57 protein-coding genes, 5 tRNA genes and 1 other RNA gene (2 of these 63 cut by a window edge) are annotated in these 54,890 nt (G+C 64.5%); 33 read left to right on the top strand and 30 right to left on the bottom strand.

Features of this window, described 5'->3' with window-relative positions; all coding sequences use genetic code 11:
- From dnaN to ACOGI7_RS14855, 9 genes are all read left to right on the top strand, one after another.
- On the top strand, positions 1 to 506 hold the final stretch of the coding sequence (gene dnaN, locus ACOGI7_RS14815; protein ID WP_419849519.1) for a DNA polymerase III subunit beta. 589 nt of this gene lie to the left of the window's left edge; the window shows 506 of its 1,095 coding nt (coding positions 590-1,095); its start codon lies beyond the left edge, outside the window; its stop codon occupies positions 504 to 506.
- A gap of 27 nt (positions 507 to 533) precedes the next feature.
- Positions 534 to 1,619 (top strand): DNA replication/repair protein RecF, encoded by a 1,086-nt coding sequence (gene recF, locus ACOGI7_RS14820; protein ID WP_419849520.1) that lies wholly within the window; start codon positions 534 to 536, stop codon positions 1,617 to 1,619.
- A gap of 43 nt (positions 1,620 to 1,662) precedes the next feature.
- On the top strand, positions 1,663 to 1,983 hold the full coding sequence (locus ACOGI7_RS14825) for a DciA family protein (RefSeq protein WP_419849521.1): 321 nt from the start codon (positions 1,663 to 1,665) through the stop codon (positions 1,981 to 1,983).
- A gap of 177 nt (positions 1,984 to 2,160) precedes the next feature.
- Positions 2,161 to 4,146 carry a DNA gyrase/topoisomerase IV subunit B gene (locus ACOGI7_RS14830; protein WP_419849522.1) on the top strand — a complete coding sequence of 662 codons (1,986 nt, stop codon included), beginning with the start codon at positions 2,161 to 2,163 and terminating at the stop codon, positions 4,144 to 4,146.
- A gap of 15 nt (positions 4,147 to 4,161) precedes the next feature.
- On the top strand, positions 4,162 to 6,627 hold the full coding sequence (gene gyrA, locus ACOGI7_RS14835; RefSeq protein WP_419849523.1) for a DNA gyrase subunit A: 2,466 nt from the start codon (positions 4,162 to 4,164) through the stop codon (positions 6,625 to 6,627).
- 51 nt (positions 6,628 to 6,678) lie between these two features.
- Positions 6,679 to 7,047, top strand: a complete 369-nt coding sequence (locus ACOGI7_RS14840; protein ID WP_419849524.1) for a hypothetical protein — start codon at positions 6,679 to 6,681, stop codon at positions 7,045 to 7,047.
- Positions 7,023 to 7,556 (top strand): DUF3566 domain-containing protein, encoded by a 534-nt coding sequence (locus ACOGI7_RS14845; RefSeq protein WP_419849525.1) that lies wholly within the window; start codon positions 7,023 to 7,025, stop codon positions 7,554 to 7,556. Before ACOGI7_RS14840 ends, ACOGI7_RS14845 begins: the two co-directional genes overlap by 25 nt.
- A gap of 22 nt (positions 7,557 to 7,578) precedes the next feature.
- Positions 7,579 to 7,652: transfer RNA gene (locus ACOGI7_RS14850), tRNA-Ile, on the top strand.
- Positions 7,653 to 7,890: 238 nt separating this feature from the next.
- Positions 7,891 to 8,874 (top strand): hypothetical protein, encoded by a 984-nt coding sequence (locus ACOGI7_RS14855; RefSeq protein ID WP_419851525.1) that lies wholly within the window; start codon positions 7,891 to 7,893, stop codon positions 8,872 to 8,874.
- Here ACOGI7_RS14855 and ACOGI7_RS14860 read toward each other — a convergent pair.
- The 7 genes from ACOGI7_RS14860 to pheA all read right to left on the bottom strand — a co-directional run bounded on the left by ACOGI7_RS14860 (position 8,871) and on the right by pheA (position 15,054).
- Positions 8,871 to 9,638: an inositol monophosphatase family protein gene (locus tag ACOGI7_RS14860; protein WP_419849526.1), complete on the bottom strand. Its 768-nt coding sequence runs from the start codon at positions 9,636 to 9,638 to the stop codon at positions 8,871 to 8,873. The two genes, ACOGI7_RS14855 and ACOGI7_RS14860, sit on opposite strands and share 4 nt — an antisense overlap.
- Entirely contained in the window at positions 9,635 to 10,867 is a 1,233-nt protein-coding gene (locus tag ACOGI7_RS14865) for a CaiB/BaiF CoA transferase family protein (protein ID WP_419849527.1), read from the bottom strand. Before ACOGI7_RS14865 ends, ACOGI7_RS14860 begins: the two co-directional genes overlap by 4 nt.
- Positions 10,868 to 10,919: 52 nt before the next feature.
- Positions 10,920 to 11,633: an SDR family NAD(P)-dependent oxidoreductase gene (locus ACOGI7_RS14870; protein WP_419849528.1), complete on the bottom strand. Its 714-nt coding sequence runs from the start codon at positions 11,631 to 11,633 to the stop codon at positions 10,920 to 10,922.
- A 14-nt stretch (positions 11,634 to 11,647) separates the two neighbouring features.
- Positions 11,648 to 12,133: a MaoC family dehydratase gene (locus tag ACOGI7_RS14875; RefSeq protein ID WP_419849529.1), complete on the bottom strand. Its 486-nt coding sequence runs from the start codon at positions 12,131 to 12,133 to the stop codon at positions 11,648 to 11,650.
- Between the two features lie 9 nt (positions 12,134 to 12,142).
- On the bottom strand, positions 12,143 to 12,787 hold the full coding sequence (locus tag ACOGI7_RS14880; protein ID WP_419849530.1) for a TetR/AcrR family transcriptional regulator: 645 nt from the start codon (positions 12,785 to 12,787) through the stop codon (positions 12,143 to 12,145).
- Positions 12,788 to 12,813: 26 nt separating this feature from the next.
- Positions 12,814 to 14,034 (bottom strand): LLM class flavin-dependent oxidoreductase, encoded by a 1,221-nt coding sequence (locus ACOGI7_RS14885; RefSeq protein WP_419849531.1) that lies wholly within the window; start codon positions 14,032 to 14,034, stop codon positions 12,814 to 12,816.
- A gap of 72 nt (positions 14,035 to 14,106) precedes the next feature.
- Positions 14,107 to 15,054 carry a prephenate dehydratase gene (gene pheA, locus ACOGI7_RS14890; RefSeq protein ID WP_419849532.1) on the bottom strand — a complete coding sequence of 316 codons (948 nt, stop codon included), beginning with the start codon at positions 15,052 to 15,054 and terminating at the stop codon, positions 14,107 to 14,109.
- A gap of 108 nt (positions 15,055 to 15,162) precedes the next feature.
- On the opposite strand from pheA, the gene larB reads away from it, so the two are divergent.
- Genes larB through ACOGI7_RS14920 form a run of 6 tightly spaced genes read left to right on the top strand, consistent with a single transcriptional unit; the run spans position 15,163 to position 18,733 of the window.
- Entirely contained in the window at positions 15,163 to 15,912 is a 750-nt protein-coding gene (gene larB, locus ACOGI7_RS14895) for a nickel pincer cofactor biosynthesis protein LarB (RefSeq protein ID WP_419851526.1), read from the top strand.
- Positions 15,913 to 15,944: 32 nt separating this feature from the next.
- Complete coding sequence (gene larC / locus ACOGI7_RS14900; RefSeq protein WP_419849533.1) at positions 15,945 to 17,132, top strand: nickel pincer cofactor biosynthesis protein LarC; 1,188 nt, start codon at positions 15,945 to 15,947, stop codon at positions 17,130 to 17,132.
- Positions 17,133 to 17,142: 10 nt separating this feature from the next.
- Positions 17,143 to 17,859, top strand: coding sequence for an MBL fold metallo-hydrolase (locus tag ACOGI7_RS14905; RefSeq protein ID WP_419849534.1), 717 nt, complete (start codon positions 17,143 to 17,145; stop codon positions 17,857 to 17,859).
- 5 nt (positions 17,860 to 17,864) lie between these two features.
- On the top strand, positions 17,865 to 18,233 hold the full coding sequence (locus ACOGI7_RS14910) for a hypothetical protein (protein WP_419849535.1): 369 nt from the start codon (positions 17,865 to 17,867) through the stop codon (positions 18,231 to 18,233).
- On the top strand, positions 18,230 to 18,403 hold the full coding sequence (locus ACOGI7_RS14915) for a carboxymuconolactone decarboxylase family protein (protein ID WP_419849536.1): 174 nt from the start codon (positions 18,230 to 18,232) through the stop codon (positions 18,401 to 18,403). The genes ACOGI7_RS14910 and ACOGI7_RS14915 overlap by 4 nt, the downstream gene beginning before the upstream one ends.
- 51 nt (positions 18,404 to 18,454) lie before the next feature.
- The gene (locus tag ACOGI7_RS14920) at positions 18,455 to 18,733 is read left to right on the top strand and encodes a hypothetical protein (RefSeq protein WP_419849537.1); all 279 of its coding nucleotides are present in this window, start codon (positions 18,455 to 18,457) and stop codon (positions 18,731 to 18,733) included.
- A 9-nt stretch (positions 18,734 to 18,742) separates the two neighbouring features.
- Here the strand turns inward: ACOGI7_RS14920 and ACOGI7_RS14925 are convergent.
- Positions 18,743 to 18,826 (bottom strand) — tRNA-Leu (locus ACOGI7_RS14925).
- A 143-nt stretch (positions 18,827 to 18,969) separates the two neighbouring features.
- Between ACOGI7_RS14925 and ACOGI7_RS14930 the strand changes: the two genes are divergently transcribed.
- A complete protein-coding gene (locus ACOGI7_RS14930) occupies positions 18,970 to 19,767 on the top strand; it encodes a Stp1/IreP family PP2C-type Ser/Thr phosphatase (protein WP_419849538.1) in 798 nt (265 codons plus the stop codon).
- A 33-nt stretch (positions 19,768 to 19,800) separates the two neighbouring features.
- Positions 19,801 to 22,164 carry a Stk1 family PASTA domain-containing Ser/Thr kinase gene (gene pknB, locus ACOGI7_RS14935; RefSeq protein WP_419849539.1) on the top strand — a complete coding sequence of 788 codons (2,364 nt, stop codon included), beginning with the start codon at positions 19,801 to 19,803 and terminating at the stop codon, positions 22,162 to 22,164.
- Positions 22,165 to 22,167: 3 nt separating this feature from the next.
- Here pknB and ACOGI7_RS14940 read toward each other — a convergent pair whose 3' ends face one another.
- A complete protein-coding gene (locus ACOGI7_RS14940) occupies positions 22,168 to 22,749 on the bottom strand; it encodes an anthranilate synthase component II (protein WP_419849540.1) in 582 nt (193 codons plus the stop codon).
- Positions 22,750 to 22,815: 66 nt separating this feature from the next.
- Here ACOGI7_RS14940 and ACOGI7_RS14945 point away from each other — a divergent pair, with 66 nt between their 5' ends.
- The gene (locus ACOGI7_RS14945) at positions 22,816 to 23,091 is read left to right on the top strand and encodes a cell division protein CrgA (RefSeq protein ID WP_419849541.1); all 276 of its coding nucleotides are present in this window, start codon (positions 22,816 to 22,818) and stop codon (positions 23,089 to 23,091) included.
- A gap of 77 nt (positions 23,092 to 23,168) precedes the next feature.
- Here the strand turns inward: ACOGI7_RS14945 and ACOGI7_RS14950 are convergent, their stop codons facing one another.
- Positions 23,169 to 23,426 (bottom strand): hypothetical protein, encoded by a 258-nt coding sequence (locus ACOGI7_RS14950; RefSeq protein WP_419849542.1) that lies wholly within the window; start codon positions 23,424 to 23,426, stop codon positions 23,169 to 23,171.
- A gap of 34 nt (positions 23,427 to 23,460) precedes the next feature.
- Here ACOGI7_RS14950 and ACOGI7_RS14955 point away from each other — a divergent pair, with 34 nt between their 5' ends.
- Positions 23,461 to 23,973: a DoxX family protein gene (locus ACOGI7_RS14955; RefSeq protein ID WP_419849543.1), complete on the top strand. Its 513-nt coding sequence runs from the start codon at positions 23,461 to 23,463 to the stop codon at positions 23,971 to 23,973.
- 3 nt (positions 23,974 to 23,976) lie between these two features.
- On the top strand, positions 23,977 to 25,047 hold the full coding sequence (locus ACOGI7_RS14960) for an Ldh family oxidoreductase (RefSeq protein ID WP_419849544.1): 1,071 nt from the start codon (positions 23,977 to 23,979) through the stop codon (positions 25,045 to 25,047).
- Between the two features lie 13 nt (positions 25,048 to 25,060).
- On the opposite strand, the gene ACOGI7_RS14965 is transcribed toward ACOGI7_RS14960, so the two are convergent.
- Together ACOGI7_RS14965 and ACOGI7_RS14970 are read right to left on the bottom strand one after the other, a co-directional pair.
- Positions 25,061 to 26,227 (bottom strand): zinc-dependent alcohol dehydrogenase, encoded by a 1,167-nt coding sequence (locus ACOGI7_RS14965; RefSeq protein WP_419849545.1) that lies wholly within the window; start codon positions 26,225 to 26,227, stop codon positions 25,061 to 25,063.
- Between the two features lie 75 nt (positions 26,228 to 26,302).
- Entirely contained in the window at positions 26,303 to 27,643 is a 1,341-nt protein-coding gene (locus ACOGI7_RS14970) for a peptidoglycan DD-metalloendopeptidase family protein (RefSeq protein WP_419849546.1), read from the bottom strand.
- Between the two features lie 99 nt (positions 27,644 to 27,742).
- Between ACOGI7_RS14970 and ACOGI7_RS14975 the strand changes: the two genes are divergently transcribed.
- Positions 27,743 to 28,147 (top strand): hypothetical protein, encoded by a 405-nt coding sequence (locus tag ACOGI7_RS14975; RefSeq protein WP_419849547.1) that lies wholly within the window; start codon positions 27,743 to 27,745, stop codon positions 28,145 to 28,147.
- A 72-nt stretch (positions 28,148 to 28,219) separates the two neighbouring features.
- Here the strand turns inward: ACOGI7_RS14975 and ACOGI7_RS14980 are convergent, their stop codons facing one another.
- The 5 genes from ACOGI7_RS14980 to ACOGI7_RS15000 all read right to left on the bottom strand — a co-directional run bounded on the left by ACOGI7_RS14980 (position 28,220) and on the right by ACOGI7_RS15000 (position 34,770).
- The gene (locus ACOGI7_RS14980) at positions 28,220 to 29,935 is read right to left on the bottom strand and encodes an acyl-CoA dehydrogenase (protein ID WP_419849548.1); all 1,716 of its coding nucleotides are present in this window, start codon (positions 29,933 to 29,935) and stop codon (positions 28,220 to 28,222) included.
- A 1-nt stretch (position 29,936) separates the two neighbouring features.
- The gene (meaB, locus tag ACOGI7_RS14985; RefSeq protein WP_419849549.1) at positions 29,937 to 30,896 is read right to left on the bottom strand and encodes a methylmalonyl Co-A mutase-associated GTPase MeaB; all 960 of its coding nucleotides are present in this window, start codon (positions 30,894 to 30,896) and stop codon (positions 29,937 to 29,939) included.
- A 69-nt stretch (positions 30,897 to 30,965) separates the two neighbouring features.
- The gene (locus tag ACOGI7_RS14990; RefSeq protein ID WP_419849550.1) at positions 30,966 to 31,412 is read right to left on the bottom strand and encodes a cobalamin B12-binding domain-containing protein; all 447 of its coding nucleotides are present in this window, start codon (positions 31,410 to 31,412) and stop codon (positions 30,966 to 30,968) included.
- A gap of 4 nt (positions 31,413 to 31,416) precedes the next feature.
- Positions 31,417 to 32,982, bottom strand: a complete 1,566-nt coding sequence (locus ACOGI7_RS14995) for an acyl-CoA mutase large subunit family protein (protein WP_419849551.1) — start codon at positions 32,980 to 32,982, stop codon at positions 31,417 to 31,419.
- 99 nt (positions 32,983 to 33,081) lie between these two features.
- The gene (locus ACOGI7_RS15000; protein ID WP_419849552.1) at positions 33,082 to 34,770 is read right to left on the bottom strand and encodes an N-acyl-D-amino-acid deacylase family protein; all 1,689 of its coding nucleotides are present in this window, start codon (positions 34,768 to 34,770) and stop codon (positions 33,082 to 33,084) included.
- A gap of 22 nt (positions 34,771 to 34,792) precedes the next feature.
- On the opposite strand from ACOGI7_RS15000, the gene ACOGI7_RS15005 reads away from it, so the two are divergent.
- The 4 genes from ACOGI7_RS15005 to ACOGI7_RS15020 are packed head-to-tail and all read left to right on the top strand — an operon-like array spanning position 34,793 to position 37,141.
- Positions 34,793 to 35,182 carry a nuclear transport factor 2 family protein gene (locus ACOGI7_RS15005; protein ID WP_419849553.1) on the top strand — a complete coding sequence of 130 codons (390 nt, stop codon included), beginning with the start codon at positions 34,793 to 34,795 and terminating at the stop codon, positions 35,180 to 35,182.
- Between the two features lie 11 nt (positions 35,183 to 35,193).
- A complete protein-coding gene (locus tag ACOGI7_RS15010) occupies positions 35,194 to 35,982 on the top strand; it encodes an SDR family NAD(P)-dependent oxidoreductase (protein WP_419849554.1) in 789 nt (262 codons plus the stop codon).
- Positions 35,983 to 36,032: 50 nt separating this feature from the next.
- Positions 36,033 to 36,875, top strand: coding sequence for a TauD/TfdA dioxygenase family protein (locus ACOGI7_RS15015; protein ID WP_419849555.1), 843 nt, complete (start codon positions 36,033 to 36,035; stop codon positions 36,873 to 36,875).
- A gap of 11 nt (positions 36,876 to 36,886) precedes the next feature.
- On the top strand, positions 36,887 to 37,141 hold the full coding sequence (locus tag ACOGI7_RS15020; protein ID WP_419849556.1) for a MazG nucleotide pyrophosphohydrolase domain-containing protein: 255 nt from the start codon (positions 36,887 to 36,889) through the stop codon (positions 37,139 to 37,141).
- On the opposite strand, the gene ACOGI7_RS15025 is transcribed toward ACOGI7_RS15020, so the two are convergent.
- Both ACOGI7_RS15025 and ACOGI7_RS15030 read right to left on the bottom strand, forming a co-directional pair.
- Positions 37,138 to 38,154 (bottom strand): aspartate-semialdehyde dehydrogenase, encoded by a 1,017-nt coding sequence (locus ACOGI7_RS15025; RefSeq protein WP_419849557.1) that lies wholly within the window; start codon positions 38,152 to 38,154, stop codon positions 37,138 to 37,140. The genes ACOGI7_RS15020 and ACOGI7_RS15025 overlap by 4 nt on opposite strands.
- Before the next feature lie 41 nt (positions 38,155 to 38,195).
- On the bottom strand, positions 38,196 to 39,410 hold the full coding sequence (locus ACOGI7_RS15030; protein WP_419849558.1) for an aspartate kinase: 1,215 nt from the start codon (positions 39,408 to 39,410) through the stop codon (positions 38,196 to 38,198).
- Between the two features lie 78 nt (positions 39,411 to 39,488).
- Between ACOGI7_RS15030 and ACOGI7_RS15035 the strand changes: the two genes are divergently transcribed.
- Together ACOGI7_RS15035 and aat are read left to right on the top strand one after the other, a co-directional pair.
- Positions 39,489 to 40,880, top strand: a complete 1,392-nt coding sequence (locus ACOGI7_RS15035) for a peptidylprolyl isomerase (RefSeq protein ID WP_419849559.1) — start codon at positions 39,489 to 39,491, stop codon at positions 40,878 to 40,880.
- 34 nt (positions 40,881 to 40,914) lie between these two features.
- Positions 40,915 to 41,601 (top strand): leucyl/phenylalanyl-tRNA--protein transferase, encoded by a 687-nt coding sequence (aat, locus tag ACOGI7_RS15040; RefSeq protein ID WP_419849560.1) that lies wholly within the window; start codon positions 40,915 to 40,917, stop codon positions 41,599 to 41,601.
- Here aat and ACOGI7_RS15045 read toward each other — a convergent pair.
- From ACOGI7_RS15045 to ACOGI7_RS15055, 3 genes are read right to left on the bottom strand one after another with little or no spacing between them, the layout of a single operon-like run.
- Positions 41,598 to 42,164: an MOSC domain-containing protein gene (locus tag ACOGI7_RS15045; RefSeq protein WP_419849561.1), complete on the bottom strand. Its 567-nt coding sequence runs from the start codon at positions 42,162 to 42,164 to the stop codon at positions 41,598 to 41,600. The two genes, aat and ACOGI7_RS15045, sit on opposite strands and share 4 nt — an antisense overlap.
- The gene (locus tag ACOGI7_RS15050; RefSeq protein ID WP_419849562.1) at positions 42,161 to 42,355 is read right to left on the bottom strand and encodes a hypothetical protein; all 195 of its coding nucleotides are present in this window, start codon (positions 42,353 to 42,355) and stop codon (positions 42,161 to 42,163) included. The genes ACOGI7_RS15045 and ACOGI7_RS15050 overlap by 4 nt, the downstream gene beginning before the upstream one ends.
- A 14-nt stretch (positions 42,356 to 42,369) precedes the next feature.
- Positions 42,370 to 43,926, bottom strand: coding sequence for an acyl-CoA carboxylase subunit beta (locus ACOGI7_RS15055; protein ID WP_419849563.1), 1,557 nt, complete (start codon positions 43,924 to 43,926; stop codon positions 42,370 to 42,372).
- A gap of 51 nt (positions 43,927 to 43,977) precedes the next feature.
- On the opposite strand from ACOGI7_RS15055, the gene ACOGI7_RS15060 reads away from it, so the two are divergent.
- Positions 43,978 to 44,553, top strand: a complete 576-nt coding sequence (locus ACOGI7_RS15060) for a TIGR00730 family Rossman fold protein (protein ID WP_419851527.1) — start codon at positions 43,978 to 43,980, stop codon at positions 44,551 to 44,553.
- Here the strand turns inward: ACOGI7_RS15060 and ACOGI7_RS15065 are convergent.
- On the bottom strand, positions 44,535 to 45,671 hold the full coding sequence (locus tag ACOGI7_RS15065) for a nitronate monooxygenase (protein ID WP_419849564.1): 1,137 nt from the start codon (positions 45,669 to 45,671) through the stop codon (positions 44,535 to 44,537). The two genes, ACOGI7_RS15060 and ACOGI7_RS15065, sit on opposite strands and share 19 nt — an antisense overlap.
- Before the next feature lie 14 nt (positions 45,672 to 45,685).
- Positions 45,686 to 46,561 (bottom strand): 5'-3' exonuclease, encoded by an 876-nt coding sequence (locus tag ACOGI7_RS15070; protein ID WP_419849565.1) that lies wholly within the window; start codon positions 46,559 to 46,561, stop codon positions 45,686 to 45,688.
- Positions 46,562 to 46,613: 52 nt separating this feature from the next.
- Here ACOGI7_RS15070 and ACOGI7_RS15075 point away from each other — a divergent pair, with 52 nt between their 5' ends.
- Complete coding sequence (locus tag ACOGI7_RS15075; protein ID WP_419849566.1) at positions 46,614 to 47,792, top strand: acetyl-CoA C-acetyltransferase; 1,179 nt, start codon at positions 46,614 to 46,616, stop codon at positions 47,790 to 47,792.
- 184 nt (positions 47,793 to 47,976) lie between these two features.
- Here ACOGI7_RS15075 and recR read toward each other — a convergent pair whose 3' ends face one another.
- The 3 genes from recR to ffs form a co-directional block, all read right to left on the bottom strand.
- Positions 47,977 to 48,588, bottom strand: a complete 612-nt coding sequence (gene recR / locus ACOGI7_RS15080) for a recombination mediator RecR (protein ID WP_419849567.1) — start codon at positions 48,586 to 48,588, stop codon at positions 47,977 to 47,979.
- 6 nt (positions 48,589 to 48,594) lie between these two features.
- Positions 48,595 to 50,472: a DNA polymerase III subunit gamma/tau gene (gene dnaX, locus ACOGI7_RS15085; RefSeq protein ID WP_419849568.1), complete on the bottom strand. Its 1,878-nt coding sequence runs from the start codon at positions 50,470 to 50,472 to the stop codon at positions 48,595 to 48,597.
- An 83-nt stretch (positions 50,473 to 50,555) separates the two neighbouring features.
- An RNA gene (ffs, locus tag ACOGI7_RS15090) (signal recognition particle sRNA small type) lies at positions 50,556 to 50,654 on the bottom strand.
- 97 nt (positions 50,655 to 50,751) lie between these two features.
- On the opposite strand from ffs, the gene ACOGI7_RS15095 reads away from it, so the two are divergent.
- Positions 50,752 to 50,839, top strand: a tRNA-Ser gene (locus tag ACOGI7_RS15095).
- Between the two features lie 17 nt (positions 50,840 to 50,856).
- Here ACOGI7_RS15095 and ACOGI7_RS15100 read toward each other — a convergent pair.
- Positions 50,857 to 50,943 (bottom strand) — tRNA-Ser (locus tag ACOGI7_RS15100).
- Between the two features lie 43 nt (positions 50,944 to 50,986).
- Entirely contained in the window at positions 50,987 to 51,631 is a 645-nt protein-coding gene (locus ACOGI7_RS15105) for a nitroreductase family protein (protein WP_419849569.1), read from the bottom strand.
- A 93-nt stretch (positions 51,632 to 51,724) separates the two neighbouring features.
- Here ACOGI7_RS15105 and ACOGI7_RS15110 point away from each other — a divergent pair.
- Together ACOGI7_RS15110 and ACOGI7_RS15115 are read left to right on the top strand one after the other, a co-directional pair.
- Positions 51,725 to 51,815: transfer RNA gene (locus tag ACOGI7_RS15110), tRNA-Ser, on the top strand.
- A gap of 54 nt (positions 51,816 to 51,869) precedes the next feature.
- Positions 51,870 to 52,625, top strand: coding sequence for an SDR family NAD(P)-dependent oxidoreductase (locus ACOGI7_RS15115; RefSeq protein ID WP_419849570.1), 756 nt, complete (start codon positions 51,870 to 51,872; stop codon positions 52,623 to 52,625).
- Here ACOGI7_RS15115 and ACOGI7_RS15120 read toward each other — a convergent pair.
- A complete protein-coding gene (locus ACOGI7_RS15120) occupies positions 52,622 to 53,752 on the bottom strand; it encodes a hypothetical protein (RefSeq protein WP_419849571.1) in 1,131 nt (376 codons plus the stop codon). The genes ACOGI7_RS15115 and ACOGI7_RS15120 overlap by 4 nt on opposite strands.
- 106 nt (positions 53,753 to 53,858) lie before the next feature.
- On the opposite strand from ACOGI7_RS15120, the gene ACOGI7_RS15125 reads away from it, so the two are divergent.
- A protein-coding gene (locus ACOGI7_RS15125; protein ID WP_419849572.1) for a KamA family radical SAM protein crosses the window boundary here: on the top strand, positions 53,859 to 54,890 show its 5' portion. The gene runs 333 nt beyond the window's last position; the window shows 1,032 of its 1,365 coding nt (coding positions 1-1,032); its start codon is at positions 53,859 to 53,861; the stop codon falls past the right edge of the window.

Genomic DNA, 54,890 nt, shown 5'->3' on the forward strand with positions numbered 1-54,890 from the left:
GGGCACTGCAAGAAGTGATCAGATTGCTCGGAGACGTTGAGCAAGTCAGTGTGCGTTTCAGCGAACGAGAGGCATCCTTCAACCTGGGAGCGGTCACCGTCACCACCCGGCTGATCGAAGGGGAGTTCCCGAGCTACCAAGGATTGATTCCGACGCATCAGCCGAATCGCCTGACCGTCAACAGGGAGGCCTTCATCAACGCGGTGCGAAGAGTCCGCCTGATGGCTCAGGATTCGACGCCGATTCGCTTGGACATGTCGGCTACCGGCCTTGAGCTGTCGGCGACCACCCAAGACGTCGGAGAGGCCCAGGAGCAACTGGACGCGGCGTTCGAGGGCGAAGACCTCACAGTGGCTTTCAACCCCGAGTACTTGCTGGATGGGGCAGAAGCAGCACCCGGCGACGAGATCGTGCTCAACACGGTGGACGCGTTGAAGCCGGCAGTGATCCGCACACCCGAGTCTGAACAGTTCCTGTATTTGTTGATGCCAGTTCGCATCAACTGAGCCCCGCTTGCGTCAAATAGGCAGAGCGTGCGTCTTCAGCGCCTCTGGCTTGCGGATTTTCGCAATTATTCCCGCCTTGAGTTGGAGCTCCCGCCGGGCACAAGCCTGATTGTCGGGCCCAACGGCGAGGGGAAGACCAATCTGTTGGAGGCGATCTTCTATCTGGCGACTATGACGTCGTTTCGCGTCAACAGCACCGAGGCGTTGATCCGGACCGGGCCGGACGTCTCAGAGGCAGTGGTTCGAGGTGAGATGGCGGTCGATCAAAGGGAAGTCCTCTTCGAGGCTGCGTTGAGGTCGACGGGTCGTTCCCAGTTCCAAGTCAACCGGCAGAGGGTCCGTCGCCGGGATCTATTGGGGTTGGCTCCGGTGTCCATCTTCATGCCCGATGATTTGGTGCTGCTCAAAGGGGGCCCGGGAGAGCGGCGCCGGTTCCTTGATGACGTCTTGAGCCAGATCGATCCTCGTCTCGATGCGGCCAGGGCGGACATGGACAACATCCTGCGCCAGCGGAATGCGCTGCTGCGGCAATCGGGAGGCCGGCTCGACTCCGAGGCTGCTGTGACCCTCGATGTGTGGGACGAGAAGTTGGCCGATGTTGGGGAGCGACTGACCAATGCCCGCCGAGGCGTGGTGGCCAAGCTCGATACGAAGGCGGTATCGGCCTATAAGGAGATCGCCGTCCAGGCGGTTCCGCTGGACTTGGCCTATGAGTCGACCTGGTCTCCAGGCGGGCTCAAGGAGGCACTTGTCCAGGCCCGATCAGAGGACCTGCGCCGAGGAGTGACCACCGTGGGACCCCATCGGGACGATGTTGCGGTGGTTCTGGATGGCAGGCCGGCCCGGACTCACGCCTCCCAGGGGGAGCAGCGGTCACTGGCACTGGCATTGCGCCTGGCCGCTCATCGCGAGCTGGAGGAGGCCACCGGCCAGTCGCCCCTGCTGCTGTTGGACGACGTGTTCTCCGAATTGGACCCGGACAGGTGCCGCGGCGTGCTGGGTGCATTGCAGTCTGAGCAGACGCTCTTGACCACCGCTGGTGCGCTGCCCGCGGACATTGCCTACAGCGCCCGATTCCGGGTGGCGGACGGTCGAGTTATTCGGGAAGTGTGATTTCCCGGTCGCCTTGTCCATGTTGCCGGGGCAGACTGGGACGATGGGGTGGGAGCCATTGCGGAAGCGGTCGGGACCTCGGCGGCTGGGAGAGGCCCTGGACCAGGTGACGTCTGGGCTGAGGGCACCGCGTGCTCAAGTGCTGAAGATGGTTTTTGAGGCGTGGGACGAGTTGGTTGGCTCGGTGATGGCAGCTCACTCGTCGCCGGTACGACTGGTCGACGGTGAGTTGGTCGTGGCGGTGGACGACCCTGCATGGGCCACTGAAATGAGGTTTTTCAGCGCCGAGCTCATCAGTCGGATCAATGCCGCTGCGGAGGAGGAGGCCGTCACTTCTCTGACGGTCAGAGTCCGCTCCGGATGATTGGCCCCGAAGGCCGGGAACCGGCTCTCCGGTGAGTCAATCGGGCCCCAAAAACTGGTAGAATTTCAGTATCGGAGGCAGCGCATTTGGCCGACTTGCCCGCGAGGCAAACCGTTCGGCGGGAGCGTCTGCCCATCCCCCTACAAGGCCCGTCTAGCAGGGCAGAAAAGCCAGGTCGTGACTAACACGTCTGAGTCTTACAGAGCCGAAGACATAACCGTTTTGGAAGGCCTCGACGCCGTCCGGACGCGTCCGGGAATGTATATCGGGTCTACCTCGGTGACCGGGTTGCATCACCTGGTCTACGAAGTGGTGGACAACGCCGTCGACGAGGCGATGGCCGGGTACTGCACAACCATTGAGATAACCCTTCTGGCCGACGGCGGTTGCGAAGTTCGGGACAACGGGCGGGGCATCCCTGTGGACCCCCATCCTCAGCATCCCGACATGAGTGCGGTCGCAGTGGTGCTCACCCTCCTGCATGCGGGGGGCAAGTTCGGCGGCAATGGTTACAAGGTGTCGGGCGGCCTGCACGGTGTGGGGGTGTCGGTGGTGAATGCCCTGTCCACCCGACTGGAAGTAGAGATTGATCGGGACGGCCACCGCCACACGATGTCGTTTGCCAATGGCGGGGAGATGACAGAAAAACTGCGGGTCATTGGCGACAGCCCCGAGAACCGCACCGGCACGATTGTTCGCTTCTGGCCCGACGAGGGCATCTTCGATGATGTGCGGTTCAGAGCCCAGGCACTGCTCGAGCGGCTCCAGATGATGGCGTTCTTGAATCGCGATCTGGAGATCAAGTTCCGTGACCTGCGCTCCGACGGTACCGGGGGCGCTGACTGGACGGTGTACTGCTACCAGGACGGCATCAGTGACTTCGTGCGCGAGGTGAACAGCTCCAAGGACGCGCTGTTCGACGACGTCGGCTTCTTCTCGCAGCAAGAAGACGGTGATGAAGTGGAGGTCGCGTTTCAGTGGAATAGCGGCTACAACACCGATGGCCTGCACTCCTTTGCCAACGGCATCAACACCGTAGAGGGGGGGATGCACGAGGAGGGCTTCCGCAAGGGGCTCACTCGAGTGGTCAACGACTACTGCCGGGCCAAGGGGCACCTGAAGGAGAAGGATGACAACCTGGCCGGCGAGGACATTCGCGAAGGACTGACGGCGATTGTGAGCGTGAGGCTGCGGGAGCCGCAGTTTGAGGGTCAGACCAAGTCGAAGTTGGGCAACACCTCCATGCGCTCCCTGGTAGAGCGGGCGACGAACGAGAAGCTGGCGGAGTGGCTGGAGGAGAATCCCACCGATGCCCGCAAGATCGCAACCAAGTGCCTCCAAGCCCAGAAGGCTCGGCTGGCCGCCCGACAGGCCCGGGATGCCACCCGGCGGAAGTCAGCCCTCGATGGCGCGGGATTGCCCGGCAAGCTGGTCGACTGCACGTCCACCGATCGGGATGAATGCGAGCTGTTCATCGTGGAGGGCAACTCCGCAGGCGGCTCGGCCAAAGACGCCCGCGACCCCAGGACCATGGCCATTCTCCCCATCCGAGGGAAGATCTTGAACGTCGAGCGAGTGCAGGTTGACCGGATGCTCCGCAACACGGAAATCCAGGCGCTTGTCGCCGCGATCGGCGCGGGCTTCGGCAATGAGTTCGATTCGGCCGAGAGCAACGGCGCCAAGGACGCGGTAAACGGCGACCAAGAGCACAAGACTCGGGTCCGCTACGGGAAGGTGATCCTGCTGGCCGATGCCGACGTGGACGGCAGCCACATTCGCACGCTCCTGCTCACGTTCTTCTACCGGCAGATGCGCGATTTGGTGGTGAAGGGCCATGTGTACATCGCACAGCCCCCGCTCTACTCCACAGAGGTGGGTCGGTCGAAGATCTATCTGAAAGACGACCACGCCAAAGAGGCCTTCTTGGCCGAAAATCCCAAGCACAGTGCAGAGTTCCAGAGACTGAAGGGCCTCGGTGAGATGGATGCCGAGGAGCTGTGGGCCACCACAATGGACCCGGCTCAGCGCACCCTGCTGAGAGTCTCAGTGGAGCAGGCTGCGGCGGCCGACGAGGTGTTCTCCAAGCTGATGGGGGAAGACGTTCAATCGCGCAAGCGGTTCATCCAGACCAACGCCAAAGACGTCCGCTTTTTGGACATATGAGCGCCAAGGAATCCAGTGTCCGACGAGCCTGACATCTCGCCTGAGCCTGAGGAATCGCCGAGAGGCGCAGTCCAGGACATCGACATCCAAACCGAGATGGAGCAGTCGTTCTTGGACTACGCCATGTCGGTCATCACAGCTCGAGCGCTCCCCGACGTACGCGACGGGCTCAAGCCAGTCCACCGCCGCATCCTCTGGGGGATGTACGACCAGGGCACTCGGCCCAACCGGCCCTATGTGAAGTGCGCCCGAGTGGTGGGCGATGTCATGGGGAAGTACCACCCCCATGGTGATCAGGCCATCTACGACGCCTTGGTTCGGCTGGGGCAGGGTTTCTCGCTGCGGCACCCGCTGATCGACCCCCACGGGAACTTTGGCTCACCCAACGATCCACCCGCGGCCATGAGGTACACCGAGTGCCGCCTCGACGAGTTGGCCATGAGGCTGTTGGACGGCATCGACGAGCAGACCGTCGATTTCTCCGACAACTTCGACTCCACCGAGCAGGAGCCGGTGGTGTTGCCGTCGCGGTTCCCGAATCTGCTGGTGAACGGCAGCCAGGGCATCGCCGTGGGCATGGCGACCAACATTCCGCCTCACAACCTGGGCGAAGTGATTGACGCGGTGAATCACTTGCTGGAGAACCCGGAGGCCACCAACGAGGATCTGATGGGGTTCGTAAAGGGCCCCGATTTCCCCACCCGGGGCCGCATCATGGGCTACCAGGGCATTCGGGACGCCTATATCACCGGCCAGGGAACGATCAAGGTGCGAGCCGCCGCAGAGATTGTGGAGAGCGGTACCAACGTCCGGATTGTGGTTACCGAAATCCCGTATCAGACCAGCGCGGAGATCATCGAGGAGAAGGTGGCCGACCTGGTGAATCGGCGGGTAATCGACGGCATTCGTCAAATCCACAATGAATCGGCCAAAGGCCAGACCAAGCTGGTGTTCGAGCTGAAGAGAGACGCCCCTGCGTTGGTTGTGCTGAACAACCTCTACAAGCACTCCCCGCTGCAAACGAATTTCCCGGTGAACATGGTGGCGCTCGCCGACGGGGTGCCCCGGACTATGACGCTGCGCGACTGCCTGGCCGCATACGCCGGCCACCAGCAGGAGGTGGTGCGACGCCGGACAGAGTTCCGCCTGGAGGAGGCCCGCCGTCGGGAGCACATCCTGGAAGGACTGGTGCGGGCGGTGGACATGATCGACGAGATCATCGCTGCCATCCGGGCATCGGACAACCGTGCCGCCGCCCGGGAAGTACTGATGGGCGAGCAGTTCGAGTTCAGCGAGATCCAGGCCAATCACATATTGGACATGCCATTGGGTCGGCTTACTCAGCTCGGCCAAAAGGAGCTGAGCGACGAGCTGGCCGAGAAGCGGGCGTTGATTGTCGACTTGGAGGCCATACTGGCCGACGACGCCAAGCTGCGAGCTGTTATCTCAGAAGAGCTGCTTGAAGTTCGAGAGGCTCATGCCAACGAGCGACGGACCCACATCATGGCCGACGAGGGTGAGATCGATATCGAAGCTCTCATCGATGATGAAGACCTGATGTTCAGCTTGAGTTCAGCCGGCTATGTCAAGACGGTGACGCCCGACGAGTTCAAGACCCAGGGGAGAGGCGGCAAAGGCGTTATCGGCGCCAACCTGAAGGACGGGGACTACATCGCCTCGCTCATCCACACCACCGCCCATGCCTATCTGATGTTTTTCACCAACATGGGCCGGGTGTATCGGATCAAGGCCCACGAGGTTCCCCGAACCAGCCGAACCGCTCGGGGCATGGCCATCGTCAATCTGCTGCACTTGGCGCCTGAAGAAACCATTTCGGCAGTGATCGACACCAGGGACTACGAGACGATGCGGTACTTGTTGTTCGTTACCCGCCGGGGGGTAGTGAAGCGGACCCGGTTCTTGGAGTACGACAAGACCCGCACCAAAGGGCTGATCGCTATCAACTTGCGGGAGGGCGATGAGTTGGTGCGGGTGCTTCCCACTACGGGGAACGACGACATCTGTCTGGTGAGCGCGTCGGGTCGGCTCATGAGGTTCTCGGAATCGGAGGTTCGATCAATGGGGCGAACCGCAGCTGGCGTGCGAGGGATGAGGCTGCTCGGCGACGACATCGTGGTTGCCGCCACCGCGGTGCAGCCCGAGGGGGAAATGCTCTTGGCCACCGACCAGGGCTTCGGCAAGCGGGTTCTTCTCGACCAATTCCGGTCCAAGCATCGAGGTGGCCAAGGGGTTATCGCCATGAAGCTGCCCGATGGGCGAGGTTCAGTGGTGGGGGCGCGGGTGGTCGCTCCCGACGACGAGGTGTTCGCAGTGGCCTCCAATGGAGTGACGATCCGAATGTCCGTCTCGTCGGTCTCGGTGCAAGGGACTCACGCCGCCGGAGTACGGATAATGACCTTGTCTGAGGATCAAACCATGGCGGCCATAGCACCGGTCTTATCCACCGGAGACGAGGAGTAACCTCCTACTCGGCGAAGCTTCCCCCTCAGCAATGACCATAGGAGCAGCGTTGTGGAGGAGCGGGGATCGATCTCGGTGTTGGGCGTGGGGATATTGGCGGTGATCGGGATGGCAATCCTGTTGTTGGGCCAGCTCGGCGCTGACGCGGTTCGCCGGGCTCGGGCGACAGCAATCGCCGATGCAGTGGCGATGGCCGCGGCGGCTGATCCTCAGGCTGCATCGACCACCGCGGCGGCCAATCGGGCAACGCTGGTTTCGGTGGTGCAGGACGGCTTCGAGACCGAGGTGGTCGTGAGCCTTGACGGCTCACTGGCGACAGCCAGAGCAGAGTTCCGCCCTCCCGGGTGGTGGCGGTGCCAATCATTTCCGACTAGCGATCCCGTACACTTCGGGGCGTGTCCATCGACCCCGGTCAGGTGAGCGATCCTCCTGCCACACCGTTGCCGAGCCAGGCAATGGCGCGCCAGCCGGTGAAGGTCACCCCGAGGGAATACCGGCGGGCAGTGCGATTGCAGGCGCGCAAGGTGCGCCGGGTGGTTCGCCACATCGAGCCCTGGTCGGTGTTGAAGATCTCGTTGATCTTCTACCTGTGCCTGTGGGTGATCGTGATGCTGACCGGGGTGATGCTGTGGAGCATCGCAGTGGGGTCGGGCACAGTGGATGACACCGAGTCATTCATCGAGGAGTTGTTCGCCCTGCAAGAGTTCAAGTTCAACGCCAGCCAGATATTCCGCGGCTTTGCTGTGGGCGGGTTGGTGTTGGTGGTGGCGGGCACGTTTTTCAACGTTTTGCTGTGTGTACTGTTCAATCTCATCAGCGATCTGACCGGTGGAATGAGGGTCACGGTCATCGAGGAGGAAACGGCTCGGCAACGGCCTCGGACCCGACCTCGGCGATTTCGTTGGCCTGCCTGGAACCCTCGTAAGTAGGCTCTTCACTCGGTTTGGCTTTGGGGCTATAGCTCAGTCGGTTAGAGCGCACCCCTGATAAGGGTGAGGTCGCTGGTTCGAATCCAGCTAGCCCCACGTTGGCAGGTCTTCCCCGGTTGCACCGTTGAGGGGGTTCGTTAGGATGGGTGTCGTGAAGATTCTGCGAAGAGCGTTGGTTGCTCTGGCAGGGGCGGCTGCAATTGCGGCCATTTTGCGTGCTCGGGGCACCGGGGGCGTACCGCCTCAGTCGGGCGGCTGGCGCCAGATCAGCGGCAGCAACTGACTCTGAGCTGCTCCATCTGAGCCGCATGGTGACTTTCATTCCGTCGGTCAGATAACTGATATGGAAATCCTGGTAATCGGCGCGGGTGTGGTCGGCGCCGGAGTGGTGAATCACTTGGTTGGCTCGCCTTCGATCCCTGTCAGCCGGGTGGCTGTGATCGACCGATATCCCGATCGGGCCTGGCACTTGACTAAAAAGCATGGGTCTCCGGTGACCGTGGGAAGCCTGGAGGATTCGGCCGATGTGGTGGTTTTGGCCACTGCATCGGGCAGCCAAGCCCGACTGGCTCGTCGATTTCTGGGCAGTGGCCGGATGGTGCTGACCACGACTGACTCGGTGTCTGATGTGCGGCGGCTGCTGGGTTTGAACGGTGCGATCCGGCAACAGAACTCACTGGTGGTCGTTGGAGCGGGCATGGCCCCGGGGTTGAGTGACGTCTTGGCGGTTCGGGCGGCTGAGGAATTCGACCGCGTGACTGAAGTACACGTTGCCAAGTTCGGCACCGGGGGGCCGGATTGTGCCCGTCAACATCACCGGGCTTTGAGTTCGCTGGCGTTGGAATGGCGCGGGGGGTGGAAGCAGCGGCCGGGTGGATCAGGCCGGGAGCTTTGCTGGTTCCCGAGTCCGGTTGACGCAGCCGATTGCTACCGGGCTGCGCTGCCCGACCCGATGCTGCTGGTTCGGAAGTTCAGCAGGGCGGATCGGATCACGGCCCGCATGGCGGCCACTCGGAGGGATCGGTTTAGCTCTTGGTTGCCGATGCTGCGGCCCCCGCATCCGGAGGGGAAGCTGGGTGCGGTGCGGGTTGAGGTGCGGGGCCAGCGAGACGGTGCTTGGGCGGGGCGGATTCTGGGGGCTTCAGGGGCGCCGGGGTTTGTGGCTTCGTCGGTGGTGGTGAGCGCTCTGGAGTTGATCGGGGCGGGGAAGGTTGATGGGACTGGCGTGGTGGGGTTGTCGGAGATTGTGGATGCGGGGGAGTTCTTGAGTGTTCTGGAGGGGCAAGGGGTGGTTTGTGAGGAGTTTGCCGGGGCCTAGCCGTTGTTGAGGAGAGTGCGGAGTTCTTCGTGGAAGTTGCCGTTGGTGGCCAGCCAGTCGCCGGCGGATGGGGTGTTGGTGCCGTTCCATTGGGTGACTTGGCCGCCGGCTTCGGGGACTATCACCAGCATGGGGGCGATGTCCCAAAGGTTGAGGCCGGGGTCGATCATGGCGTCGGTTCGGCCGGTGGCGACTAGGACATAGCCGTAGCCGTCTCCCCAGGTGCGCATTCGGGCGCCGGTTCGACTCGCCCGCTCGAAGGCGCCTTCGGGCCACCATTCGAACCCTGATGCGCACAGATAAGACCGGCTGAGTTCGGATTGCGAGCTCACCTGGCAGCGGTGCCCGTTGTGGAAACAGCCCAGGCCCCGGCCAGCCCATACCGCTTCGTCGAGAGGGGGGACGGCTGCCACACCGATGGCTGGGCCGTGCTGATCGATCACGGCCAACAGCGTGGTGTACAGGGGCACGCCGCGGACGAAGCTGCGGGTGCCGTCGATGGGGTCGATGATCCACGTTCGCCCTGACGAGCCTTGTTGTTCGGGGAACTCCTCACCAATCACGGCGTCTTCGGGGAACCTCTTGGCCAGTGCCTCCCGAAGAAATGACTCCGCCGCCTTGTCGGCTTCGGTTACCGGGGAGCCGTCGTCCTTGCGGCGCACCGACAACTCGTGATCATTGAACCAGCTGAGGGTGAGCTGTCCGGCTTCACGGGTCAACTCAACAGCCTCGTTCAGCAACTCGGCATCAGCCGACTCGGTCATCCCAGGATGCCTTGGTCCCGAAGTGCAGCCAGGCGGTCTTCGCCCAGCCCCAATACCTCGCTGAGCACCTCGTCGGTCTGCTGGCCGACGGTGGGAGCGTGGGTGGGGACGGGGAGCTCCTCGTCGAAGAACTTGACTGGAAGGGGGAGCTGTTCGCAGCCCAACTGCTCGATGGTGAACAGTGGCAACCGGTCTTGGAACTGCGGGTCGTCGACCACGTTCTTGGCGTTGTTCACCGGGGCGATGGGAGTGTTCACCCGGTCGCCGAACTCAAGCCACTCGGCACTGGTCTTGGTGCGGAAGATGTCCCGCAGCTCCCGCTGCATTTCGAAGTTGCCTCGGGCATGGTCGGCGTACTTCGACCCCGGCCAGCGGTCGAAGAGGTCCATGCGGTCCAACGCCTCGCAGAAGTTGCGCCAAAAAGCCTGTTCGGAGGCCATGAACAGCACGTGGCCATCCGCCGACTCGTACATCTGGTAGCGGACGCCCTCCCACATACCGGCCAGGCCCGGCGCCCGGCGCTCATAGTCGTCGGACGGGTTGCCGGTGACCTCGTCTTCGGGACGCTCGTAGGCCTTCCAGGTTTCGATGCGGTACCAGTCCATGTAGGCGGCCGCGTCAGACTGGGCCAACTCCAATCGGCAGCCCTCGCCGGTGTCCCGAGCCCGGATGATCCCGGCACAGACCGCGAGCGCGCCGATGAGAGGGGCGATGTTGATGCCGATATTGGGCATCTCGGGGATGCGGCAGAAGCCGTCGTCGTCATAGGCGGGGGGAATGAGCCCGGCCCAGGTGTCGTAGGCGATGCCGTGGCTGGGCATGTCCTTGTACGGACCGGTCATTCCGTAGCCGCTGATGGTGGCGAACACGATCCGGGGGTTCACTTCCTTGAGCTGCTCGTAGCCCAGGCCCCGCCGCTCCAGGGCACCGGGCCTCATGGCCTCCACCACCGCGTCGGCGTTGCGAGCGAGATCCAGATAGAGCTCCACGCCTTCGGGCTGGCGCAGATCGAGCACGATGCTGCGCTTGCCCCGATGGGTATGCAGATGCAGCAGCGACACGCCGTTGACGATGGGCCAGGTCATCTGGCGGATGTAGTCGCCCTGCGGAGGCTCGACTTTGATGACGTCGGCGCCCATGTCGGACAGGAACGTGGTTAGGAATCCCGGGCCGAGCAGCGAACTCTCGATGACCCGGACACCGGCCAGGGGAGGAGCGGGGTGGCTCATGGTTGCATACCTCGTTTGATCGGGAGAAGGCGGTGGACGGCTGCCGGGCAGGTCATGTCTGCATACCTCCGTCGACTCGGAGAACGATGCCGTTGCAGTAACTGGCATCATCGCTGGCCAAAAAGGCGAACGCTGCGGCCAGCTCAAAGGGTTGGGCTGGGCGGTGGAAGGGGAGGATGCGGTCCATGATGGTGAGGTCGACGCCTTCCGGCACGGTGAACTGCCCGGCGATCGGGGTCTCAACACCCCCGGGGGCGATGCAGTTGACCCGGATTCCCGACCGCCCGTTGGTGATGGCCATGGTCTGGGTGAGGGCGATCACCCCGCCCTTGGAGGCCGAGTAGACGGAGCTCCACGGCTGGGCGTTGGTGCCGGCGGTGGAGGCGGTGTTGACGATGTTGCCCTCGGACTCGAGCAAGTGGGGCAAGCAGGCCTGGGACATGAAGAACGTACCGGTGAGGTTCACGCCGATCACCCGGTTCCATGCCTCCGGGGTCTCGTCCTCATCACGGGTGAAATGGCCGATGCCGGCGATGTTGCACAACACGTCGATGCGACCGTAGGCATCCATCACTTGAGCGACTGTGGGAGCAATGGCATCCAGGTCGAGCAGGTCGAGTTGGATGGCCAGGTCAACGTCGTCCACCGGGTCTCGGTCGATGCCCACCACGGTGCCGCCCTCAGAGCGCAGGCGGTCGACAGTGGCCCTTCCGATGCCGGACGCCGCGCCAGTGACTACGGCGATCTTGTCTTCAAATCGGTTCATGCCCAAAGCATGGCCTATTGAGACGGTCGGCGATGCATCAAGGCAGTGCGAACGGCCCGGCAAACCAGCGCGTCGGCGCCCACAGAGTAGGCCCGGTGCTCGAGGGTGACCACACCCTGAGTGGGGCGAGACTTGGAGGGGCGGGCGTCCAAGACTTCGGTCTCCACCCGGATGGTGTCTCCGGCGAACACCGGAGCCCCGAAAGAGACCTCTTGGAAGCCCAGGTTGGCCACCGTGGTCCCCATGGTTGTCTCGTGGACGCTGATGCCCACGGCCAGCGCCAGGGTCAGCATGGAGTTCACCAACGGCTTCCCGAATTCGGTGCCAGATGCGTAATCGGCGTCGAGGTGGATGGGCGCGGGATTCATGGTCATGGTGGTGAAGGCCACGTTGTCGGCCTCGGTGATCGTGCGGCGGATGGCGTGATGGACAACCAGCCCGGGGGTCAAGTCCTCAAACCACAGTCCAGTGACCGGTCGAGGAATCTGGTTGTCTGGCACAGTGGCAAATTACCGGCCAGAGCTTTGTGGTGCCGTCATGGCCGCATTGCGTGAGGGCGCCTCAATGATCCCGGTCAACATGTCCACCAGATTGGCAGCATACGCATGGTCTTGAGTGGCCAAGGGGTCGCCTGCTTCGATGCGGCGGGCCCGCTCGGCCAATGAAGCGGTCATCAGCTGGATCATGCCCAGCACCCGCTCGCCTCGCTGGGCTTTGTCGGCCGCCGATGAGCGGTCTCGCAACAGCCTCAAGATGGCGTTGAGGTTTGCCGGCACGTGGGTGGGATCGAAATCCCAGCGACTGAAGTCTGCACTGAGCTGGGCCACGATCCGCAGGTAGCACCGACCGCTGTCGGTGGCCAACCGGTGGGTGAGAGGCTGAACCAGCGCCTCGATGAGCGCGGGAGTGTGGTCGTCATCCAACGAAGCCCACACCTCACCCCGGTCTTGGTCGATGGGCTCACCGTGCTCTCGCAAGATGGCGTCGAGCACCCCGCTGCGGGATCCGAAGTGATAGGAGAGCGCCGAGCTGTTCTTCTGCCCGGCGGCGGCCACGATGTCTTGAACCCGCACCTTCCAGATGCCCTGCTCGGCGAACAGGCGCTCGGCTTCAGCGATCAGCCGGGCTCGGGTTTCGGTGGCGTCGCGGGGCACAGCCGCTGTTCCTCGGGTCGGTCGGGCTATTTGCCGTGGCCCAGGGGCAATATGGCGGTGTCGGGGATGAGCTCTACGTCGATGCCGTCGGGAAGCGGGAATTCGAAGTCGGGATACCGGCGCTGGGCGGTCGCCCGGTAGCGGTCGGTGGAGTGGACCGGATCGGGGTCGTACTCGGGGATGACCTTGGTGCCGAACACCTCCAGCATCTCGTCGATCTCGTCATGCTCCATGCCCTCGCCGGGCAGGCCGAACACCACCTGATCGCAGCCGACCGTCTGGTAACGGGCCACCTGTTCGCAGACCTCTTCGGCATTGCCGCACAGCATGTAGCCGCCGGCAATGGCCCCGTCGAGCATCTCGTCGGTCCACTCGATCTGGTTGGGCGCAGAGGGCCAGGTGATGGCGTCGGGAGACTTGGGCATGGTGTCGTGGTAGAGGTTCACCATGGTGACCAGATAGCCCCGCCCCTTGGCTTTGGCGATCTCCCGGGCCCGTTCCCGGTCTTCCAGGCAGATGACCGCGTTGGTCATCATCACGTTGTCGTTCTTGAACTGGCCGATCTGCTCCACCGGGCTTTGGATGGCCTCCTTGTAGGCGTCGATGCGGCCCTTGAGGTTGAAGATGGGCTCGAAGTTGAAGGCGATGGCGCCGATGCCCAGCGACCCGGCCTTGGCGAAGGTGGGCGGGTTGCCGCACGCCACCCAGATGGGAGGATGGCCGTGGCCGTGGGGCTTGGGCAGCACGTTGTGGGGCTTGGGCACCGAGAAGTGCTCGCCCTCGAAGCAGTAGTCGCGCTGCTCCCACATGCGGGGGATCTCGCGGATTACCTCATCCCACATCGACTTGGTCTCGGGCGGGGTCAGTCCGCCGAAGGTGGCCACCTCATGGCTGCCTGCGCCTCGACCGGTGCCGAACTCGAAGCGGTTCTCGGTGATGTGGTCGAGCATGGCGGCCCGCTCGGCGATTCGTACCGGGTGCTCCTTGGCGGTGGGCAGGCTGGTGATGCCGGTGGAGAGATGGATGCGCTCGGTTTTGGCGGCCACATAGCCCATGACCGGGGCGGGGGCCGACATGTGGCTGTACTCGGTGAGGCAGTGGTGCTCGCCGAACCAGGCGTACTTCCAGTTGTACTTGTCAGCGGTGATGACGTAATGGGCCTCCCGCATCAAGGCAGTGTGCTCTGCCTCGGTGTCGTGGGCTGCGGGCCCGGGGATGTAGCCGTTGACGAAAATTCCGAACTCCATGGTCTCCTCCGCTCCTGTTGGGTGAGGGCAATGCCGAGTCAGTTCTAATGGAAGATATTAGAACGTGTCAAGTCAAGCTTCCCCGACTTGGCGGCGGAGGGACTCGATCCAACTCTGGGCCTCGCTCCACGCAGAGGAGGCATTGCTGTTCTTCTCCTCGCTGCCCCGAGTTGTGGTCGGATAGGAGCCGAGGAACTTCACCTCGCCGTGCTTGGCCAGGATGCTGGTGAGGCAGTCGGCCACCAGCTGATCGGCGATATGGCCCTCAAGGTCGATAAGGAAGCAGTAATCGCCCAGCGCTTTCTTGGTGGGCCGGGATTCCAGTTTGGTGAGGTTGATGGAGCGGGCCGCGAACTCGGCGAGAATGCCCATCAGCGAGCCCGATCGATCGGCATGCTGGAAGACCACGATCGAGGTCTTGTCGTGCCCAGTGGGGGTAGGCACACCCGAACTAGAGACCGCCACGAAGCGGGTTTGGTTCTCCGGGTGGTCTTCGATGTCGGTGGCGATCAGTTCCAGGCCGTAGAGCTGCTGAGACAGGGCGGTGCCGATGGCGGCAACCGCCGCGTCTTGGGAATCGGCGAGGTCCTGCGCCGCGGCCGCGGTGGAGTTGGCCGCAACTTCCTCGACGTGGGGCAGGTTGTCGGTCAGATAGTGCCGGCATTGGGCGGTTGCCACGGGGAAGCTGATGACCCTTTGGATTGTCTCCAACGAAGCACCGGGTAGGCCGAGGAGGTGGAGGCGGACGTCGATGATCACCTCTCGCTGGATGAGCAGGTCGTGTTCGAAGATCAAAGCGTCGAGGGCGACATTGACCGTGCCTTCGATGGAATTCTCGATGGCGGTGAACCCCAAATCAACGCGGCCGTCAGCGGCAGATTCAAGGACCTCAGGGATTGATCGGCATAATTGGTGCTTCGCGGCGGCCAAGTCTGGCTGGGTGAGAAGCGCTTCTTCAGTGAACGTGCCTGGCGGTCCGAGATAGGCCACATGGCTTATAGATCGGGCAGAGGCAGTCACAAAGGGGCAGGATAGTGGTATTGAGAAACGCGGTCGCGGTGAGAAAATGGCAAGGACTACTGGAAAAGGCGGGATGTTGAGGTGGATGAGGCTTTTCTTCGGAAAATGATGGACGACGTGCGCAGCGGCGCGCTGCCGGTTGATGACGCGGTTCGGCAGTTGCGGCGGCTGCCGTTTGCCGATTTGGGGTTTGCCCGGGTAGATCATCATCGCAATCTCCGCCAGGGGCTGGCCGAGGTTGTCTACGGACCGGGCAAGACGCCCGACCAGTGCGCGGACATTGTGAAGGAACTGCTCGATCAGCCGGGCGGCCCGGTGTTGTTGACTCGAGCTTCAGCCGGGCAGGCCGCCGTCGCCCTGGCCCTCAATCCCGAAGGGGAGCGCTACGACACTACGCTGGTGTGGCGGCCAGCACCGCCGCGGCCCGAGCGGGTGGTACTGGCCGCGGCCGGCACCGCCGATCTCCCGGTGGCCGACGAGTGCGGAGTGGTGCTGGCCGCCCACGGGCTGGCTCCGCAGCGTCTGAACGATGTGGGGGTGGCCGGACTTCATCGAATTCTCAACGAAGTCGACTCGCTGGCGGAGGCCGACGCCGTGGTGGTGGTGGCTGGGATGGAGGGGGCCTTGGCCTCAGTCGTCGGAGGGCTGACGACGGCCCCGGTGGTGGCCGTGCCCACCAGCGCGGGATACGGGTCCTCGCTGGAAGGGGTCACTCCGCTGCTGGCCATGATGTCGTCATGCGCCGCGGGTGTGACCGTCGTCGGGGTGGACAATGGATTCGGCGCGGCTTGCGCGGTGCTGCGGCTGTTCAAGACGAGGGATCGAGCAGCGTCACCGGCAGGGTTGAACGATGGCTGAGCGGAGCGAACGATGCCTGAGCGGAGCGAACGATGGCTGATCCGGCTGGCGTTGCCTGGTTTCACTGCTTCAGCGGGATCGCGGGCGACATGGCGCTGGGGGCGCTGATCGACGCCGGGGCAGATGTGGCCGAAGTACGGGACATATGCGAACTGCTGCCTTTGGGCGGGTGGGATCTGCAAGCCCACCCCACCCAGCGAGGGGGCGTCGCGGCCACCGATGTGCGGGTGATCACCCAGGAGACGTCGGTGGTGCGCACCGCCAGCCACATCAATGCCCTCGTCGGAGAGGCCCGGCTGCCCGACCGGGTGGCCGATCGGGCGCTGGCGGTCTTCGATGCCCTGGCTCGGGCCGAGGGCAAGCTGCACCGCCGCCCGCCAGAGCAGGTCCATTTCCACGAAGTGGGCGGGCTGGACGCCATCATCGACGTGGTGGGCACCTGCGCTGCGCTGGAGGTATTGGGGATCGACCAGGTTTACTCCAGTGCGGTGGCGTGTGGACGGGGAATGATCCGCAGTGCCCACGGGCATCTGCCCAATCCGCCGCCCGCCGTGGTGGAACTGCTGGTGGGGTGCCCGACGTTCGGCTTGGACGTGGGTATGGAGTTGACCACGCCCACCGGTGCGGCGATTCTCTCGGCGCTGGCCGAAGGCTGGGGGCCCATGCCGCCGATGACGATCTCGGCGAGCGGATTTGGCGCGGGCGACAACCAGCTGGAGGACCGTCCCAATCTGACTCAAGTGGTGGTGGGGACGATGGCGGCATCTCGCCCCGCGGGCCAGCCGGTGATGTTGTTCGAGACCAATGTGGATGACGCGACGGGGGAGACTCTGGCGCACACGGTGGCATCGCTGTTGGAAGCAGGGGCGCACGATGCCTGGATCACGCCGATCGTCATGAAGAAGGGGCGGCCGGCGTACACCGTGAGCGCGTTGGCCGATCCTGCGGTAGGCGATCAGGTGGCGGCCACGCTGGCGGAGGAGACCGGGTCGCTGGGGGTCCGGGGACAGTTGATCGAGCGGTGGCCCCGGGGGCGGTTGGAGCACGAGGTGGACGTTGATGGTCGCCGGCTTCGGGTGAAGGTGAGCGCGGGGCGGGTCAAGGTCGAACACGATGAGGCGGTGCGGGCCTCGAAGTTGTTGGGATTGCCGGCTCGTGAGGTTGTCTCCTTGGCGGAGGAGGCCTGGCGGCGGCAGGGCGACGACGAGCCGGTTGCCTAGTATCAAAGCCGTGGACGAAGAGCGGTTGTATTTCCGGCAGTTGTTGTCGGGGCGGGACTTGGCGGTTGGGGACATGATGGCCCAGCAGATGGTGAACTTCGTCTATCTGATCGGAGATCGGGAGACGGGGGAAGCGGTGGTGGTGGACCCGGCTTATGACCCGCAGGGGATCATGGATCTGGTTGAGGCCGATGGGATGCGGCTGACGGGGGTGTTGGCCACCCACTACCACGCCGATCATGTGGGCGGGTCGATAATGCAGTTCTCCATCCCGGGTGTGGCTGAGCTGTTGGAGCTGGTGTCGGTTCCGGTGCATGTTCAGGCTGTTGAGGCTCGCTATGTCACCATGACTACCGGCATTGGGGAAGATGATCTGTGCCTGCATGAGAGCGGTGATGTGCTATCGGTGGGGGAGGTGGACATCGAGATGATCCACACCCCGGGTCACACTCCCGGAAGTCAGTGCTTTTTGACCAACGGGCGCTTGGTGGCCGGCGACACGCTGTTCTTGGAGGGCTGCGGAAGAACCGACCTGCCGGGAAGCGATCCGGCGGCAATGTATGAGAGCATCACCCAGCGCCTGGCCCGGGTTCCCGACAGTGCGACGCTGTATCCCGGCCATCTGTACTCGCCCCAGCCGTCGGCTTCGATGGGCGAGACCCGCCAAACCAACTATGTGTTCATGCCCCGCTCAGCCGAGCAGTGGGTGGCCATGTTCGGCGGGTGATGGGGATGAGCTCAGCCTCGACTGGCAATCCTCTAGCGGCTTTGGACTCCCATGTAGCCGGGACGCTGGAAGAGCTGGTGCAGGCCCTCGATGGGGTGGGACTGGATCCCGGGTTGTTGGAGCTTTGCGCCGCTCGCATCGAGCAGATAATTGGTGGTGAGCCGTCGGCTGCGTCTCCTCAAGATGACCGAGAAAGCGTCGTCTTGGCGTTCACCGAACAGTATGTGCTGGATGCCCACGGCGTGACCGACGAGCTGTGTGCAGAGTTGAACGCCCACCTGTCACCGCCCGAGTTGGCCGCGCTCACCACGGCTATCGCCACGTTCGAGGCCCTGGCTCGCAGCCGGGCCGCACTGAAAGGAGTCATCCAATGACCAGAATCGCCGTCCCCGAAGGGGGTATGTCGCTGTTCGACCACCAGCCCGAGCTGTTCGCAGCGTTCAACCGCTTCTACGGCACGCTGTGGAGCGAGGGGGAACTGGACCAGGCCACCAAGGAGGTGGGACGGCTCCGCAATGCCCGAGTCAACGACTGCAACATTTGAAAGAACCTCCGCTTCGCAGGTGCGAAGCAGCAGGGACTCACCGAGGAACTGGTGGAGCAGATACAGGATGGCTACGCCGACAGCGACCTGCCGGATCGGTTCAAGCTGGCCTTGCGAATGGCCGACGCGGTGATCTCCGACCCGTCGGGGCTCAGCGAGGCAGATCAGACGGCTCTGCGGGAGGAGTTCACCTCGCCCGAGTTGGCTGAGCTGGCACTGACGGTGGCCATGGCCGCGGGGTTCTCCAAAGCGGCCATTGCCTGGGGCCCGCCCCCGGTCATTCCGGTCACAGAAGTACCGACCCCCACCCCTGATGGGACGGTGGGCTGAGCCCAGCAGTGCGCGAGGAGGGACTTGAACCCTCACGTCCTTGCGGACACAGGAACCTGAATCCTGCGCGTCTGCCAATTCCGCCACTCGCGCTGGTTGTCGGGGTGGTCAGCGTACAAGACGGGCGAGCAGATCGATAACCAAGATCCAGCCGAAGTTCGCAGCCGAATGCCAATCCTGATGGGCGCTGGTTATAGTCCACCGCAAAGTGGGGGCACCACGGTCATGGAACTCTGATGATCCGGCTGGAAGCGGCGCAAGCCACCGATACAGGCCGACGTCGAGAGAAAAACGAAGACTCGATGCTGGTTGAAGGGGGACTCTTCGCGGTTGCCGATGGGTTGGGGGGCCATCAGGGGGGAGAAGTGGCGTCGGCCTTGGCGGTAGAGGTGCTGGCTGCCCAAGTCCGCTCTGCGGTAGAAGCCCGAACGGGAGGCCGTCGTCGCCATCGGTTCGCCCGTCGACCGCGGCATTCCCGAGTTCCAACTGTAGAAGAGCTAGTGGATGCGGTCGACCGGGCCAATGAGGAGATCTTGGCCGAGTCCACATCCAGCGACGAGTTGGCCGGCATGGGGACGACCCTGTGCGCGTTGGCCGTGGTTGAGCATGAGCACCGCCAAGCGCTGGCGGTGGTGAACGTTGGCGATTCCCGGGTGTATCGCTGCGATGAGAGCGGGTTCCACCAGATGACTGAGGACCACACCGTGGTGCAGGAGATGGTCAAAGCAGGGATCATCACTCGGGAGGAGGCGGAAGTCCACACATACCGGCATCATCTCAGCCGGGCACTGGGCATCGAGCCGAAGGTAGTAATCGACGATTGGACTCTGGAGCCGGTGAGCGGACATCGCTATCTGCTGTGCTCAGATGGATTGACCAATGAGGTAACCGATCGAGATATCCACGCGATTCTGCTGCAATTCGAGTCGCCGGAGGAGGCCGCGGATGCGCTGGTGAACCTGGCTTTACAGCACGGAGGAAGCGACAACGTGACGGTGGTGATCGTGGATGTGGCGGACGTAGCCCTACCTTAAAACGAGCAGGTCAAGAAGTACGCTATTTTCGCCATGCCAGACAACGATCCGGAGCTTTTGGGCGGTCGATACCGACTGCGAAATCAAATCGCTCGCGGTGGCATGACCGATGTTTTCTTGGGGCAAGACACTCTTTTGTCGCGCCCAGTGGCCATCAAGCGCTTGTTCCCCGAGTTCGCCGCTGATCCAAGCTTTGTGGAGCGGTTCAGACGGGAAGCCACTGCGGCGGCAAACCTCAATCACCCCAATGTCGTGGCGGTGTACGACTGGGGGTCGGCCGCAGGCACGTACTACATCGTCATGGAGTACATCGAGGGCCAGAGTCTGGCCGAACTGCTGCGCTCGGGTGGTCCGCTGCCTCCTGAGCAGGCCGCAGAAATCGCCATGTTCGTGTCCGCTGCGCTCGGCTTTGCCCACGACAATGGGGTGATCCATCGGGATGTGAAGCCGGGGAACGTGCTGCTGTCACCCGATGGGAAAGTGAAGGTGACCGATTTCGGCATCGCCATCGCGGCCTTTGGAGGAGCGGAGTCGAATCTCACCCAAACCGGCTCCGTAATGGGGACCGCCACTTACTTCTCCCCCGAGCAAGCCCAGGGACAGACCCTCGATCACCGCAGCGATCTGTATTCGCTGGGAATCGTGCTGTACGAGATGCTCTGCGGTCGCCCTCCGTTCACCGGCGACAGTTCGGTGGCCGTGGCGTACAAGCATGTCCAGCAGCCGGTGCCCACGCCTTCGTCGCTGGGAATCGTGCTGCCGGAGTCGCTCGAAGCCATCACCATGAAGCTGCTGGCCAAAAACCCGGTAAAACGATACCCGACTGCCAAGGATCTCCAGCGGGATTTGCGGCGCTTTCGGGAAGGACGCCATCAACTGTCCTCCCGCCAACAGCCGGCCGACGCCCCGCCGGCGGCCCCGACTCCGCCGGCAAAGGAAGCAGAAGAGCCGGTGAGCGCATCCCCGCCTGCCTCTCCACCATCGTTGGGAGGGCCGCCCCAGCCTCCAGCGTCTCAGCCTCCGGCGCCTCAGCAGCCCGCACCGGTGGCGGTGATAGAGCCCTCCTCGCGGGCCGGGCTGTACACCGCGGCAGCGGTGATATTCATCGCCGTGGCCGTGCTGGTGTTCTTTGTGCTTTCGAACGTGCTTGAAAACGGCGAGGACCCTGCTCCACCAGTAGCAACAGTCGCTCCTGCTCCCCTGGTATCGGTACCCGATGTGGTGGGATTGTCGAGCCAGGCGGCGATCAGGGAGCTTCGCTCCTCTGGATTCTTGGTCAGCGAGGTGTTTGAGGCCAGCGACACGGTGGAGGCCAATGAGGTCATCGCCCAGTCTCCCGCAGCTTTGACCGAGGTGGAGCAGGGGGAGGAAATTGAGATCACAGTCAGCTCTGGGGCAGTTCCGGTGCCGGTGCCGGGTGTGGTAGGCCAGGACGCCAATGACGCGGCTCGCTTCTTGCAGGATCGAGGCTTTGCCTCTGAGTTGCGGGTGGAGTCGGGAACCAACGCGCCGGCAGGACAAGTGCTTCGCCAAGATCCCCCGGCCGGAAGCGAAGTGGCCCCGGGCAGCACAGTGGTGCTCTTTGTGGCTGAGGGGATTCAAGCTGTGGAAGTCCCCGATGTGAAGGGGATGACCCTGTTGCGGGCCACTCAGGTCTTGGCGCAAGCCGGCCTCGACGTGGCTGACGAGGTTATCGAGGAAGCCTCCAATGAAGTGGAGGAGGGCTTGGTGATCGGCACTGATCCCTCGCCACCCGTGCTGCTGCTGCCCGACAGCCCGATCACGATCGTGGTTTCCCTCGGCGCAGAGAGCGTGGTGGTGCCCAGTCTGATCGGGTTGACCCCGGAGGCGGCTGCCCAGCGGCTGGGTGGGCTGAACCTGGTGTTGGTTCTGCCTGTTCCCGAGTGCCAATTCTCCAACGACACCGAAGAACTGGTTGGGCGGATCATGGGTCAGGTGCCGCCTGCCGAAGAGGAACATCCGGCGGGAACGGAGATAAACGCCTGTCTGGGGCTGCCGACCTCGGCAATCCCGCCTGCGGGCACATCGGTTGCAGTGCCCCCCGGTCGCCCTGATGAGCCGCCTCCTGATCTCGGTCCCCGTCGGGCGGCAGCGTGGATTGCTGCCACTCAGATCACTGACAAGGCCATCGTCACCGGGCGCCAACCCGATGCCTTGGGCAGCATCGCGAGATGGAACGACCTTTCGAGCAGGTTTGCCGCAGAGTGTCGAGATCTGGCGACGATCTATTCCGACATTCCCGGGTTTGCCGCCCAGTGGAATATCGAGCTTCCCTATCCGATGCCTGCCTCTGCGGCCAACGCCGCCAATTGGGCAGAAGGCCTCAACGGGGACACCCCGGGAGTTGACGACGGCTGCACCGTCTCTTGGAACTAGGAGCTAACGGTCAGTCTGGGCCAAGAAGTTGGACAGCATGTCGTGGCCAGAAGAGGTCAAGATCGACTCGGGATGGAACTGCACTCCCTCAACCGGGTGGTCGCGGTGGCGCAACCCCATCACCAGGCCGTCATCGGTCTCTGCGGTTATGACCAGCACATCGGGTACCGAAGACCGCTCCACAATGAGCGAGTGGTAGCGGGTGGCCTCGAGGGGGTTGGGCAGCCCGGAGAACACGCCTTCACCGGTGTGGTGGATGACCGACGTCTTGCCGTGCATGACCTGAGGGGCTCGAACGACTTGGCCACCGAAAACCTCGCCGAGGCATTGCAAACCGAGGCACACTCCGAGCACTGGTCGGACACCGCAGAACTCTTGGATGAGGGCGTTGCTCAACCCGGCATCGGAAGGACGTCCCGGCCCGGGGCTGATGAGAACACCGTCGGGTTCGATCTGGAGAGCTTGTTGGAGGGAGATGGCATCGTGCCGATAGACGATCGGTTCGGCGCCCAACTCGCCCAGGTACTGGACCAGGTTGTAGACGAACGAGTCGTAATTGTCGATCACCAGGATTCTGGAACTCACCGGAGGCAACGTTATCGGGGTCCGCTGACCACGAGCACCGGATAATTTCGGGTCTATCCTTGGTCCATGGCCAAGCCGACCAAACGCAGAGTGCAGGGGGGTCGGGTAACCCCGAGAGGTACCCGACCCGAGAACGAGGCCGTCCCCCGGGTGCCGGTCTCCGCCGAGAAGATCAGTCCTATGTGGGTGCCGGTGCTGATGATCGCTCTCCTGGCGCTGGGCGCCATCGTGATCGTGCTCAACTACGTGGCTCTCCTGCCGGGCGACACCAACAACTGGTACTTGCTGGGCGGGCTGGGGTTGCTGCTCGCCGGAATGCTGGTGGCCACTCAGTGGCACTAGCGGTTTGGTTGATTTCAAGTTACGCGTTAGTTACGAGCTTGTAGTTTGTGCCCAGATTGTTCACAATCTGTGGATAACTATTCATCAATGGGCGCGACCAGCTCCATGTCGTCGCCGCAGTGCCGAGGAGGCTCAGGATCTTCCTCGGGGGCAACGGTCATGCGGACTTCGGCATAGCAAATAGTGCACCGGTAGGTGATCTTGACCTTGCGCAGTTCTCCCGGCGGTGGCGGAGGGGGCAGGGGCTGGCGGATCATCAAAAGCACGCCGATGCCCACCCTGATGAGGATCATCCCAGCCAGGATGGCAATGAGAACACTGAGCCACAGAGGCACGTGCCCAGCCTAGATGGGCCAGTACTGTGGGCTTATGGACGAGATGAATCTGGCAATGCTGATACTGCGGGTGGGCGTCGGGCTCACTTTTGCGGCCCACGGGTACGGCAAGATCTTCCAGGGCGGCCGCATCCCCGGCACCGCCGGTTGGTTCGACAGCATGGGGATGAAGCCGGGCAAATTGCATGCCTGGATGGCAGCGCTCACCGAGATCAGCGCCGGATTGCTGCTGGCATTGGGGTTCCTCACCCCGTTGGCGGCCGCAGGAATGGTTGGGGTCATGGTGGTTGCCGCATGGACCGTTCACCGCCACAACGGCTTCATGATCGTGCGAGAAGGCTGGGAGTACACCTTCGTGCTCGCTCTGGTTGCAATGGCAGTGGCCACCTTGGGGCCCATGGAATGGTCGATTGACAGCGCACTGGGAATCGATGACGACTGGGATGGATATGTTGGGCTGGCGATTGGTGCCGGTGGGGGCGTGCTCGCCGGATTGGCGCAGCTCGCTCTGTTCTATCGCCCTCCAAAATCTGAGGAGACCAGTTAGACAGTGAGCGATTCCAACGTGGTCCACCTGGACCACGACGTCTTGCGGCGCTACGAGATCACCATCCTCGAGGGATTGGGAGTTCCCTCCGATCAGGCGGAGGTGGTGGTCGACAACCTGGTGGAGGCCGACCTGCGTGGTGTGGACTCCCATGGTGCGCACTTGATCGAGCTTTATGTGGACCGGCTGAGGTCAGGCCATCTCCGGCCGGTTACCGAAGTGTCGGTCATTCGCGACGACGGTGCCACGGTGATGATGGACGGCGGCATCGGATTCGGGCAGGTGTCCGGGGTGGCGGCCATGGAACTGGCCGTCGAGCGGGCCAAGGCCCATGGGGTGGCGGCCGTCACAGTACGGGAGGGAACCCATCTGGGAGCTTTGGCCTATTACACCCTTCCCGCGGCCGAAGCGGGCTGCTTCGCCATGGCGGTGCAAAACGGACCGGCCATTGTCCCTCCCTTTGGCGGTCGATTGGGCATCTTCTCGACCAACCCCTTCTCTTGGGCGGTGCCTGCCGGGAAAGAGTTGCCCGTGGTGTACGACATCGCGACCACTGCGGTGGCTGGCAACAAGATCTTGCTGGCCAAAAAGCGCGGCGACCCAACCATTCCCGAGGGATGGGCCAACGACGACATGGGACGGCCAACCACGGACACGGCCACTGCATCGGCTCAAAATCTTTGCTGGTTCGGGGGCTACAAGGGGTTCGGCATCGCGCTGATGGTGGAGGTGCTCTCGGGAATCGTGGCCGGGAGCAGCTTCGGGCATACCGAGCAGACGGAATGCGAGTTGGTGGGAAATCGCCGCCTGGCCAAGGGGTGGATGTTTCTGACCCTGGATCTGGAGCGGTTCTGCGGTTTGGATCGATTTCGAGAGCAGATGGACCAGCTCATCCGGGACGTGCACAGCACCGAACGGGCCGAAGGGGTGGACCGAATCTATGTGCCCGGCGAAATCGAGCACGAGAACCGGGCGAAGCGCCTGGCCACTGGGATTCCCCTGCCGGTTGCGCTGGTAGAGGAGATCAGCGCCATCGGCGCCGACTTCGGGCTGCCTCCGCTGGGATCGGTTTAACGGGAGACCAAAGTCATCCGTTCTGCTCGAATACCACCTTGATGGCGCCGCGAGAGCCGGCTTCAGCGGCGTGGGCGATGGCCTCCCGATAGCGGTGGAGGGGGTAGCGGGCGGACACCAACTGCTCCAAGTTGGCTGAGGCCACCAAGTCGAATGCCATCACGAAGCTGGTGGCAGTCTTTCCGCCGTGGAGCATCTCGGTTCCGTAGGTGTAGGCGCCGACCAGTTCGGTCTCGCGATGCCATAGGCCGGTCAGGTCGATTCGAGCGGACTCGGGCATGCCGAGCAGCACCACTCGCCCCCGGGGCCGGGTGATGGCGATGGCATCGGTGACGGAACCCGGATTGCCCACCGCGTCGATCGTGATGTCCACTCCACCCGACAGGTAGTCGCCCAGCATTCGACAGCCGGTAAACCGGCGCACGGCGCGGCGGACCTCGCGGGGGTCGACCACAATGTCAGCGCCCAGCGCGGTGGCCAAATCCCGCTGGTGGGGATACTTGGCAGTGACGATGATCGTTCCGGCGGCAGTCAGCGAGCGCAATGCGGCCAGGGAGCACAACCCCATTGTTCCCGCCCCCAGCACAGCCACCGAAGCGCCAGGCTCGACTTGAGCTTTCAAGGCAGCGTGAACTCCCCCGGCGGCCGGTTCCAGCATCACGGCAGCTTCGTCGCTCAATTGATCGGGCACCGGATGGAGCTGACTCTGGTGGGCGACAAGCGCTTCTCCCCAGCCGCCGCCCGTGCTTGAGCAGAAACCGATTTGAATGCCGTCTTCGATGGATCCTCCAAGGAGGTAGCCGTAATCGTCACCGTCGCCAGGTGCAGCGCCGGGGAAGGGCAGCGGCTCGTCGCGGGCCGCCGCTCCCAGGACCGGTTCGAGAGCCAATCGGCGCCCATCCTCGTCGATCCCCACCACTTCGTGACCGGGGACGAACGGGAATGAGACCAGTGGTTCAAAGTAGCGGGAGGATCGGCCCTCCACGGTGGCCAAATCCGACCCGCAGATGCCGGTTAGCCGAGGCCGAATCGTATGCCATTCCGGCCCCGGTAGCTCTGGTGGGTCGATGTCGCGCAGGCGCAGTGGGCCCACCCCGCCTCCGGCTCCGGGTATCACCCGGGAAGCCGCCGCGGCGGCCACATAGCGGGCGGGTTTGCGTTCGAAGACCAAAGCCTCCATTCGACCAGTCTTGCCGTGAGCCCTGGGCCAGAACAACCGAGCGTCGCATTGCCGGCAAACCTGGCCGCGACATTCTCAGAGTTTGAGGTATTTGGCTGGGTCGCGAGGGGAGCCGCGATAGCGCACCTCAAAGTGGAGGTGGGGACCGGTGGACCACCCGGTGCTGCCGATAAAGCCGATGGTCTGGCCGATTTCGACCTCTTGGTTGAGCGACACGTTGTATTGCGAAAGGTGGGCGTACAGCGTGGTCCACCCGCCCCCGTGATCGACGATGATCGTGTTCCCGTAGCCTTCCCGGTATTTGACTTGGATGACGGTGCCGGAGGCAGCCGCAGAGATGGGGTCGCCCATGTTGTTGGCGAAATCGAGTCCGGCATGGAATCGAACGTTTCCGAAAATGGGATGAACACGGTTGCCGAATCCCGACACCACCTCGCCCGTCACCGGTCGAAAGAACTCCGGGGGGGCGGGGATGTCGATGTTGTCGAATTGGCCGGCGCGCTCCTGTTCGGCCAAGCGCTCCAGGTCTTCTTGGCGTTGACGCTCCAATTCGGCCAGGCGGGCCAGTTCAGCCTCACGTTTGCGCCGTTCCTCTTCGAGGCGGATCCGCTCCCTCTCACGTTCGATCTCGTCTTCGATTTCTGCGATGTTGCGCCGGAGACCAGATATTTCATCCTCGACGGCGTCTTGGGCCTGGGCCTCGGCTTCGATCTGCGCTAGGAGGAGATCCCTCTTCCGGTCCCACTCCTCTTGGAGCTTTTCTTGGGCCTCTTGGAGTTCGGCCAACTCGACCAGCGTCTGCTCGATCTCGGTTTGGGCCTGCTCGATCTCGGTTTGGGCCTGCTCAGCTTGTTGCACCGTTGCCTGCTGATCGTCGTAGGCCCGACGCAGCCGGTCAATGAGCACTTGGACATCCCCGCCCAGTTCCTCCACGTAGAACTGCCGACGGGCATTTCGGTTGGGGTCGCCGTCTTCAAGTAGGAAGTTCGGCTCATACACCAAGTCGAGATAGAACTGGACCACCTGGTCTTGCAACTGCTCTCGGATGGCTGCGATCTCCTGGCCGAGTTCCGCAGATTGCTCTTGGGCGTCGACCACCCGCTTCTGAGCAGCGGACCGGGAGAGTTCCACAGCCCCCAAACGAGTCTTGGCGGCAGCGATCCAGGAAAGGACCTGATCGAGTTGGGCGTCTACCTCTTCGATCTGGGCATTGGCCACATCGAGCTCTTTGATGGCGAACAACGCCTCGCGCCGGAGCGCTTCTTGCTCTTGGCGCCGCTCTTCGATCTCCTGTTTCTTCTCTTCGATCTCTTGTTGGCGATCTTCAAAGAATGAATCTTGGGCCGCGCTGGTAGAGACGAAAGCCAACGGCGTCATGACCGCGAGAAGGAGAATCACCCGGATGAGCTTGCGCATGACGAATTCAGTGTGACTGAAGTTGTGATTATGGTCAATGACCCCCTAAGGGTCGACGGCGGTTTCTCCGGGCATTCACGTGATGGATACCCTGAGACCATGGCCGGGAATTCCGACGTTTTAGATCGGCGAGAAAGAGTCATCCTCGCCGAAGACTTGGCCGGTGTTGCCGAGGGAACTCCAGGTGAAGTGATGCTCCACACTGGAATGCGCTGGCTGCGCTATTGGGTGCGGTTTGACAGCGGAGCGGAACGGGGCTCGATCCACCGCGACAAGCTGGTGAGAGAAGCCGAGTGGGAGGATTTTCTGGTTGAGAGGGCCGCAGCCGAGGCGGCGGCCGAGGCCGCAGCCGAGTCCGGTGGCGGACCGAGCAGCGACCTAGAGGATCAGACGACCGCAGCCGCAGATGACGGGGCAAGCGAGGATGTGGTGGTAAACGGCGCCACGGTGCCGTCTCATCTGCTGGCCCGCAGCGCCTCGGCCCGCGAGCGCTTGGGCGGCTAGTAGGGCGACTTGCCCAAGGCCGCTGGGAGGGCGGCTAGTAGGGCGACTTGCCCAAGGCCGCTGGGAGGGCGGCTAGCCCAGAGCGGCTGCTCCAGAGGTGGCTGCGGAGAGCAGGGCAGGGGCCGTCGGGAGGATCTGATCGAGGTAGAAGCGGCTAGATGTCTGCTTCGCCCTCCAGAAGTCAGCCCGCTCCGGTTCGGCCGATTCGAGCAGTCGGGACGTGTCCCACGCCTGAGCCATGACCCATCCGCCGACGGTGAGGCCGAGCATCTCAAGGAACGGGGTGGCTCCGGCTAGGGCGTCGTCGCCGGGGTGCTCGCCCAGCCAGCGGGCCGCATCGGCCACCGCGGCGACGGCTTGGTCCAAGTTCTTGTCCAAGCCGGCCATGTCTTCCAGCAGCGAAGCCAGCGGAGCGCCATCGGCCGTAGGCAGCTTGCGCCCGACCAGGTCGATGGCCTGAATGCCGTTGGTGCCCTCGTAGATGGGGGCGATGCGGCTGTCCCGCCAGTGCTGGGCGGCCCCGGTTTCCTCGATGAATCCCATGCCGCCGTGCACCTGGATGCCCAGCGAGGCCACCTCGACGCCCTGATCGGTACACCAGGCCTTCGACACCGGCGTCAGCAGTTCGGCCCGCTGCTGGGCCTGTAGGCGGCGGTCGGGATCGGGATGGCTGGCGGCGCGGTCGGCCGCGGCGGCGTTGAGGAGCAGCAACCCCCGCATGGCCTCCGTGCGGGCTCGCATGTCCAGAAGCATGCGGCGCACGTCGGGGTGTTGGATTATCGGTGCTTGAGCACCGGACTCGGTGTCGGCCCGCCGGCCTTGGCGCCGGTCGGCGGCGAAGGCCGCCGCTTGCTGGTAGGCCCGCTCGGCCACCGCCAGGCCCTCGAGCCCCACCAAGAGGCGGGCCTTGTTCATCATGGTGAACATCAGGCGCATGCCCTCGCGCTCTTCCCCCACCAGTTCTCCGACTGCCCCGTCGAGCTCCATCACGCAGGTGGGGCTGGCGTGGATGCCCACCTTGTGCTCGAGCCCGATGCACCGGATGGCGTTTCGCTCGGCCAGGGTGCCGTCGTCTTCAACCAAGTACTTGGGCACGATGAACAGGGAGATTCCCCGGGTGCCCATCGGCGCGTCGGGGGTGCGAGCCAGCACAATGTGGACGATGTTGTCGGCCATGTCGTGGTCGCCCCACGTGATGAAGATCTTCTGGCCCCACAGGCGATAGCTCCCATCGCCTTGCGGTTCGGCTCGAGTTGTGAGCGCGCCGACGTCGGAGCCCGCTTGGGGCTCGGTCAAGAGCATGGTTCCGGTCCAGGCGCCGCTGGTGAGCGGGGGCAGCCAGCGGTGCTTTTGCTCGGGACTGCCGTGGGTGCTGAGGGCGCCGATGGCGCTCTGGCTCAGCATCGGGCACAGTGAGAACGCCATGTTGGCCGACGTGAACATCTCTTGGATGGCCACGTCGACTACCAGCGGAAATCCGGCCCCTCCGTGTTCGGGATGGGCCGACACCGCGGTCCAGCCGCTCTGGGTGTACTGCTGATAGGCCTGCTGGAATCCCTCGGGGGTGATGACGTTGCCGTCGGCATCGAGCACGCTGCCGACCTCATCGCCGGTTCGGTTGAGGGGGGCCATGACTTCGGCGGCCAGCCGCCCGGCCTCGGCCAGGAGGTCTTCGGTGTGGTCGAGTCCGGCATCGGTCCATGCGGGCAGCTGAGCCAAGTCGTCCAAGCCGGCAATGTGGCGCAGGGCGAAGGCGATGTCGTCCAAAGGGGCGGTGTAGGTGCTCATGTCATTCTTCAGGGGGGTTGTCGGGGATCAGAGACGCCAGCAGCTGCTCGGCAGCCGCGGCAGGTGAGAGCTCGTGGCGTTCGACGCGGCCCAGCGCGGATTCACCGGGCTGGGCCTCCATGATGCGGAGAGCCCGGTCTCGCAAGCCGAGCTCGACCCTGTCGGCGACCTCGCTGCGGCGGCGGCGGCAGCGGCGGCGGATCAGCTCGCCGGAGTGGTGCAGATATGAGGTGTGGTGCTCGATCTCCGACCACAAGTCACCGATGCCCTCCCCCTCGGTGGCGGTGGTCAACACGATGGGGGCCCGCCAGTCGCCTCGGTGTCCGAGATCGAGCATCAACTCCAAGTCTCGGCGAGCGCCGCGGGCGTCGGGCCGGTCGGCCTTGTTCACGACGAAGATGTCGGCCACCTCCAACAACCCGGCCTTGTTGGCCTGCACCGCGTCGCCCCAGCCGGGGGTCACCACCACCACGGTGGTGTCGGAGGCGGCGGCGACGGTCACCTCCACCTGGCCAACGCCAACGGTCTCCACGATGATCGGGTCGCAGCCCGCGGCGTCGAGCACCCGGACAGCGTCGGGCACGGCCACCGCCAGCCCGCCGGAGTGGCCTCGCGTGGCCATCGATCGGATGAAGGTACTGCTGCTCACGTTGTTGTCCATGCGGATGCGGTCGCCCAAGATGGCCCCTCCGGTCAGAGGAGAGCTGGGGTCGATGGCCAGGATGGCCGGCCGGGCAGCTCCGGAGACGGCGGCCAGTCGGCCGGTAATGGTGGACTTGCCGCTGCCCGGGGCGCCGGTCACCCCGATCACCCGCGCCTGTCCGGCATCGCGGTGGGCCCGTTCGGACACCATGACGGCGTTGTCGTCTTGGCGCTCCACCATGGTGAGCAGCCTGCCCAAGACCCGCCGGTTTCCGGCCCGGGCCGATTCGAACAACTCGTCGAGCGAGGGGGCGCTCATGGGTTGACGCCCAAGAAGGGATCCGCGGGCGGAGAGTTCACCAGGCTGAGATGTCACCGGGCTGAGGGCTCACCGGGCTGGGGACTGGCAGGCCACGGCAGCGCGCACCGCAGCCACCACTTCATCGGCTGATGCCCCGGGTCCCAGCACCGCGGCCACGCCGGCCTCGATCAGAACAGTCACGTCTTCGGCAGGCACGATGCCGCCGATCACCACCGGCACACCCAAACCAGCTTCCTCAACGGCCTGCACCATGCGGGGGGCCAGGGTGAGGTGGCCGGCGTTGTGCATCGACAGCCCGATCACGTCGGCGTCTTCCTGCTCACAGGCCGCGACAATGCTGTCGGTGGTCTGGCGCAGTCCCAGGTAGATCACTTCCATGCCCGCATCGCGCAGAGTTCGGGCCACCACCTTCAGGCCGCGGTCATGGCCGTCGAAGCCCAGCTTGGCCAATACCACCCGCAGCGGCTCTGAGTCGTCCGCAGACAGCGGCGAAGTGCCGGATGCCTCGCTCATCGGGTCACACCATCGCGGTTTCGACATAGGTCCCGAACACCGACTCCAGCGCCGCGACGATCTCGCCCTCGGTGGCATAGGTCTGCACCGCGTCGATGATGGACGGCATGAGGTTGACGTCGGGCTGACCGGCGGCTTCGACCAGCGCGGCCAGAGAAGCTCGGACCGCATCATCGCTGCGATCCCCGCGGACCTGATCGAGGCGCTTGATCTGCATCTCCTCGGTGGCGTGTCCGATGGAAAGAAGATTGGCTTCGTCGTCGTCGTTCTCGGTGAATTCGTTGACTCCGACGATGATGCGCCGACCGGCGTTCACCTCGCGTTCGAAGCGGTAGGCGGCGTCGGCGATCTCCCCGACGAAGTAGCCGTCGTCGATGCCGGCATACACCCCCTCCAGCATGGAGCCGCGGCCGATTTGATCGATGTGGTCGAATATCTCGTTGGCTTGGCGCTCCATCTCGTCGGTCATCCACTCCACGAAGTGGGCGCCGCCCAGCGGGTCGACCACCGAAGCGGCGCCGGTCTCATGGGCCACGATCTGCTGAGTGCGAAGGGCGATGCGAGCGGCCTTCTCAGTGGGCAGGGCCAGGGCTTCGTCATAGGAATCGGTGTGCAGACTCTGGGTGCCGCCCAGTACTGCGGATAGAGCCTGGATAGCCACCCGGGCGATGTTGTTCTCCGGTTGCTGGGCAGTGAGGGAGACGCCCGCGGTCTGGGTGTGGAAACGACACATCTGCGATTTGGGGTTGGCAGCGCCGTAGCGGTCCTTCATCCAGGTGGCCCAGATTCGGCGGGCAGCCCGGAATTTGCCGATCTCCTCAAAAAAGTCGCTGTGGGCGTTGAAGAAGAACGAGAGCCGGGGGGCGAAGTCGTCCACCTTGAGACCGGCGGCGATGGCGGCCTCGACATAGGCGAACCCGTTGGCCAGCGTGAAAGCCAGCTCTTGGGCGGCGGTCGAGCCGGCCTCGCGGATGTGGTAGCCGGAAATGGAGACCGGGTGCCAGCGGGGCATCTCCGCAGTGGTGAAGCGGATCAAATCGGTGACGAGACGGACCGACGGTCGGGGCGGAAAGATGTACTCCTTCTGCGCCTGGTACTCCTTCAAGATGTCGTTCTGGATGGTCCCGCCGAGGTGGACCCGGCCGACGCCGCTCTTCTCAGCCACCGCGATGTACATGGCCATACAGATGGCGGCTGGCCCGTTGATGGTCATCGAGGTGGTTACCTTGTCCAATTCGATGCCCGCGAACAGGTCCTCCATGTCGGCCAGGGTGTCCACGGCCACCCCGGCCCGGCCGACTTCACCCTGCGACCACTCGTGATCGGAGTCGCGGCCCATGAGGGTGGGCATGTCGAAGGCGGTGGACAGTCCGGTTCCCCCAGCTCGAAGCAGAGCGTGGAACCGGGCGTTGGTGTCGGTGGCGGTTCCGAACCCGGCGAACATCCGCATGGTCCACAATTTGCTCCGATAGCCGGTGGGATACAGCCCGCGGGTGTAGGGGTGCTCGCCTGGTTGCAACCCGTCGCCGTAAGTAGGGTCGAGGGGAATTCCCGACATGGTCTCGACCATTGGAGAATTCTATCAAGGAAGTCCGATAGTTGGAAGTGCAACTATCGACATATTTTCGTTTTTCGGTGAAAAAAGCGCTTGTTCTACCCGAAGGACTGTTCAGCTCCGCACCAACTGGCCGGGCCGAGCACCGGTCAGCTCATCATCGGCGAGCACCTCTTGGCCGGCGACCAGGGTGGCGACAAAGCCGTTGGTTTTTTGAATCAACCGCCGCCCGCCGGCGGGCAAATCGAAGACCATCTCGGGTGCCCGCAAGCTGAGCCGATCGAAATCGATGAGATTGATGTCGGCCCGCTTTCCCTTGGCGAGCACGCCCCGATCGTCGAAACCGATCAAGGCCGCGGTGTCGGCACACTGCCATTTGACGAGTAGCTCAACCGGGATGGTCTCCCCTCGAGTGCGATTCCGTCCCCAGTGGGAGAGAAGGAAGCTGGGCATGCTGCCGTCGCACAGGAAACCAACGTGGGCGCCGGCGTCGCCCAAGCCGGGGACGCTGAGCGGGTGGGAGAGCATCTCCCTGGTGAGCTCGAAATCCCCGTCGCCGTAGTTCATAACCGGGACGTAGAGCAGCTCGGCGCCGTCGCGGGCCAGCAAAGCGTCATAGAGAGCCTCATGGGGATCGACTCCCCGTCGGGCGGCGTCGGCGGCCACGCTGGTCTCAGGTGAAGGTTCGTAATCGGGGATCTCGCCCAGCGGGAAGAGCTTTTCCAGCTGATTGAAGGTGTGGAGAGGCTGGGCGGCCAGTTCGGACACTAGAAGGGCCCTCATCTCGGGCTCCCGGAGCTGGGCCACCCGCTCGTTCAGGTCGAGGCTGGCAATCTGCCGATAGCTGGGGCAGGACAGGAGCGCGTGATAGGTGGATTGGAGACCGACGAGGACTCCCACCGGACGGCTGGCCACTTGGGCTCGCAGCGGGATGCCGGCAGCGTCGGCCTGGGCGATGCGATCGAGGAGTTGGTGGCCCAGATCGGGGCGGCTGTCGGGGACGGCGATGGTTATGGACAGCGGACGGCCGCTGAGCCGGGCCATCTCGGCCACCAAGTGGAACTCGGCATCCAAATCCCCCCAGTCGCCCACCATCTCGAACACGCCCTTGCCGGTTTGCCCCACGGCCTCGGCAATGGCCCACAGCTCGGGCGCGCCGGCGGTGAGGCTGGGGGTGTGCTCGCCGTCCTTGGTCTTGTGGTTGATGGTGCGGCTGGTGGTGAAGCCCACCGCGCCGGCGGCCACGCCTTCGGCGGCCAGCCGGGCCATCTCGGCGATCTCCCCGGAAGTGGGGTGGTTGTTGTGGTCGGCCCCACGCTCGCCCATGACGTAGGCCCGGAGCGCGCCGTGGGGCACTTGGGCGGCCACGTCGATAGTGCGGGGCTTGCGCTCGACGGCATCGAGGTACTCGGGAAAGCTCTCCCACTCCCACTGGATGCCTTCGGCGAGGGCGGCGCCGGGGATGTCTTCCACGCCTTCCATGAGGCCGATGAGCCAGTCCTCGCTGCCGGGGCGCACGGGGGCGAAGCCCACTCCGCAGTTGCCCATTACCACGGTGGTCACGCCGTGCCACACCGATGGGGTGATGTCGGGGTCCCAGGAGACTTGGCCGTCGTAGTGGGTATGAATGTCGACAAAGCCGGGGGTGACTAAGAGACCGTCGGCGTCCAGTTCCTGGCGGGCTGGACCGACGCCTTTGCCGATGTCGGTGATGGTGCCGTTGTTGATGGCGATATCCGCGGTGAACGGTGCTTGGCCGGTGCCGTCGACCACTGTTCCGGCGCGGATTGCGAGGTCGTGCATGGGTCGAAGTTAGTCTCTCGGCATGAGTGATGATGCTGCGATCAGGAATGTGGTGGCTCGGTTGGCGATATTGGCTGATGACGGGGATCTGGAGGAGTACGTGGGGTTGTTTGCCGACGATGCCTTGTGGGAGATGCCGGGGGCGGCCATTCAGGGGCGGGAGAACCTCTTGGCGGGGGCGATTGAGCGTCGGGCGGCGGGAACCGTTGGTCCGGGGAGCAACACGCGGCATGTGATCACCACTCAGGCAGTGGCGGTAGACGGCGATGAGGCTGTTTCTGACGCCTACTGGCAGTTTTGGGCAAATACCGCCACCGAGCCGTCGATCGCGTTGTTCGGGACTTATCGGGATCGTCTGGTGCGCACAGACGGCGGGTGGAAGCTGGCCCATCGCACCATCTCGTACGGGTAGCGCGGCTCGGCATGTCGGATGCGAGCCGGAGCGTTTTGAAAGGCCGGGTGGCGGTGGTCACCGGCGGTGGCCGGGGGATTGGCCGGGCGATTGCGCTGGAGATGGCCCGGGAGGGGGCGGCGGTGGTGGTGTCGTCCCGGACCCAACAGCAGCTTGATTCGGTGGTGGCCGAGATCGAAGGGGCGGGCGGTCGAGGCCTGGCGGTGGTGGCAGACGCCGCCGACGAGGACCAGGCACGGTCACCGGTACGAGCCGCTATGACCGAGTTCGGGCGCGTCGACGTGCTGGTGAACAACGTGGGGGGCTCGTCGGGAGGAAATCACGACCCATTCTCGGGAGATGCCGAGGCGTTCATGGGTACTTTGCGGTTGAACCTGATTTCAGCCTTCTGGACCAGCCAGGAAGCGCTTGCCCCGATGCGGGAGCAGGGCTGTGGCCGCATTATCAACATCGGCTCGGGTGCGTCCAAGAGGGCAGCGGCCAGCGTGGCCTACACCGCGGCCAAGCACGGCCTGGTGGGCCTCACCAAGCAGTTGGCCATGTCGGCGGCACCGTATGGGATCACGGTGAACTGCCTCTGTCCGGGATGGACCAACACGGCGCTGGTGGACTTCGAAAAGCTGGCCGCGGCCAAGGGGGTCACCGCTGCTCAGGCCGAGGCCGACGCCCATGCCGACAGCGCCCAGCGCCGGATCTTGGAGCCTGAGGAGCTGGCCCCGATGGCCGTGTTGTTGGCCTCAGAAGCCGGCGGGGGGATCACCGGGCAAGTGATCAGCGTAGATGGGGGCTATCGCCTCTGACGCCAAGGTAGGGCTACGGTAGGGGTGGGCTACTGCGTGGAGTTGATCACATGGCTTTGATCACAGTCACCGAAGATCTGAGGGTCACACCGATAACTGGGGTCGTCGGCGCTTATGTGGAGGGCGTCGATCTGGCCCAACACTTGGAGGACCCGGCTTGGCATGAGCGGCTGAGGGAGCTGTTGTTCACCTATGGAGTGATCGCCATCCGGGGCCAAGACCTCACTCCCGTCCAGCACAAGGCGATCGGCGAGATCTTCGGCTCGCTGCACACTCATCCGTTCGCGGTGAACATGCCCGAGCATCCCGAGATCCTCATCATGGACACCACCGAGATGAACAAGGTGCTGAAGTGGCACGCCGATGTGACCTTTGAGGTCGAGCCGCCGTTGGCGTCGTTCCTGTATGCCTTCGAAGTGCCCCCGGTGGGTGGCGACACCCTATTCACCCACGTCCAAGCGGCCTACGAGGCGCTGTCGCCGGAGTGGCAGCAGCGCCTGGAGGGGCTGCGGGCGGTTCACTCCAGCTCTGCAACCTTTGGGCCTCAGGGCACATACAAGCGCCACTGGGACAAGCCCCGCCATGAACACCCCGATGTGGAGAACACGCACCCCATAGTGCACACCCACCCCTACAACGGGCGTCGGGGGCTCTACGTGAACTCGCAGTTCACCGTGGCCATCGAGGGCATGGACCCGGCGGAGAGCCGCTGGCTGCTGGAGTTCTTGTGGGATCACATCGCCAGCGTTCAGTTTCAATGTCGAGTGCAGTGGGAACCGGGCACCCTCACCATCTGGGACAACCGGGCGGTGCAGCACGCCGCCGTTCCCGACTGGACGGACGGGCGCCGCTTCATGCACCGGGTCACCGTGAACGGACCTCCAATGGAGTAAACAGAGCCGCAGTGGAGATCGCGGCCTTTCAACAGCTCATGGACGACCTGTACGGTCCCCAAGACCGAGAGCGGGGAATCCCGGCCACGGTGGCCTGGCTGTGCGAGGAGCTGGGAGAGCTGGCCCAGGCGGTGCGCAAGGGCGATGACACCGAGCGTTTGCACGAACTGGGGGATGTGTTGGCCTGGTTGGCGTCGTTGGCCAATCAGCTAGATCTCAGCCTGGAAGAAGCCGCGTTGCGGTATCGGGATAATCCGCCGCGCTAGGAAAGAAGCGCTTCGGCGATTTGGATGGCGTTGAGGGCGGCGCCTTTGCGGAGGTTGTCGCCGGCCACGAATAGAGACAGGCCGTGGGGCACGGTGCGGTCGACGCGGATGCGGCCGACCAGGGTGGGGTCGATGCCGGCGGCGGCCAAGGGTGTGGGGACGTGGTCGAGTTTGACCCCGGGGGCGTCTGAGAGCAGTTCGGCGGCCCGCTCGGGGCTGATGGGGTGGTCGAACTCAGCATTGATGGCCAGGCAGTGGCCGGTGAACACCGGCACTCGCACGCAGGTGGCGCTCACCGCCAGATCGGGTAGTTCGAGGATCTTGCGGCTCTCCTCGACCAGCTTGCGCTCTTCGGAGGTCTCTCCCGAGTCGTCGTCGGTCCAAGAGCCGCATTCGGGAACCACATTGAAGGCGATGGGAGCGGCAAAGACCGACGCTGCCGGGAACGAAGCGGCCTGGCCATTGTGGGTAAGGCCAACGGCGTCGTCAGCCACTTTGCGCACCTGTTCGTCAAGCTCTGCGACTCCGGCCAGCCCGCCTCCGGACACCGCTTGGTACGACGAGTAGACCATGCGGCGCAGCCCGGCGTCGGCGGCCAGGGGCTTGAGCACTGGCATGGCCACCATGGTGGTGCAGTTGGGATTGGCCACGATTCCCTTGGGAATGCTGGCCAGAGTGTGGGCGTTGACCTCGGGCACCACTAGGGGCACATCGGGGTCCATCCGCCACGCGGAGGAATTGTCGATCACCGTGGCTCCGGCATCGGCCACACGGGGGGCAAGTTCCCGGGACGTGCCCCCTCCCGCGGAGAACAGCGCGACATCCACCCCGCGATAGTCGGCAGTAGCGGCATCTTCCACCACCAGGTCGCGATCCCGCCACGACATGGAACGACCGGCGGAGCGAGCCGAGGCCAGCACCCGCAACTCTTCGATGGGGAAATCGCGCTCATCCAACAGGCGGAGCATCACCCCGCCCACCTGGCCGGTGGCACCGACAACCGCGACTCTCACGGCGGCAATCCTACCGTCAGAGAATCAAATTCCCGATGTTGTTATTGAGCCAGGCCAAACGCCCTGTGCAGCGCTTGAGTGGCTGCGTCGGCGTGGTCTTGGCGGATCACGCAGCTGATGCGAATCGGCGATGTGGAGATCATCTCGATGTTGATCTGATTCTCCGACAGAGTCTCGAACATGGTGGCGGCCACGCCGGGGTGGGACTTCATTCCCGCTCCCACCAGGCTGATCCGGGCGATGTCCCGGTCGGCGGTCACTCCGGTGGCGCCGATGTGGTCAGCCACTGACCGGGTGATTTCGGCCGCGGTGTCGGCGTCGCCGTCGGGAACGGTGAACGAGATGTCGGTGATGCCGTCCTCGGAGGCGTTCTGCACGATCATGTCCACGTTCACACCGGCGTCGGCGAGCTTCCGGAACATTGCCGCGGCCACTCCGGGCCGATCGGCCACTCCGGTGACGGTGATCTTGGCCTCCGATGTGTCTGGGGTGACTGATCGGATGATGGGTTGCTCCATGGAGGGCTCCTCCTTGACCACCCAGGTGCCCTGCTCCCAGGTGAATGCGGATCGAATGTGCAGTTTGACGCCATAATTCTGGGCTACCTCGACTGAGCGCATCGCCGGCTTGGGGCAGCCGACTGCGGTCATCTCCAGGAGTTCGTCAAAGGAGATGCTGCTCAGCTTGCGGGCGTCGGGGCACACTCGCGGATCGGTGGTGAACACCCCCGACACGTCGGTATAAAGCTCACACGCATCGGCACCCAGGGTCTGGGCGATCGCCACGGCCGTAGTGTCGGAGCCGCCTCGGCCCAGAAACGTCACATCATTCTCGGTGCTCACTCCCTGCGACCCGGCCACCACCGGCACCCGGTTCGCGTCCAACGCAGCCTGAACCCGACCGGGGGTGATCTCCAGAATCTTGGCGTTCCCATGGTTGGTGTCGGTGATGAAGCCGGCCTGACTGCCGGTGAAGGAGTCGGCGGGCACTCCCAAATCGTGAAGGGCCATGCATACCAGGGCACAGGCTTTGCGCTCGCCCGCGGTGATGAGCATGTCCAATTCCCGGCCCGGGAGGGTTCCGGACACCGCAGAGGCCAGCGCCAGCAGCTCGTCGGTCTCCTTGCCCATGGCGCTGATCACCAGAACGACTTGATCGCCCCGGTCTCGGCACCGGCGCACATGGTCGGCTACCTCGCGGATGCGATCGGCGTTGGCCACCGACGTGCCGCCAAACTTCTGCACCACTAAGGCCACGACACAAAACGCTACCGGCCATTGATCGCGACTTCGGTGGTTGTATTCCGAGTTTTTTCGGCCGCTAAGTTTCCCTCGATGGCCACCAACAAGAGAGAGCGGCAGCGAGAGCGCCGGCAGGTCGCCCAGCAGCGGGCCAAGGTGACGGCGGTCCGCGGTCGAATCCGCTCTCGAGGAGTGCGGATCGCGCTGATTGCCGCCGCGGTCATCGTGGCCGTGGTGATCTTCTGGTTGATGGTGCGAGGCGACGACGAGCAAACCACCGACGACGGCACTGTGGCCGTCGATTTTCCCGAGCTTCCTCCGCCCCCTGCTCCTGGTGGAGAGCGGACATTCGAATCGGCCCCAGATCAGTATCTCGATCCTGGACTTCGGTATTCGGCGGTGTTTGATACCAGCCAAGGGCTGATTCGGGTGAACCTCGATCAAGGGCCAGCACCGGAGGCGGTGAATGCGTTCGCGGTGTTGGCTGATCGCGGCTACTACGACCAAACGGCCATCTTCTACACCGATCCCATCGGAGGGTATGTCCAGGGTGGATCGCCCCACACCAACAACGCCGACGATTCCGGCCCGGGTTTCACCGTGATGCCGGGCGAATCGGTCGATTATCAAGCCGGCCAGCTTCTCTGGGCGGCAGAGGGAAGCTCTACCGGCCAGTTCCTGTTCTTGACCGAAGACGAGTTCCAGCCGTCCCAGTCGGTATCGGGTCTGACGGTGCTGGGCCAGATTGAGGACAACAGCCTCGGTTTGATTCGAACCATACTGAACAGCCATGTTGACAACCCCGATACCGCTTTCGGAGGACGGCCTTCGGAGGCGGTCATCGTCAACTCCATTGAAATACAACCCATCAACCCCACTTCTGAAGGGAGCATTGATTTGAGCGGATGTCCACCAGCTGACGGTTCGGGACCCCAGGTTCTGGATTTCGACGGTCCCCAGCCGATGTGCTTGGACGCCTCCAAGCAGTACACCGCGGTGTTCGACACCACGGCGGGGGAGATGCGAATCGCCCTCGACATGGTCAACACGCCCATCACGGCCAACAACTTCGCGGTGCTGGCCCTCTACCACTATTACGACAACACGCTGTTGTTCCGGACCGATCCGGGCATCGGCATCATCCAGGGCGGGGCGCCGCACACCAACTCGCCGAGCGACCCCGGTCCGGGCTACACCATCCCCGATGAGGGCTCGGGGTTCACCTATGAGCCGGGCCAGATCGTGATGGCCCGCACCGCGGCGCCCAACAGCGCCAGCGCCCAGTTCTTCTTCGCAGTCGACGAGCAGACCGCCCGGCTCAACAACCAGGGCACTTACGTGGTGTTCGGCCAGATGGACGATGCGAGCCTGGCGGTGGCCGAGGCCATCTTGGCCAGCCATGTGGATCAGCCCAACAACCCGCTGGGCGGCGGCCCCGATCCCCAGGTGATCGTCAACTCGGTCGCCATCGAAGAATCCGGCTAGCCCCGCAGCCCCGCCTCTCTGGGTGGGGCAGAGTATGGGGGTGAGGCCAGATAGTCCACTCCGCCCCGAGCCCAGCCAGTGGGAGTTTCCTCCTGCGGAGTCGGCTGATGAGCATGGTTTGGTGGCAGTGGGGGCCGACTTGGCCCCGGGCACGCTGCTGGCTGCCTACCGATCCGGCTTGTTCCCGATGCCGTTGGGGCGCACCGACAAACTGGGGTGGTGGTCGCCCGATCCCCGGGGGGTGATCCCGCTCGAAGATCTCCGGGTGACCCGGTCGCTGCGGCGGTCGCTGCGGCGCTATCGGATCACCGCCGATGTTGCCTTTGCCGATGTCATCGACGCTTGTCGAACCATCGAGCGCCCCCACGGATGGATCTCACCGGACATCCGAGACGCCTATGTGCGGCTGCACCGCCTGGGTTGGGCCCACAGCGTGGAGGCATGGTCGGAAGAGGGAGAGTTGGTGGGCGGGCTGTACGGAGTGTCGATCGGCGGGCTCTTCGCCGGGGAGTCGATGTTCCATGTTGATCGCGATGCCTCCAAAGTGGCGTTGGTGTCGCTGGTTGGGCGGCTGGCCCAAGGGGGGGTTGGGCGGCTGCTGGATGTGCAGTGGGCGACGGAGCACATGCAGAGTTTGGGGGCGGTGGAGATTCCCCGAAGCGAGTACTTGACTCGTTTGAAGGCAGCGGTGAAGCAACCTTCGGCGCTTTGGCCACGCTAGGACAGGCGGGTAACCGCGTCGCCGGTGTGGACGGGGCCGGAGCGGATGACGCGGGCGTTGATGCCGCGGAGATTGAGGGCTCGACCAATGGGGGAGTTGACGAATCGAAGGGCGTCGAGGCCGAATCGGCGGGAGAATTTGCCGCAACCCGTGTGAGGTTCGGCGGTGACTTCGATGACGGCTTCACCGATGGCGAGTTGAGTGCCGGCCGGGAGGGTTTCCAAGCTGATGTCGAGGTCGATGTAGAGCTGGTCGCCGGCGAGGGCCCATCGTTCGATAGGCCCGGCCACCGCGGCCGCGGCTCGGGCGTTCATGATGTTGAGCTGGGCATCGAGAAGGGGACCGCCGTCGGGAGTTTTGCTTGAGCCCCGACGATTCCAGGTGTCGCCGACCAAGCCCTCGTCCAGGCTGAGCATTCCGGTGTCCAGCACTTCCCGCTCGTCCACCGCCGGGCGGCGCACAATCAGCTTTAGCGTGCCGTGGTCGGCAGGGGCTTGGCGGATGTGGTCGAGCGCGGCCTCCAGCTCCTCGGGCGTCCGGTGGCGGGCGTGGTCGGCGGTCATCGTCTAAGGGTCTGCTTCCCCCGACGGGTTGCTGCCGGTGCCGTCCACCAGCGTCCGCTGAACCGCCAGCGGGGTGCGATTGCCGCGGGAGGCTGGTCGGCGGCGGGGCGGGGCCAAAGAGCCTCATGAGCCGCCAAAATGGCGGCCACCTCGGCTTCGGTTGGCTGAGGAGTGATCTGGATGATGCTCATGTCTACAAGGACTATTACAGCGGGATAACCCCGTGCTTGCGGGGCAGCAGCTCCTCGCGTTTGGAGCGGAGCATCTCGAATCCGGCGATCACCAGGCGCCGGGTGTCGGCTGGGTCGATCACATCGTCGATGTAGCCCCGCTCGGCGGCTATGTAGGGGTTGGCATAGCGCTCGGTGTAGTCGTCCACCAGCTCGGCTCGCCGGGCGACCGGATCGGCGGCCGACTGGAGCTCGCGGCGGTGGATGATCTCCACTGCCCCCTGCGGCCCCATGACGGCCAGTTCGGCACCCGGCCACGCGAACGACAGGTCGGAGCCCACCGACTTGGAGTCCATCACCACGTAGGCCCCGCCATAGGCCTTTCGAGTGATGATCTGGATGCGGGGCACCGTGGCCTCGCAGTAGGCGTAGAGCAACTTGGCTCCGTGGCGGATGATGCCGCCGTGCTCCTGGTCGACTCCCGGCAGAAACCCGGGCACATCCACGAAGGTCACAAGCGGGATGTTGAAGGCGTCGCAGGTCCGCACAAAACGGGCCGCTTTGGAGGATGACTCGATGTCCAGCACTCCGGCCAGCACCATCGGCTGGTTGCCCACCACGCCGACGGTGTAGCCGTTGAGCCGGGCAAAACCGCACACGATGGACTGGGCCCAGTGGGCGTGGTACTCCATGAACTCCCCGTCGTCCACGACCGCCTGGATCACCGTGCGCATGTCGTAGGGAAGGTTGGGGCTGTCGGGCATGATGTCGCGCAGCTCGGGGGTCAGGCGCTCAGGATCGTCGGTGGCGTCGATCTGGGGGGGCTCCTCCAGGTTGTTGGCGGGCAGATGGCTGACCAGGAAGCGGACCTCGTCCAGAACCTCTTCCTCGGTCTGGCCCACGAAGGTGGCCACCCCCGACTTGGTGGAATGGGAGCGGGCGCCGCCCAGGTCCTCGAGGGTGACCTCTTCTCCGGTGACCGTCTTCACCACGTCGGGGCCGGTGATGAACATGTGCGACTTCTCGGCCACCATGAACACGAAGTCGGTCATGGCCGGGCTGTACACCGCCCCGCCGGCGCACGGCCCCAGGATCACGCTGATCTGGGGGATGACTCCCGAGGATTTGACGTTGCGGTGGAAGATGCCGCCGTAGGAGTCGAGCGACACCACCCCTTCTTGGATGCGGGCGCCGGCGCCATCGTTGAGGCCGATCATGGGCGCGCCCACCGACAAGGCCAGGTCCATCACCTTGTGGATTTTCTCGGCGAACACCTCTCCCAGCGCGCCGCCGAACACAGTGAAGTCTTGGGCGAACAAGAACACCTTGCGGCCGTCGATGGTGCCCCAGCCGGTGATCACGCCGTCGGTGTAGGGCCGCTCTTCGATGCCGCTGTCCAGGGCCCGATGGCGGGCCAGCATGTCGAGCTCGTGGAAGGAGCCGTCGTCGAGCAGGTACTCGATGCGCTCCCGGGCCAGCATCTTGCCCTTCTCGTGCTGGCGGTCGACCGCCCGCTGGGGGCCGGCGTGCAGGGCCTCGTGCTTGCGGCGCTCTAGGTCGTTGAGGCGGTCTTTCATCGAGTGCTCGGCCATTGTGGTGACAGGCTACATGGGGTCTAGGTGGGTAGCCTCACTCTCGTGGCTTTGGATTCAGGGCAGGCGCAGAGGCGCGTTGCCGTCTTTTGCAGCTCGTCGTTGGGGACTCAGGCAGGGTATGCGGCTTTGGCGGCTGATTTGGGACGGCGGCTGGCCAATGAGGACATTGGCGTGGTGTTCGGTGGGGGTCGGGTGGGGCTCATGGGGGTGATGGCCGACGCGGTGATGGCCGCGGGCGGCGAGGTGATCGGGGTGATACCGAACTTTCTGGACGAGATCGAAGTGGCCCATCAGGGGCTGACCGAACTCCACTTGGTAACCGACATGCACGAGCGCAAGCAGCTCATGTACTCGCTGTCGGACGGGTTCTGCGCGCTGCCGGGCGGATTGGGAACGCAGGAGGAGCTGTTCGAAGCCGCCACCTGGACCCAGCTGGGGCTGCACGAGGGCGGTCGGTACAAACCGGTGGTGCTGTTGGATGAGGATGGGTTCTGGGAGCCGTTGGCCGCGTTTCACCAACAGCTTGTCGATGTTGGGTTCATCAAGCCCGAGAAGGCGGGGATCATCCGGCGGGCGGGCTCGATCGATAAGGCCCTCGAGCTGCTTTATCCGTCTTCGAGTTGAGACTGGAGGCCTTCTACGGCCTCGATGAACTCTTCGACGAGGTTGTAGACCACTTGGCGGGTGGGGAGGGATTGGTTCATGGCGCCCACGATTTGGCCGACGAAATAGTTGGTCAGCTTCTCGGCACCGCTGCCGGGGTGGTGGGCCACCCGGTCGATGCGGCGGCGGGGCTCGCCGGTCAGCATGATCTGAAGCGGCATGGGGAGAGGGTCGGGGGTGTCGGACCGGTTCCACTCCTCGGTCCAGGCCGAGCGCAGCATCCGGGCCGGCTTGCCGGTGATGGTGCGGGACCGCTCCGTGTCAGAAGATCCAGCAGCCAGGAACTTCTGCTTGACCGCGGGATGGGTTTCAGCCTCCTCGGTGGTAAGCCACACCGAGCCGCACCATGCCCCTTGGGCGCCCAGTGCCATGGCTGCGGCCATTTGGCGCCCTCGGCCGATGCCCCCAGCGCCCAACACCGGCACTGGGGCCACCGCGTCCACTACCTCGGGGATGAGAACCATCGAGCCCACCTCTCCGGTGTGGCCGCCAGCCTCGTATCCCTGAGCGACAATGATGTCGACGCCGGCGGCCACATGGCGCTCGGCGTGGGCGGCCCGGCCAGCCAGGGCGGCGACCCGGGCACCGGCATCATGGCTCTGGGCGATCATCTCCGGGGGAGGCGGGCCCAACGCGTTGGCCACCAGTGCAGGCTGGTAGGCCAAGGCGATCTCAAGTTGGCGACCGGCGCGGCGGCCCGACAGCGGGGCGGCGGGACCCCAGTCCCGGGGTGAGCTGTCGTCGGGTGGCAGCGGCGGCACTTCATAGCGCTCGAGCAGCTCGTCGAGAAATCGCCGGTGCTCATCAGGGATGAGCGAGTGGGCTTGCTCGACGTCCAGCCCGCCCTGTTCGACACCCTCGTAGCGGGCGGGAACCACAAGATCGACGCCGAAGGGGCGGTCGCCGACCTGCTCTTGGATCCAAGCCAGATCGGTTTCCAGGTCTTCCTCGGTGTGTCCGACAACGCCCAGCACGCCCAATCCACCGGCCCGGCTGACCTCGGCGGCCACATCGCGGCAGTGGGTAAAGGCCAGGATCGGGAACTCGATGTCAAACATCTCGGTGACCGCAGTACGCATATCTGGTCTTCCTTTCAGGTCTTTCCCAATCGGCGCTTCAGGCCGTCGGCTCGCTCAACAAGATGGTCGCCGCCCAATCTGCCCATCAGCTCGGGGAACTCCGGGGTGGGGCCGGCCCACTCTAATTCGTCGAGGCCATCAAACGTCGGGGCGTCGTGGGCGATGGTGGCCACCTCCCGGAAGAGCATGGCCAGCTCCCGGTTCTCGGCCAGGGTGGCGGCCAGCTTGGCCGAGCCTCGAACGCTGACTTCCCACTGGCCCACGGCATCGGGGATGTTCTCCAGATGGCGGTAGTGAGACAGCACCGTCGCGGTGGAGCGGGCGCCCCAGCCGGCCAAGCCGGGGAAGCCGTCGGCGGTGTCGCCCACCAGGGCCAGGTAGTCGGGGATCGACTCGGGCGCCACCCCGAATTTGGCCACCACTCCGTCATAGTCGATGAGCTTCTGCTGACGGCGGTCGTACTGCACAATGCGCCCGTCGCCGGTCACGCACTGGGCAAGGTCCTTGTCGGGGGTGCAGACCAACACCTGCTCAACGCCTGGGTCGAGGGCGGCTTTGCGGGCGGCGGCCCCCATGGCGTCGTCGGCCTCGTATTCCACCATGGGCCACACGCAGAATCCGGCGGCGGCCAGCGCCTCCTCCACCAGGGGGAACTGGGCCATCAGCTCAGGGGGCACCCCTTCGCCCGACTTGTATCCAGGCCACAGGTCGTTGCGGAACGACTCGATCACCTGGTCGGTGGCTATTCCGATGTGGGTGGCCCCGTCGTCGACCAGTTGGAGCATGCTGTGGACCACTCCCCGGGCCGCCCCGTGCTCGGGGTCGCGGTTGCCAGGGGAGAAGTGGTAGCGGAACAGCTCATATGTCCCGTCAACAAGGTGGACCCGCACATCGCGACCGTATCCTGTTCGGCAGCGAAGGCGAACAGACAAAGGGGGAGCAATGAGCGAAACGGTGATCTTGGCCGGAGCCCGCACGCCCATCGGGAAGATGTCGGGCGGGCTGGCGTCGTTTCGGGGGACCGAACTGGGGGCGCTGGCCATTCGAGCCGCGCTGGAGAGGGCGGGCGTGGCCCCCGAGCAGGTGGACTACGTGTTCATGGGTCAAGTGCTGTTGGCCGGTGAGGGTCAGGCCACGGCTCGACAGGCAGCGGTGGGGGCGGGCATCCCGATGACGGTGCCGGCCACCACGGTGAACAAGGTGTGCCTGTCGGGAATCAACACCGTTTACCTGGCCCACCAGATGATCACCGCGGGCGACGCCGAAATAGTGGTGGCCGGAGGCATGGAGTCGATGACCAAGGCGCCCTACCTGTTGACCAAGGCCCGGGAGGGGTATCGCCTGGGAGACGCCGACCTGGTGGACTCCATGATGTACGACGGGCTGTTCTGCGCCTTCGACCACTGCGCCATGGGGACGGGTACCGAGAAGTACGCCGCGTCGAGCGGATTGCCCCGCGAGCCCCAAGATACGTTCTCGGCCCAGTCGCATCAGCGGGCCGCGGCCGCCGCGGCCGCCGGTCGGTTCGACGACGAGGTGGTGCCGGTCGAGGTGCCCCAGCGCCGAGGCGATCCAGTGACGGTGCCGGCTGATGAGGGGGTGCGCACCGACGCCACCGCCGAGTCGCTGGGCCGGCTGCGCCCGGCGTTCGCGGAGGCGGGCAACATCACCGCGGGCAACGCTTCACAGATCTCCGACGGGGCCAGCGCGCTGGTGGTGGCCAGTCGGGAGCGGGCCGAGCAGCTCGGAGTGGAGCCGCTGGGGACATATTTGGGATATGGACAGGTAGCCGGTCCGGACCCTTCGTTGCTCACCCAGCCGTCGCACGCCATTTTCCAGGCGCTCAAATCGGCCGATTTGAGCTTGAGCGACGTGGACCTGTTCGAGATCAACGAGGCGTTCGCGGCGGTGGCGCTGGCGTCGATGGCCGATCTGGGGGTCTCCGAGGACGTGGTGAACGTGAACGGCGGCGCCATCGCCTTGGGACACCCCATCGGAGCGAGCGGAAACCGCATCGTGCTCACGCTGCTGCACGAGCTGCGTCGCCGAGGCGGCGGTGTGGGGGCAGCTGCGCTGTGCGGCGGCGGAGGCCAAGGAGATGCGCTGTTGGTACGGGTTTAATTGTTACAGACCCGGTATGACTTGACTTTGTTTCGTCATCTTTGTAATGTAATTGCAACAAACAAGCACCGCCTTATGCGTGTCGGTTCCCAATGCCCCCCGTCCGGCTCGCTAAGGCGGTGTCTTGCGTTTGAAAGTTGGGCGACTCAGCCGGTTGCGTCTTTCCTTGAAAGGGCCTGGCGACTCAGCCGGCGGTGATGCGCTGGCGTCCCTCTAGGGCCCGGCTGAGGGTGAGTTCATCGGCGTATTCCAGGTCGCCGCCCACCGGGAGGCCGCTGGCGATGCGGGTGACGGCCACTCCGAGCGGCTCGATGAGTCGGGCCAGATACATGGCAGTGGCCTCCCCCTCGATGTTGGGGTTGGTGCAGCAGATGACCTCGGTAACGTTCTCATCGCCAATACGGGCCAGCAGCTCTTTGATCCGGAGTTGATCGGGGCCAACTCCCTCGATGGGGCTGATGGCGCCGCCAAGCACGTGGTAGCGACCCCGGAATTCCCGGGTCTTCTCCAAGGCCACGATGTCCCGAGGTTCTTCCACCACGCACAAGATGGCTGGATCGCGCCGGTGGTCGGCGCACAGCTCGCATTCAGAGTGCTCGGTGATGTTGAAACACCGCTGGCAGAACTGGATTCGAGCTTTGGCCTCCTTGATGGCGTCGGCCAGCCTCACAGCATCCTGTTCGGAGACCTTCAACAAGTGAAAGGCGATGCGCTGAGCGGACTTTGGGCCGATGCCGGGGAGGCGGCCTAACTCGTCGATCAGCACCTGTACCGGGGCGGTGTAGACGCTGCTCACGCTCGGCTATCCCTGTTGGCTGGAGGCAGCCGGCGGATCGAAGGTGACGAGCTCGGAGTCGGGAAACGCTTCCATGAGGTTGGAGATGGCCTCTTGGGTAACAGTTTCCTCGTCCATGAGCTCGTCGGGGTCGATGGCCTCGGCCTCGTCTTGATCCGAGGAGACCGAGCGCGACCGTGGGGGCTGAAGGTCGGGGGGCGGGGCGATGCTGTCGTCGTCAATGGCCAGGCGCATTGGCACGGGCCGCCCGAAATGCTCGTGAAGAGCGCTGTCCACCTCGTTGCGGGCTTCTTCGCAGCGATCCAGATGGATCTTGTTGGGGAGAGCGAACACCGCGCTGCCGCCGTCGTTGGCCAGGAAGCGGCCCGCTTGGAAGCGGACGCGAACCTTGTTGGGCAGGTTGGCCAAGATGGTGTCCCCCCAAGCGAGGACGATTTCCTCACGGGAGGGCAGCGAGCCGTCGGCGTCGGCGGGGACAGTGTCGGATTCAGGGGGTGAAGCGGCTTCGTCGGCGGTCGATGGAGCGGACGAGGCCTTTCCTGCCCGCATTGCTCCCAACGTGGGCCGCGGGACTCGATCTGGGGTTGGGGAAGCTCCGGATGCGGAGTCCTGTTCAACCGGTGCCGTCGAGGGCGACTCGGCCTCGGTTTGCTTGGCCTGGATTTGGGCGATGGCGGCACGGGCCCGCTCGTGACCGCTGGTGGGACCACCGGTGTGGCGGGCAGGCGAAGCCGGAGAGGCAGAAGCAGGACCATCGCCGCTATCGGACACCGTGGGGGCAGATGGGCCGTGACGCTCGAGCCGTTCTATGCGCTCCAACAGCGCGTTGAGGTCGGTGTCGAGGTCGCGGCGGGTAAGTCGTCCCAAGGCCACTTCCAAGTCAACCCGGGGATCGGGAGCTTGGCGCATATCCACCAGGGCAGTACCCAGCACCTCCAGCGCTCGGGTGAGGCCGGCCGGGGGAATCAGTGCCGCCGTGGCCCGGGCGCTTTCCTGCTGGGCATCGGTGAGGTGGCTCAGATCGGCGCCCATCGCGCCCAGAAAGGCGTTGCGAAGGCGGTCGAGCAGGGCCTCGCCGATGATTCTGGGCTCCCGCCCCGACCGCAAGGCCTCGTGCACAGCAACGAACGCGGGACCGTAGTCCTGTCCCCCCAAAGCCTCGATAATGGCGTCGACGGCGTCGAGCCGATCGGCCACTCCGCCGGCGGCCACGATCTGGTCGAGGGCCGACAGCGTGTCGCGGGCTGATCCGGCTCCCCGGTGGACGGCGTGGTCGATGGCATCCTCACCCACCTCCAGTCCGGCCTGGCCGACCACCCAGCGAGCATGGTCGGCCAGCACGTCGCCGTCGATGAGGTTGAACTCCAGGTGCTGTGTGCGACTGCGGATGGTGGGCACCACCTTGTGGGGCTCGGTAGTGCACAGCACAAACACCACGTGGTCGGGAGGTTCCTCAAGCGTTTTCAGGAGGGCGTTCTCTGCTCCGGTGGTAAGCATGTGGACCTCGTCTAGGACGTACACCTTGGCCTTGCCGGGGGAGCCCATCGCCACCCGGGAAATGAGGTCGCGGACATCGTCCACCTTGTTGTTGGATGCGGCGTCCAGCTCGATGAGGTCGTAGGAGGTGTTGTTGGCGATGTCCAGACACGACTGGCACCGGCCACATGGCTCGCCGTCTTTGCCCAAATCGGTGCAGTTGAGGGCTTTGGCCAGAATGCGGGCCGTGCTGGTCTTGCCCGTCCCGCGAGGGCCGCTGAACAAGTAGGCGTGGCCGACCCGCCCCTGTTGGACCGCGTTTTGCAGAGCTCGGACGACAGGCTCTTGGCCCCTCAGCTCCGCAAAGGAACCCGGCCGATACCGTCGATAGAGCGCCTGAAGGGCCATTGTGCCGACTTTACTCACGCTGAGTGACAGCTAGGCCCAGTCGGGCGGAATCAGTCGGGCCGTGGGTCTCCGGTTTCGAAAGTGATGGCCAGGCGGTCTGCGGCACACCCCAGGATCCGCTGAGAGCTGCTGCCTCCCGGCCCTGACTCGGTTCACGGGCTGGCGTTGCACAGGACCCGACCATCACATTCCAAACCGGGCCCACGGCCCAGATGTCGTCAGGATAGCGGCAACCGGTGCAGGACCGCCCGTCGGTGTGCGGTAAATTTCCTAACTCCCGGAGGGGTGCGAGAGCGGCCGAATCGGCACGCTTGGAAAGCGTGTGTGGCGCAAGTCACCGTGGGTTCGAATCCCACCCCCTCCGCCATTCTCCAAGCGGTCAAGCGGAGGGAGGGGGATTCGAACCCCCGGGACCCCGGAAGGCCCTACGGCTTTCAAGGCCGCTGCAATCGTCCGCTCTGCCATCCCTCCGAGGGGGAGGATAGTGGTGGGCAGGTAGTGCTGATGAGGTGGATTACGCCCAGGTGTTCCAGGCGATGATCTCGTCGGAGTCCTTGCGGGCAGGGGGCTTGAGGTCGTCGCCCCGCAGGTAGGCCACGGGAATTAGGCACATCTGGAGATAGTCGTCGGGAATGCCCAGCAGCTCGGCCACCTCGTCGGCGGCCAGCAAATGGGCGGTGGTGAAGGTTGAGGCCAGGCCCCGGCTGTGGAGGGCGAGTTGGAAGCTCCACACCGCGGGCAGGATCGAGCCGAACAGGCTGGCGGTCCAGGCGAGATCGAGGTCGGGGTCGAGCTGGCCCCGGATGCAGGGGATGACGAGGGCGGGCACTTCGTGGAACCGCTCGGCCAGGTACAGCACCGCCTCGGAGTGGCGGACGCCGACGGCGTCCCCGTCGGCCCGACGCCGTTCCAAGAGCTCCTGCATGGGCGGAACGATGCCTGCCCGGTAGTGCTCGGCGATGGCCGCCCGAGGATCGGGGTCAGTCACGATCACCCAGCGCCAGTCCTGGGCATTTGAGGCATTGGGGGCGTAGGCGGCCAATTGCACGCAGTCCCGCAAAACGTCGGTATCCACCGGCTGATCGAAGTCCAACCGACGCCGCACCGACCGAGTGGTGGAAAGCAGCCGATCAGTGGTGCCGGTCTCAAACGGTGTCATCGCTCACAATCTCTCATGTTCCTGGATGGTAGGCGCGTGGCTGGGCAATCCATGAGGCCGGTACGGGAGCGATTCGCTAGGGTGGGAGGGCCTGGAGAGGTGGCCGAGTCCGGTTGAAGGCGCTTCCCTGCTAAGGAAGTAACTGCCGCAAGGTGGTTCGTGGGTTCGAATCCCACCCTCTCCGCTCATTGCTGGTTGCCCGTGGAATGCCAAGCCTGCCGGGATAGGGTTCGACCCCATGGGAATGCTTGACGGGAAGACGGCCATCGTTACCGGCGGGGGCCAGGGAGTGGGCCGGGGGATCGCCTTGGCGCTGGCGGCTGAGGGCGCCGGGGTCACGGTGGCCGCTCGGACCGAGTCGAAGGTGCAGGCAGTGGCGGCAGAGATTGCCGAGCGAGGCGGTTCCGCGCTGGCACTGGTGTGCGACGTGAACGAACTGGACGATATTCAGGCGTGCGTTGACCGCACGGTGGATCACTTCGGCACCGTCGACATCTTGGTGAACAACGCCCAGCAGGTGCCCCACGGGCACTTGCTGGAGGTGAGCGACGAGGCCTGCATAGCGGCGTGGACCTCGGGGGCGCTGGCCTCCATCCGGTTCATGCGGCTGTGCCATCCCTATCTGAAGGACGGCGGGGTGATCATCAACCAGGGGTCGGGGTCGAGCCTCAAGACCGATCCCAGCGGCATGGGGGTGTACGCCGGGGTGAAGTCGGCCATCCAGTCGATCACCCGGGCCGCCGCCATGGAATGGGGGGCCGACGGCATCCGGGCCATCACCCTGATGCCGGTGGCCATGTCGCCGGCCATGGAGGATTGGAAGGGATTCAACCCCGAGGGCTTCGCCGCCCTCCAAGAACGCTTCGCCCTCAAGCGAGTTGGCGACGCCGAGATCGACATCGGCCGAGTCGTGGCCTTCCTATGCAGCGACACCGCCAGCTACATGACCGGCACCACCGTCAACATCGACGGCGGAGACGCCTACCTGCGTTAGCTGGCGGGGGCTATGTGGCCTTCTAGGTTGTAGGGGCGGTAGGGGCCGAAGATGGATTGCTCTAGGACGCCGATGCCTTGGCGGTCGCCCATGCGGACCTTCATGAGGTGCTGGACGTGCTGGTTTTCGAAGGCGGTTTCGTCGACGTCGGCCAGCTTCCAGCGCTCCGACTCCATGGCCAGCTCGCCCTTCCAGTCGCCGTGCGACCAGGTGGGGTGGCTGTAGCCGATGCCCTTCATCCGGTAGGTGAACTGCTTCTCGAAGGTGATTTCGTGGCGGGTGTCGTCTTCCAGAGAGGTCATGGCCAGGGTGGCGGACTTGATCATGCGGCTGCCGGACTCGAACTCGAGCTGGTGCTCGAGGCGGTGCATGGGCTCCACTCCGGGATCCTCCACACCGGGATTGTCGGCGAGTGAGTCGTAGGCGGGCAGAAAGGCGCCCACGTGGAACCGGGGGCGACCCAGGGTGTCCTCAAACAGCTGGTAGTGGCTGCACATGTCGTCCCAGTGAAGCGGCGCCCACAAGAAGAACAGCCCCATGGCTCGGGGGGCCTGGGGAGCGCCCCGGTTGTCGCCCCCGGCCACTGGGCGGACCCCCCAGGAGCGGTCCTTGGTGCCGTAGGTCTCGGTTTGGTCGATCTCCATGCGCTGGCCGTCGTATTCGATCCAGCCGTGCCAGCGGCCGAATTGGGTGAACCGGGTGGTGTCCATAATCCGGCGGCTGCCGTCGGACCAGTGGTGGCGGGGCTCCTCGATGGCCGCGGTGCGGGCCTCGAAGGTGAGATCGGCGGCGAAATCAGTCTCGTTGGGCGCCAGCACCACCCGGCAGGCCTTCATGGGCTCGGTGATCTCCAGGTTGAAGGGGCCCACGCTCAAATCGGACGGCTCGGGGTTGGCCCGGGCCGAAGCGTGGAAGGCGTGCTGCACGCCGTTGTGGACGATGCTGATGCCGCAGTCCTGGATGTCGAGATGGGGATAGCGGGCGGTGCCCACGCCGAGGTACATGTCGCCGACTTTGGAGTAGCCGTTGAACCAGTACCGCTCGTAGAAGTCCTTCTCCCCGGTGGAGGGAGTGGAGATGGGATCGGGGGTCTGGTGGATGGGGAAATCGTCGAATTTGGTCAGCACCCGCCTATGGTGACAGACCAGCTTCCCTCATCAATTGTCGGAGAGGCTGGTACCATCAACGGTAACTCTCACTAATCGACGGCGTTCTCATAGGGAGGCACCCACCATGAGCACCGGCAACGGCGAACAGCACACCTTCCGCACCTTCCAACTCCGCAACCTGGAAGACACCCCCGGCTTCGACCGGCTGAGCGACCACCAGAAGATGGTGACCCGCGTGGTGGGCTCGGTGCTCCCGTTCAAGACCAACAACTACGTGTGCGAGGAGCTCATCAACTGGGACAACGTGCCTGACGATCCCATGTTCCAGCTCACCTTCCCCCAAGAGGGCATGCTCGACCCCGAGCACTTCAGCCGCATTGCCGATCTGATCAAGGCCGAGGTGCCGGCCGCCGAACTCAAGGCCGCCGCCCGAGAGATCCAGCTGAGCCTCAACCCGCATCCCGCTGGCCAGGTGGAGATGAACGCCGGGTATCTGGAGGAAGAGGTGGTGCAGGGTGTGCAGCACAAGTATCGGGAGACGGTGCTGTTCTTCCCCACCCAGGGCCAGACCTGCCACGCCTACTGCACCTACTGCTTCCGGTGGCCGCAGTTCGTGCAGCTCGACGACCTGAAGTTCGCCAGCAAGGAGATCGACCGGCTGGTTTCGTATCTCAAGCTGAATCCGACGGTGTCGGATGTGCTGTTCACCGGGGGCGACCCGATGATCATGCGCACCGAGCTCATCCGCCGCTACGCCGAGCCGCTGATGGACGACGACCTGGAGATCAGCACCATCCGATTCGGCACCAAGGCCCCGGCCTACTGGCCCTACAAGTTCACCGAGGGCGAGGAGGCCGACGACCTGCTGCGGCTGTTCGAGGAGGTCGTGGCCTCCGGGCGCCACCTGGCCATCATGGCCCACTACTCGCACCCGGTGGAGCTGGCCACCGACGCCTCCCGGGAGGCGCTGCGGCGCATCATCGAGACCGGTGCGGTGGTGCGGTGCCAGGCCCCGCTGATCCGCCACGTGAACGACAGCGCCCGGGCTTGGGCCGACATGATCACCACCGAGGTGTCCCTGGGGGCGGTGCCCTACTACATGTTCGTGGAGCGCGACACCGGGGCCAAGCGGTACTTCGAGGTGCCGCTGGTGGAG

Origin of the sequence: Candidatus Poriferisocius sp., assembly GCF_965204145.1 — a bacterium.
GTDB lineage: Bacteria > Actinomycetota > Acidimicrobiia > Acidimicrobiales > Bin134 > Poriferisocius.

Excerpts from the sequence above, each read along its gene's own strand:
- ACOGI7_RS14825 (WP_419849521.1), top strand. The coding sequence starts at position 1,663 with ATGGGGTGGGAGCCATTGCGGAAGCGGTCGGGACCTCGGCGGCTGGGA.
- ACOGI7_RS14860 (WP_419849526.1), bottom strand. The coding sequence starts at position 9,638 with ATGACCGAGTCGGCTGATGCCGAGTTGCTGAACGAGGCTGTTGAGTTG.
- ACOGI7_RS14865 (WP_419849527.1), bottom strand. The coding sequence starts at position 10,867 with ATGAGCCACCCCGCTCCTCCCCTGGCCGGTGTCCGGGTCATCGAGAGT.
- ACOGI7_RS14870 (WP_419849528.1), bottom strand. The coding sequence starts at position 11,633 with ATGAACCGATTTGAAGACAAGATCGCCGTAGTCACTGGCGCGGCGTCC.
- ACOGI7_RS14885 (WP_419849531.1), bottom strand. The coding sequence starts at position 14,034 with ATGGAGTTCGGAATTTTCGTCAACGGCTACATCCCCGGGCCCGCAGCC.
- larB (WP_419851526.1), top strand. The coding sequence starts at position 15,163 with ATGGACGACGTGCGCAGCGGCGCGCTGCCGGTTGATGACGCGGTTCGG.
- larC (WP_419849533.1), top strand. The coding sequence starts at position 15,945 with ATGGCTGATCCGGCTGGCGTTGCCTGGTTTCACTGCTTCAGCGGGATC.
- ACOGI7_RS14910 (WP_419849535.1), top strand. The coding sequence starts at position 17,865 with ATGAGCTCAGCCTCGACTGGCAATCCTCTAGCGGCTTTGGACTCCCAT.
- ACOGI7_RS14915 (WP_419849536.1), top strand. The coding sequence starts at position 18,230 with ATGACCAGAATCGCCGTCCCCGAAGGGGGTATGTCGCTGTTCGACCAC.
- ACOGI7_RS14930 (WP_419849538.1), top strand. The coding sequence starts at position 18,970 with ATGATCCGGCTGGAAGCGGCGCAAGCCACCGATACAGGCCGACGTCGA.
- pknB (WP_419849539.1), top strand. The coding sequence starts at position 19,801 with ATGCCAGACAACGATCCGGAGCTTTTGGGCGGTCGATACCGACTGCGA.
- ACOGI7_RS14945 (WP_419849541.1), top strand. The coding sequence starts at position 22,816 with ATGGCCAAGCCGACCAAACGCAGAGTGCAGGGGGGTCGGGTAACCCCG.
- ACOGI7_RS14955 (WP_419849543.1), top strand. The coding sequence starts at position 23,461 with ATGGACGAGATGAATCTGGCAATGCTGATACTGCGGGTGGGCGTCGGG.
- ACOGI7_RS14965 (WP_419849545.1), bottom strand. The coding sequence starts at position 26,227 with ATGGAGGCTTTGGTCTTCGAACGCAAACCCGCCCGCTATGTGGCCGCC.
- ACOGI7_RS14970 (WP_419849546.1), bottom strand. The coding sequence starts at position 27,643 with ATGCGCAAGCTCATCCGGGTGATTCTCCTTCTCGCGGTCATGACGCCG.
- ACOGI7_RS14975 (WP_419849547.1), top strand. The coding sequence starts at position 27,743 with ATGGCCGGGAATTCCGACGTTTTAGATCGGCGAGAAAGAGTCATCCTC.
- ACOGI7_RS14980 (WP_419849548.1), bottom strand. The coding sequence starts at position 29,935 with ATGAGCACCTACACCGCCCCTTTGGACGACATCGCCTTCGCCCTGCGC.
- meaB (WP_419849549.1), bottom strand. The coding sequence starts at position 30,896 with ATGAGCGCCCCCTCGCTCGACGAGTTGTTCGAATCGGCCCGGGCCGGA.
- ACOGI7_RS14990 (WP_419849550.1), bottom strand. The coding sequence starts at position 31,412 with ATGAGCGAGGCATCCGGCACTTCGCCGCTGTCTGCGGACGACTCAGAG.
- ACOGI7_RS14995 (WP_419849551.1), bottom strand. The coding sequence starts at position 32,982 with ATGGTCGAGACCATGTCGGGAATTCCCCTCGACCCTACTTACGGCGAC.
- ACOGI7_RS15000 (WP_419849552.1), bottom strand. The coding sequence starts at position 34,770 with ATGCACGACCTCGCAATCCGCGCCGGAACAGTGGTCGACGGCACCGGC.
- ACOGI7_RS15005 (WP_419849553.1), top strand. The coding sequence starts at position 34,793 with ATGAGTGATGATGCTGCGATCAGGAATGTGGTGGCTCGGTTGGCGATA.
- ACOGI7_RS15010 (WP_419849554.1), top strand. The coding sequence starts at position 35,194 with ATGTCGGATGCGAGCCGGAGCGTTTTGAAAGGCCGGGTGGCGGTGGTC.
- ACOGI7_RS15015 (WP_419849555.1), top strand. The coding sequence starts at position 36,033 with ATGGCTTTGATCACAGTCACCGAAGATCTGAGGGTCACACCGATAACT.
- ACOGI7_RS15035 (WP_419849559.1), top strand. The coding sequence starts at position 39,489 with ATGGCCACCAACAAGAGAGAGCGGCAGCGAGAGCGCCGGCAGGTCGCC.
- aat (WP_419849560.1), top strand. The coding sequence starts at position 40,915 with ATGGGGGTGAGGCCAGATAGTCCACTCCGCCCCGAGCCCAGCCAGTGG.
- ACOGI7_RS15045 (WP_419849561.1), bottom strand. The coding sequence starts at position 42,164 with ATGACCGCCGACCACGCCCGCCACCGGACGCCCGAGGAGCTGGAGGCC.
- ACOGI7_RS15050 (WP_419849562.1), bottom strand. The coding sequence starts at position 42,355 with ATGAGCATCATCCAGATCACTCCTCAGCCAACCGAAGCCGAGGTGGCC.
- ACOGI7_RS15055 (WP_419849563.1), bottom strand. The coding sequence starts at position 43,926 with ATGGCCGAGCACTCGATGAAAGACCGCCTCAACGACCTAGAGCGCCGC.
- ACOGI7_RS15065 (WP_419849564.1), bottom strand. The coding sequence starts at position 45,671 with ATGCGTACTGCGGTCACCGAGATGTTTGACATCGAGTTCCCGATCCTG.
- ACOGI7_RS15075 (WP_419849566.1), top strand. The coding sequence starts at position 46,614 with ATGAGCGAAACGGTGATCTTGGCCGGAGCCCGCACGCCCATCGGGAAG.
- dnaX (WP_419849568.1), bottom strand. The coding sequence starts at position 50,472 with ATGGCCCTTCAGGCGCTCTATCGACGGTATCGGCCGGGTTCCTTTGCG.
- ACOGI7_RS15105 (WP_419849569.1), bottom strand. The coding sequence starts at position 51,631 with ATGACACCGTTTGAGACCGGCACCACTGATCGGCTGCTTTCCACCACT.
- ACOGI7_RS15115 (WP_419849570.1), top strand. The coding sequence starts at position 51,870 with ATGGGAATGCTTGACGGGAAGACGGCCATCGTTACCGGCGGGGGCCAG.